Origin of the sequence: Epilithonimonas caeni DSM 17710 (assembly GCF_000426465.1) — a bacterium.
Lineage (GTDB): Bacteria > Bacteroidota > Bacteroidia > Flavobacteriales > Weeksellaceae > Epilithonimonas > Epilithonimonas caeni.
This window is the reverse complement of record NZ_AUFK01000001.1, coordinates 57,672-98,382: the sequence shown is the minus strand read 5'-3', so window position 1 is coordinate 98,382 and position 40,711 is coordinate 57,672. Positions and strand designations below refer to the sequence as shown.

The 40,711-nt window shown below is 36.3% G+C and carries 37 protein-coding genes; 15 read left to right on the top strand and 22 right to left on the bottom strand.

Translation table 11 applies throughout. The features are described 5' to 3' along the window. Window positions 1-134: 134 nt before the first annotated feature. Window positions 135-422 (bottom strand): rhodanese-like domain-containing protein, encoded by a 288-nt coding sequence (locus tag K319_RS0100430; protein WP_027381836.1) that lies wholly within the window; start codon window positions 420-422, stop codon window positions 135-137. A 205-nt stretch (window positions 423-627) separates the two neighbouring features. Between K319_RS0100430 and queG the strand changes: the two genes are divergently transcribed. The 3 genes from queG (at window position 628) to alaS (ending at window position 5,284) form a co-directional block, all read left to right on the top strand. Next, complete coding sequence (queG, locus tag K319_RS0100425) at window positions 628-1,551, top strand: tRNA epoxyqueuosine(34) reductase QueG (RefSeq protein WP_027381835.1); 924 nt, start codon at window positions 628-630, stop codon at window positions 1,549-1,551. Window positions 1,552-1,785: 234 nt separating this feature from the next. After that, window positions 1,786-2,463 carry a TIGR02117 family protein gene (locus tag K319_RS0100420; protein ID WP_027381834.1) on the top strand — a complete coding sequence of 226 codons (678 nt, stop codon included), beginning with the start codon at window positions 1,786-1,788 and terminating at the stop codon, window positions 2,461-2,463. Window positions 2,464-2,680: 217 nt separating this feature from the next. Next, window positions 2,681-5,284: an alanine--tRNA ligase gene (gene alaS, locus K319_RS0100415; RefSeq protein WP_027381833.1), complete on the top strand. Its 2,604-nt coding sequence runs from the start codon at window positions 2,681-2,683 to the stop codon at window positions 5,282-5,284. A gap of 56 nt (window positions 5,285-5,340) precedes the next feature. Here alaS and K319_RS0100410 read toward each other — a convergent pair whose 3' ends face one another. Further along, complete coding sequence (locus tag K319_RS0100410) at window positions 5,341-5,823, bottom strand: SixA phosphatase family protein (protein WP_027381832.1); 483 nt, start codon at window positions 5,821-5,823, stop codon at window positions 5,341-5,343. Window positions 5,824-5,928: 105 nt separating this feature from the next. Beyond that, window positions 5,929-6,801, bottom strand: a complete 873-nt coding sequence (locus K319_RS0100405) for an AraC family transcriptional regulator (protein ID WP_027381831.1) — start codon at window positions 6,799-6,801, stop codon at window positions 5,929-5,931. Between the two features lie 155 nt (window positions 6,802-6,956). Between K319_RS0100405 and K319_RS0100400 the strand changes: the two genes are divergently transcribed. Beyond that, window positions 6,957-7,547, top strand: coding sequence for a T9SS type A sorting domain-containing protein (locus K319_RS0100400; RefSeq protein WP_027381830.1), 591 nt, complete (start codon window positions 6,957-6,959; stop codon window positions 7,545-7,547). Window positions 7,548-7,656: 109 nt separating this feature from the next. Here the strand turns inward: K319_RS0100400 and K319_RS0100395 are convergent, their stop codons facing one another. The 3 genes from K319_RS0100395 to K319_RS0100380 form a co-directional block, all read right to left on the bottom strand. Then, a complete protein-coding gene (locus K319_RS0100395) occupies window positions 7,657-9,393 on the bottom strand; it encodes a thiamine pyrophosphate-dependent enzyme (RefSeq protein WP_027381829.1) in 1,737 nt (578 codons plus the stop codon). A gap of 84 nt (window positions 9,394-9,477) precedes the next feature. Beyond that, the gene (locus K319_RS0100390) at window positions 9,478-10,473 is read right to left on the bottom strand and encodes a glycosyltransferase (RefSeq protein WP_027381828.1); all 996 of its coding nucleotides are present in this window, start codon (window positions 10,471-10,473) and stop codon (window positions 9,478-9,480) included. A gap of 109 nt (window positions 10,474-10,582) precedes the next feature. After that, window positions 10,583-11,749, bottom strand: coding sequence for a THUMP domain-containing class I SAM-dependent RNA methyltransferase (locus K319_RS0100380; RefSeq protein ID WP_027381827.1), 1,167 nt, complete (start codon window positions 11,747-11,749; stop codon window positions 10,583-10,585). Between the two features lie 123 nt (window positions 11,750-11,872). Here K319_RS0100380 and K319_RS0100375 point away from each other — a divergent pair, with 123 nt between their 5' ends. From K319_RS0100375 to K319_RS0100350, 6 genes are all read left to right on the top strand, one after another. Continuing rightward, window positions 11,873-12,598: an SAM-dependent methyltransferase gene (locus K319_RS0100375; RefSeq protein ID WP_027381826.1), complete on the top strand. Its 726-nt coding sequence runs from the start codon at window positions 11,873-11,875 to the stop codon at window positions 12,596-12,598. Window positions 12,599-12,627: 29 nt separating this feature from the next. Then, a complete protein-coding gene (locus K319_RS0100370; RefSeq protein WP_027381825.1) occupies window positions 12,628-13,320 on the top strand; it encodes a ZIP family metal transporter in 693 nt (230 codons plus the stop codon). A gap of 186 nt (window positions 13,321-13,506) precedes the next feature. Further along, window positions 13,507-13,881 (top strand): bacillithiol system redox-active protein YtxJ, encoded by a 375-nt coding sequence (gene ytxJ, locus K319_RS0100365; RefSeq protein WP_027381824.1) that lies wholly within the window; start codon window positions 13,507-13,509, stop codon window positions 13,879-13,881. Between the two features lie 34 nt (window positions 13,882-13,915). Next, a complete protein-coding gene (locus tag K319_RS0100360; RefSeq protein ID WP_027381823.1) occupies window positions 13,916-14,509 on the top strand; it encodes a Crp/Fnr family transcriptional regulator in 594 nt (197 codons plus the stop codon). Window positions 14,510-14,513: 4 nt separating this feature from the next. Then, window positions 14,514-15,011, top strand: a complete 498-nt coding sequence (locus K319_RS0100355) for a thermonuclease family protein (protein WP_034671127.1) — start codon at window positions 14,514-14,516, stop codon at window positions 15,009-15,011. Next, window positions 15,008-15,454 (top strand): GNAT family N-acetyltransferase, encoded by a 447-nt coding sequence (locus K319_RS0100350; protein ID WP_027381821.1) that lies wholly within the window; start codon window positions 15,008-15,010, stop codon window positions 15,452-15,454. Before K319_RS0100355 ends, K319_RS0100350 begins: the two co-directional genes overlap by 4 nt. Before the next feature lie 90 nt (window positions 15,455-15,544). Here K319_RS0100350 and K319_RS0100345 read toward each other — a convergent pair whose 3' ends face one another. The 5 genes from K319_RS0100345 to K319_RS0100325 form a co-directional block, all read right to left on the bottom strand. Further along, on the bottom strand, window positions 15,545-16,552 hold the full coding sequence (locus tag K319_RS0100345) for an adenosine deaminase (protein WP_034671101.1): 1,008 nt from the start codon (window positions 16,550-16,552) through the stop codon (window positions 15,545-15,547). Window positions 16,553-16,634: 82 nt separating this feature from the next. Beyond that, window positions 16,635-16,883, bottom strand: a complete 249-nt coding sequence (locus K319_RS0100340; protein WP_027381819.1) for a DUF6952 family protein — start codon at window positions 16,881-16,883, stop codon at window positions 16,635-16,637. A 10-nt stretch (window positions 16,884-16,893) separates the two neighbouring features. Next, the gene (locus tag K319_RS0100335; protein ID WP_027381818.1) at window positions 16,894-17,202 is read right to left on the bottom strand and encodes a thioredoxin family protein; all 309 of its coding nucleotides are present in this window, start codon (window positions 17,200-17,202) and stop codon (window positions 16,894-16,896) included. Window positions 17,203-17,253: 51 nt separating this feature from the next. Continuing rightward, entirely contained in the window at window positions 17,254-17,886 is a 633-nt protein-coding gene (locus K319_RS0100330) for a peroxiredoxin (RefSeq protein WP_027381817.1), read from the bottom strand. 297 nt (window positions 17,887-18,183) lie between these two features. Next, window positions 18,184-19,374, bottom strand: coding sequence for a pyridoxal phosphate-dependent aminotransferase (locus K319_RS0100325; RefSeq protein ID WP_027381816.1), 1,191 nt, complete (start codon window positions 19,372-19,374; stop codon window positions 18,184-18,186). Between the two features lie 339 nt (window positions 19,375-19,713). On the opposite strand from K319_RS0100325, the gene K319_RS21725 reads away from it, so the two are divergent. The 5 genes from K319_RS21725 to K319_RS0100300 all read left to right on the top strand — a co-directional run bounded on the left by K319_RS21725 (window position 19,714) and on the right by K319_RS0100300 (window position 29,550). Continuing rightward, a complete protein-coding gene (locus K319_RS21725; RefSeq protein ID WP_027381815.1) occupies window positions 19,714-20,967 on the top strand; it encodes a LuxR C-terminal-related transcriptional regulator in 1,254 nt (417 codons plus the stop codon). Between the two features lie 334 nt (window positions 20,968-21,301). Next, a complete protein-coding gene (locus K319_RS0100315; protein WP_169712637.1) occupies window positions 21,302-25,411 on the top strand; it encodes an Ig-like domain-containing protein in 4,110 nt (1,369 codons plus the stop codon). A gap of 109 nt (window positions 25,412-25,520) precedes the next feature. After that, entirely contained in the window at window positions 25,521-26,156 is a 636-nt protein-coding gene (rsmG, locus tag K319_RS0100310; protein WP_027381813.1) for a 16S rRNA (guanine(527)-N(7))-methyltransferase RsmG, read from the top strand. 14 nt (window positions 26,157-26,170) lie between these two features. Then, a complete protein-coding gene (locus K319_RS0100305; protein ID WP_027381812.1) occupies window positions 26,171-26,590 on the top strand; it encodes a hypothetical protein in 420 nt (139 codons plus the stop codon). A 266-nt stretch (window positions 26,591-26,856) separates the two neighbouring features. After that, on the top strand, window positions 26,857-29,550 hold the full coding sequence (locus K319_RS0100300; protein ID WP_027381811.1) for a PD-(D/E)XK nuclease family protein: 2,694 nt from the start codon (window positions 26,857-26,859) through the stop codon (window positions 29,548-29,550). A gap of 94 nt (window positions 29,551-29,644) precedes the next feature. Here K319_RS0100300 and K319_RS0100295 read toward each other — a convergent pair whose 3' ends face one another. The 11 genes from K319_RS0100295 to K319_RS0100245 form a co-directional block, all read right to left on the bottom strand. Beyond that, entirely contained in the window at window positions 29,645-30,295 is a 651-nt protein-coding gene (locus tag K319_RS0100295; protein ID WP_034671100.1) for a peptidoglycan recognition protein family protein, read from the bottom strand. 49 nt (window positions 30,296-30,344) lie between these two features. Then, a complete protein-coding gene (locus K319_RS0100290) occupies window positions 30,345-30,899 on the bottom strand; it encodes a DUF1287 domain-containing protein (protein WP_034671125.1) in 555 nt (184 codons plus the stop codon). A 165-nt stretch (window positions 30,900-31,064) separates the two neighbouring features. Continuing rightward, window positions 31,065-32,246: an acyl-CoA dehydrogenase family protein gene (locus K319_RS0100285; protein ID WP_027381808.1), complete on the bottom strand. Its 1,182-nt coding sequence runs from the start codon at window positions 32,244-32,246 to the stop codon at window positions 31,065-31,067. Window positions 32,247-32,386: 140 nt separating this feature from the next. Continuing rightward, window positions 32,387-35,284 carry an AsmA-like C-terminal region-containing protein gene (locus tag K319_RS19490; RefSeq protein WP_051230317.1) on the bottom strand — a complete coding sequence of 966 codons (2,898 nt, stop codon included), beginning with the start codon at window positions 35,282-35,284 and terminating at the stop codon, window positions 32,387-32,389. Between the two features lie 257 nt (window positions 35,285-35,541). Beyond that, entirely contained in the window at window positions 35,542-36,159 is a 618-nt protein-coding gene (locus tag K319_RS0100275) for an SGNH/GDSL hydrolase family protein (RefSeq protein ID WP_027381807.1), read from the bottom strand. 33 nt (window positions 36,160-36,192) lie between these two features. Then, window positions 36,193-36,576 (bottom strand): ribonuclease inhibitor, encoded by a 384-nt coding sequence (locus tag K319_RS0100270; RefSeq protein WP_027381806.1) that lies wholly within the window; start codon window positions 36,574-36,576, stop codon window positions 36,193-36,195. Window positions 36,577-36,580: 4 nt separating this feature from the next. After that, on the bottom strand, window positions 36,581-37,297 hold the full coding sequence (locus K319_RS0100265; protein ID WP_027381805.1) for a hypothetical protein: 717 nt from the start codon (window positions 37,295-37,297) through the stop codon (window positions 36,581-36,583). Then, window positions 37,294-38,097, bottom strand: coding sequence for a DUF4097 family beta strand repeat-containing protein (locus K319_RS0100260; protein ID WP_156907013.1), 804 nt, complete (start codon window positions 38,095-38,097; stop codon window positions 37,294-37,296). Before K319_RS0100260 ends, K319_RS0100265 begins: the two co-directional genes overlap by 4 nt. Window positions 38,098-38,142: 45 nt before the next feature. After that, window positions 38,143-38,991, bottom strand: a complete 849-nt coding sequence (locus K319_RS0100255; protein WP_027381803.1) for a HEAT repeat domain-containing protein — start codon at window positions 38,989-38,991, stop codon at window positions 38,143-38,145. Window positions 38,992-39,056: 65 nt separating this feature from the next. Next, on the bottom strand, window positions 39,057-39,638 hold the full coding sequence (locus K319_RS19485) for an RNA polymerase sigma factor (RefSeq protein WP_051230311.1): 582 nt from the start codon (window positions 39,636-39,638) through the stop codon (window positions 39,057-39,059). 183 nt (window positions 39,639-39,821) lie between these two features. Further along, complete coding sequence (locus K319_RS0100245) at window positions 39,822-40,658, bottom strand: GLPGLI family protein (protein ID WP_027381802.1); 837 nt, start codon at window positions 40,656-40,658, stop codon at window positions 39,822-39,824. Between the last annotated feature and the right edge of the window lie 53 nt (window positions 40,659-40,711).

The window sequence follows — 40,711 nt, the reverse complement described above, 5'->3', positions numbered from 1 at the left end:
AACAAGTTAATTATTTGATTATCAGGTAATTGTAAAATTATTTTTTGCGCATATAAAAACAAAAAAGTCGGAAGAAAATCTTCCGACCATGACTAGAAATATTCCCGCTTTAATTTTTTTATGAAATTCTGATCTTAAAGATTTTCCAAAGTCTGGCTAAGGTCATTGTAGCCACCACCATTGTAAACGTTTTCAAATCCTTGGGATTTGTAAAAATCTGTTGCTTTTCCGGAACGGTTTCCAGATCTGCAGAAGAATATTACATTGCCATCCAAAGCTCTGATTTCATCGATGTGAGCTTCGATATCGCCTAAAGGAATATTGTTCGCTTCCGCGATGCTTCCATCAACTTCCAGTTCCAAAGGTTCACGAACATCGATCAGATGATAGTTTCCTGCTTTCAGTACATCTTCTATTGCCATAAATTTAAATTTTTACTGTTTTGATTATAACAAAACTACAATATAAATTTCAAAAAGAGAGCTTACTTTAAGATAAAAATTTTGGAAAAATCTTAATAGAAAAATCGAAGATTTAAAAACTTTGCGACTTCCCCTTTAGAATTATTATAGTAAATATTTTGCGTCTTTGCGATAAATTATAAAACATTAATTTCGCAGAATATTTATGAATCCCAAAGAAAGACACACACAGCTTATCAAAACCAAAGCTTCTGCATTTGGGTTTCAGTCATGTGGGATTTCAAAGGCAGATTTCTTGGAGGAGGAAGCTTCTCATCTGGAAAGTTGGTTGAAAAACAATCACCACGGCGAGATGAAATACATGGAAAACCATTTCGATAAACGTCTGGATCCGAGATTGCTGGTGGAAGGTTCTAAATCTGTTATTTCTTTGAGTTATAATTATTTTCCGGAAGAAAAACTTCAAAATGATAATTTCAAGTTGGCAAAATATGCTTATGGAGAAGATTATCATGATGTTATCAAAGAAAAACTGAGAACGCTGGTCACGGAACTTCAGGATGAGATAGGAGAGTTCTCTTTTCGTGTTTTTGTAGATTCGGCGCCGGTTTTGGAAAAGGCCTGGGCTCGGAAATCCGGAATTGGCTGGGTGGGGAAAAACTCTAACCTGATTACCAAAAAATACGGTTCTTTTTATTTTTTGGCGGAGATTATCTGCGATTTGGATTTGGTCGAAGATTCTCCTGTTACAGACCATTGTGGAAGCTGTACCAAATGTATCGATGCGTGTCCTACTCAAGCGATAATTTCTGATAAGATCATCGACGGAAGCAAGTGCATCTCTTATGCAACCATCGAACTGAAAGACCAGATTCCTGACTTTTTCAAAGCCAAAATGGACGATTGGATGTTCGGATGCGATATCTGCCAGGATGTTTGTCCCTGGAATCGTTTTTCGGCTCCTACTTTGGAAGAGAAATTTCAACCGAATTCTCAGCTCAAAAACTTTACAAAAAAAGAGTGGAAAGACATTACCCAAGAAATTTTTTCCTCGGTTTTCAGAAAGTCCGCAGTTAAACGGACAAAGTTTGCAGGTCTAAAACGGAATCTCGATTTCTTGTCAGAGTAAAATCCCGTTTATAGAGTTATTTTCTTTTTTGAACTCTTTTAGGTGCAACTTTTACTCTAATTTTTAATCTTTTGTTGGATTGGCGTTTTTTCGGCATATACTAATGATTTTTCGATATTAAATTTCAAAATAAATTTCCATAAATCCAAGAAAAATTAAAAAAAATTAACATATCTATTTTGCTTCGAAAATTTTATTATCTTTAATGTTCTCTACGATTCGTAAAACAACCGAATGAAAAAAATGCTGCTAATAATCATAAAAATAACCGGCTTCATTATTGGAGTCGTTTTTTTGTATATCATTTTGGGATTGCTGATTCCTTATATTCCTGTAAAAGCTGAGAAAACAGATGAGCCAAAAACCATAGAACTGTATATCCTTACCAATGGTGTCCATACCGATCTGGTGCTACCTGTCAGGACGAAATATATTGATTGGAGCGAGAAGTTGCCATTCGAGAATACAAAAGGAAAACAGACAGATTTCAATCATATCTCTTTCGGTTGGGGCGATAAGGGTTTTTATCTTGATACACCAACCTGGGCGGATCTCAAATTTTCAACAGCTTTCAAAGCGGCCTTTTGGTTAAGCGATTCGGCAATGCACTGCACTTATTACAAACAAATGAAAATAGGAGGCGATTGTAAAAAAATGATGCTGACAGAACAGCAATATCAGAATCTCGTCAAGTTCATCGATGATAGATTTGATAAAGATTCCCAAGGGAAATATATATTGATAAAAACCGATGCTGTTTATGGAAACGATGATGCTTTCTATGATGCCAAAGGCAGTTACAACTTCACTTATACTTGCAACACTTGGGCAAACAATGGACTGAAAGCAGCCGGCCAAAAAGCAGCACTTTGGACACCTTCGGATTTTGGGATCTTTCAGCATTATAAATAATACATTTTTGGGCGGACATCTTGGGCTATTCAGGGGTTTCGTCTTGTCAAAAATTAAAAATTTCCGACAAGACCGCTCGTTTCACTCGCGCCCTTACTATCCCGGCCGCAGATTTGTCATAAATTTCAATTTTAGACATAGAAAAACATTCTCAAAATCACATAATTTCATTAAATTTGCCAACCACAAAAAGCTTCAAAACAAGCAAAATTAAATTATGACTTCACAAGAGATAAGACAGCAATTTTTAGATTTCTTCAAAAGCAAAGAACATCTTATTGTTCCTTCCGCACCCATTGTTCTGAAAGATGACCCGACGCTGATGTTTTCCAACTCAGGAATGACACAGTTTAAAGATTATTTTTTAGGTTACAAAGAACCGAAAGCCTCAAGAATTGCCGATACTCAAAAATGTTTGAGAGTTTCTGGGAAGCATAATGATTTGGATGATGTTGGACGTGATACGTATCATCACACAATGTTTGAGATGTTGGGGAACTGGTCTTTTGGTGATTACTTTAAAAAAGAAGCGATTTCTTGGGCTTGGGAATTGTTGACAGAAGTTTACAAAATTCCAAAAGAAAATCTTTACGTAACCATTTTTGAGGGGGACGAAAAAGAAAACCTTGAAAGAGATAACGAAGCTTACAATTATTGGAAAGAATTGATTTCTGAAGACAGGATTATCAATGGAAACAAAAAAGATAATTTCTGGGAAATGGGAGCAAGCGGACCTTGCGGGCCTTGTTCTGAGATTCACGTTGACTTGAGGAGTGAAGAAGAAAAAGCGAAAATTTCAGGATTAGAATTAGTTAATAATGACCATCCTCAGGTTGTGGAAATCTGGAATCTCGTATTCATGCAGTTCAATAGAAAAGCAGATGGTACTCTGGAAAATCTTCCTGCAAAACACATCGATACAGGAATGGGATTTGAGCGTCTTTGTATGGCTTTGCAACAGAAAGAATCAAATTACGATACGGATGTTTTCACGCCTTTAATTGCTAAAGTTGAGGAACTTTCCGGTAAAAAATATACAGGAATTTTAACGGATGAGAAAGACATCGCTATCCGTGTAGTTGTTGACCACATCAGAGCGGTTTCCTTTGCGATCGCTGACGGCCAATTACCTTCCAACGGAGGAGCCGGTTATGTGATCAGAAGAATTTTGAGAAGAGGAATTTCTTACGCGTACAGATTCTTAGACAGAAAAGAACCTTTTCTTTATCAATTGGTTGCTGTTCTCCAGGAACAAATGGGTAAATTTTTCCCGGAGCTGGAAAAGCAGGGAACTTTGGTTACTGAAGTGATTAAAAGTGAAGAAGAATCTTTCTTAAGAACTATCGAAACAGGTTTAATCAGAGTTGATAAATTAATTCAGCAAACGATTTCTGAAGGTAAAAAAGTATTACCGACGGAAGAGGTTTTCGAATTGTACGATACTTATGGTTTCCCTGATGATTTAACAAGAATCATTGCGGAAGAAAAAGGCTTAACCATCGATGAAGCCGGATTTGAACAAGCTTTGAATGAACAAAAGCAACGTTCCAAAGCCGATTCTGCCCAGAAAGTTTACGATTGGGTTACGTTGGAGGAAAAACCTGAAAACTTTGTAGGTTACGACAAAATCGAATCCGAAACTTATATTACGAGATACAGAAAAGTAGAAAATAAAGACGGAGAATTTTATCAGGTGGTGTTGAGCGAATCGCCTTTCTATCCTGAAGGTGGTGGACAAATAGGGGATAAAGGAGTTCTTGAAAATGCTACCGAAAGTTTTGAAGTTTTAGAAACTAAAAAAGAAAACGGATTGATCATTTCTTTGATCAATGGACTTCCGAAAGATGCAGGCGCTGTTTTCTATGCTAAAGTCAATGTAGCCGACAGAAAAAACACACAAGCCAACCACTCTGTAACGCATTTGTTGCACGAGGCTTTGAGAAATGTTTTGGGAACTCATGTTGAGCAGAAAGGTTCATTCGTAGGTCCCGATTATCTTCGTTTCGATTTCTCTCATTTCAGTAAAATGACAGATGAAGAATTGAAGCTGGTTGAAGATAAAGTGAATGCCAAAATCAAGGAAAGTATTGCGTTGCAGGAATTCAGAAGTATTCCGATTCAGGAAGCTCTGGATAGAGGTGCAATGGCTTTGTTTGGTGAGAAATACGGCGACAATGTGAGAATGATCCAGTTCGGCACATCGATGGAACTTTGTGGTGGAACTCATGTGAAAAACACCAGCGAGATCGGTCATTTCAAGATCGTTTCCGAAAGTTCTGCTGCAGCAGGAATCAGAAGGATCGAAGCAATTTCCGGAGATAAATCCGCTGAATATTTCAAAAATTTAGAAAAGCAGATTAACGAACTTTCTCAATTGCTGAAATCTAAAGATATTGTAAAATCGATTGAAAAATTAATTGAAGAAAACACTTCTTTAAAATCAGAGGTTGAAGCCTTCAAAAAAGAAAAGGCAAAAGGAGAAATCGGAGACTGGAAAAATGCCTACGAACAAAAAGGAGACAAGCAGCTTTTGGTGAAGAAAACATCTCTTGATGCAGGTTCTGTAAAAGACATTGTATTCCAATTAAAAAGAGAAATTCCTACTTCTGTAACTATTATCCTTTCCGATGCAGACGGAAAACCAATGATCACCGTTGGTGTTTCTGATGATCTGGCTTCTAGTTATCAAGCAGGAGCTATCGTAAAAGATTTGGCAAAAGAAATCCAGGGCGGCGGCGGCGGAAATCCGGGCTTCGCAACTGCTGGAGGGAAAAATCTTGACGGTTTGGAGAATGCTTATCAAAAGGCTTTAGAATTATAAAAGTAATATTATAATAAAACAAAAACTCCCAGATCCGGGAGTTTTTTATTTATAAATTATTGATTGAAATTTTTCGGGGAATAGAAGAATAGGAAGCGTTTTTTTGCCATTTCAAAATCGCTCCAACTATCGCAGTCTATTTCGTAGCCTACCACTCCGGATGTTGGGAGATTCACAATCTCGTCTGTTAGGGAGTTTGCAAAATTTGAGATTCCGTTGTTATGTGAAAATAATGCAACGGAATTGATGGAATCATCTAAACCGTATATTAAATTTTCGAAATTAGCTTCCCTGGGGTTGTATAATGTTGCATCTGTTGAATAGGATTTTTGAAAAACTTTTGAAAATAATTCACAAGTATGGAGAGCACGCTTTGCAGGACTCGATATAAATGACTCGATATCTACTGATCTTTCTTTTAAATAATTGCCCATTTTTGTAGCATTTACTATACCCTGATCTGTCAAAGGACGGTCAAAGTCTTCGATATCTTCTGGCCAATCACTCTTGGAATGTCTTACGAGTAAAAGTGTTTTCATTCAGAAATAATTAATATTGAATTAAAATTAGAGAATATTTTTGATACTTTGACATGTTTTTTTTATAAAACTTTCAGGAATGATAAAAAACATATGTAATAGGTATCAGGTAATCACATTACTGAATTCCTTTCTATACTGGGAAGGGCTTTTTTTTGTGTATTCTTTAAAGGTCTTATTGAAGTAACTAAAATTATTAAATCCGCTGTCAAAACAGACTTCCGTAATACTCATCGGTTGTTCTGCCAAAAGTTTTAAGGAATGTGTGATTCTATATTCATTCACAAATTGAGTGAACGTTTTATTCGTGATTTTTTTGAAATATCGGCAAAAGGAAGGAACCGTCATATTGGATAATTCTGCAACCGTTTCCAAAGCGATCTGCTCCTTGAAGTTGTCTTTCACATAATTGAAGATCACGCTGATGCGGTCATTGTCTTCTTTTTGGGTCTGCAGATAATACTTTGAAGCATTCAGGATTTTGTAATCTTGGGTTTGGGAAAGTTCGTCCAGGATCTCGACCAGGATCATCAATTTGGTCAAGGATGAGGCTTCTGTCAAAGCATCTATTCTTGGTTTCAAAGCTTTTTTCACTTGTTCGCCATAGACAATTCCGCTTTTTGCTTTTTCCAATAATGAGGAAATTCGTATCATTTCCGGCGCTTTCCAAAACTGCGGACCCAGAAAGTCCATCGAAAACTGTATCACAACTTCATAATCGTTTTTGGTGTTTTCATTCGTCATCCCACAATGCGGCAGATTGCTTCCGATGAGGATTAGGTCGCCATCTGTGAAGTAAGAAATATTGCTCCCAATTTGTCTCTTGCCGGAACCTCCAAACACAAATATCAATTCGATCTCAGGGTGATAGTGCCAGAAGTTTGTCTTGATATTCCCATTTCTCGAATATTTCAAACAAGTAAAGCTGCTGCCGACATCCGGGCTTACAGATTCTAATACAGGATTGTAATGTTTCATAGTACAAATTTACTCAATGTGTTTTAAATTACCTTATTTTATTAATTAATATTTAGTTAATGTTAATATAGAACATACAAATGAAAATTGTATTGTATTATTTGAGATTTATCTGCAATACATTTGCATAGTAAAACAATTAAAAAGAAATTATTATGAAAGGTATATTAAAATTTGGTTTTCTTGTAGCAAGTATATTCATCTCTACAAGTATGATGGCTAAGGATAAAGATTTTTCTGTAGCTATTGGTGAAGTTAGCCAGAAGACTTTGCATTTCGAAGTTTCGAATGCAAAAAATGTTTCCCTATACGTTTATAATAGTGACAGAAACGAAATTTTTTCTGAAACACTTAAAAGTGAGAATGTTGAGAAATCTTACAACATGAGCGGGATGGCTTCCGGAACTTACTTCCTCGTTGCAGAATCTGATGCCAAGATTGAAAAATATAAGATCGTAGTGGACGGCGACAATGTTTCTTTAGAAAAAAAGCCGGTTTCTGCCATTTCAAAACCGGAGTACACTATTAATAAAAATATTGTAAAATTACAAATGTCAAATGTAATCGGAGATGTGAAAGTTTCTATTTTCGATACAGCAAACAACACTTACTACAGCAAAAACAACGTTGCAAAAGATGGATCTATCGATTTGACCTTCGATTTGAATCCTGCAAATCCTGAAACTTACATTATCAATGTTGAAAAAGATGGCGACAGTTTCAGCAGAATGATTTCTCTAAGATAGTTTTTTTAACTAAGGTTATATATATTATTTTCTTAAAAGCTTCATAATTTCTTATGAAGCTTTTTTTATTTAGATTAGAAAAGCCCAATCAAATTGGGCTTTCCGGTATTTATAGAACTTCTTTGATGTGTTTGTAATTGCTGGCAATTGTATCTGCCACTTCTTTGAAATTCCCATCCAGCATCATTCTCGTCATCGCAATGCCCATTCCTTTCATCTGTTCCCAACCAACTTTTGGCGGCATTGCCAACGCATTTGGATCTGTGAAAATATTCACGAGTACAGGTCCTTTTGTTGTAAAGGCATCAGAGATTGCTTCTTCGACTTTCGCAGGATCATTGACATTGATCCCTTTGATCCCAAAGGCTTGGGCAAGCAACCCGAAATCAGGATTCATCATATCTGTCTCATTATCAGGGATTCCGTTTACTTCCATTTCCAGTTTTACCATTCCCAAAGAACGGTTGTTGAAGACGATGATCTTTATAGGTAATTCATATTGTTTTATGGTGGCGATATCGCCCAATAACATAGAAAGCCCGCCATCGCCACAAAGCGCAACAACCTGCTTGTCCGGACGGGATAGTTGTGCTCCGATTGCCATTGGCATTGCATTCGCCATCGTCCCATGACTGAAGGAGCCCAGAAGTTTTCTTTCGCCGGTTGCTTCCAGATATCTTGCACCCCAAACACAGCACATTCCCGTATCCACAGTGAAAATTGTGTCTTTGTCAGCTTGTGAATTGATGGTTTCTGCTACAAATTCTGGCGAAATATAATTCTCTTTGCCTTTATCTTCAACATAAGATCGGAGGTTGCTTTTTACCTTTTGATAAAATTCTAATTGTTTATCAAGAAAATGTCTGTCATCATTGATTTTGATCAAAGGCAAAAGACTGGTCAATGAATCTTTTATTTTTCCGGCAAAACCTCTTGTCAATTGTGCTCTTCGTCCCAAGCGTTCCGGTTTGTCATCGATCTGAATGATCACTTTGTCCACAGGCATAAATTTCACATAAGGAAAGTCCGTTCCGAGTAATAAAATAATATCAGCCTCGTGCATCGCTTTGAAAGCAGAAGGTAAGCCTAGAAGTCCTGTCATCCCAACTTCGTAAGAATTGTTGTACTGGATTCCCATTTTTCCACGAAAAGAGTATCCGATTGGTGCTTTTAGCTTTTCTGCCAATGCAATAACTTCTGTATGTGCTTCTGAAGCTCCAATGCCGCAATAGATCGCCACTTTTTTCCCTGAATTAAGATGATTAGCTATCCAATTGATCTCTTCTTCTGCAGGAATAATTATTGGATTGGTTTTAAAAACAAGGTCAGAACTGATATTCTTTACAGATCTGGCCTCGAAAAGGTCGCCGGGCATTCCCAAAACAGAGACACCTTTTTGGGAGATCGCATGCTGAAGAGCAGCTTGCAACATTCTCGGTGCCTGTTCCGGCGTTGTAGCGATTTGGTTATAAACCGAACAGTCGTCAAATAATTTGATCGTGTTGGTTTCCTGAAAATAAGAAGTTCCAAACTCCGAACTTTCACAGGTTGAAGCAATTGCCAGAACCGGAACATTACCTCTGTTGGCTTCATAAAGTCCGTTGATGAGATGCACATGACCAGGTCCGGAACTTCCAGCGCAAACGGCGAGACCTTCCAGTTCAGCTTCGGCAGCAGCAGCGAATGCGCCAACTTCCTCGTGTCTGACGTGGATCCATCGGATGGAACCTTCACGTTTTATAGCATCATTTAAAAAATTAAGGCTGTCACCAGTGACAGCATATATGCGTTTTATTCCCGTTTTGACAAGGATTTCGACAAATTGGTCAGCAATATTTTTTGACATGGTTTTTATAAATTTAATGATACCAAAATTTACAAAAAATATTCCAAGGAATTGTTTACAATTAATAATTAAATGTTAATTAAATCAATGAAAATGATTTGGAAAAGCTTCTCTCGGCGTTTGTTTGAGAATATTGAGTTTGAACCAGGATTTCAAAAATCCATAGCCATAAGAGAACATTTGGATGTAAGTTGAAATCACGGCCATTGATGCAATACTCATATTCTTTGTTAAAATCAAGGCGTGGAAAAAAACAAGAAACGTGTAAAGTCCATACAAAGCGAGAATCAACCCATTCCCCCAAACAAAATAATGGATAATCCCGATCAGATATCCTAATAAAAATAAACTTGGGAACCAGAATGTCGGCTTTACATATTTCGGGTGTCTTTGATTAAGAATCGGTCTTGCACAACCGAATTGATAAACCTGTTTTGAGAATTTCCCAAAATCTGTTCTTCGTTTATGATAGACACCGATGTTGTCATAGAATTTGGTTGTGAGGTCATTTTCCCAAAGCGTCATCGACAAATCCGGATCTTCACCGATTCTCATTTCTGAGAAACCGCCGATTTTCAGGAAAATTTCCTTGTTGACGCCCATATTGAAACTCCTTGGCTGGAATTTCGTAACTGCGTTTTTATTTCCACGTATTCCACCGGTTGTGAAAACCGAAGTCATCGAGTAGGAGATTGCCTTCTGCATCAGGTTAAAACCTTTATGTGCTTTATCGGCCCCACCAAAAGCATCTGCCGGATTTTCAATCAGATTTTTCTTAATATTTTCGATGTAATCTGTTTCTACAATCACGTCAGAATCTACAAAAACAAGCCAGTCATTCTTCGCTCGTTTTGCGCCGTAATTTCGGCTCAGTCCCGGACCTGAATTATCCTTTCTGAAAAACTGAATGTCCAATTGATCCTCAAATAGCTCCACAGTCGGAAGAAGCTTAATAATGGAACCATCATCTACAATTATCACCTCGAAGTTTTTATCTGTCTGGTGGGAAAGAGAATTCAGAAGTTCGAATAATTCGTCCTTTCTGTTAAAGATTGCGATGATGATGGATATTGTTGTCATTTTAAACTCTTGAAATGCTTCCTAGCTTCTTTATCATTATTCTTTTTCCCAATTCCATCGGAAGAAAAGATACTTAAAAAATCAAAAAATAATTCGATCAAATCCCAGATCATTCTTCTTTATTTATATATTTCCCTTTCTTAGAACCATCATACATCTCATACTGCAAGAATCTTGTTTCCAATTTTCCGTTGAATAATTTGATTTTTCGGGAAGGTCTGAGTCCAATTTTCTTTGGTGCATCTAGGTCGGCAGAAATCAGCCAAGCCAAAGTATTGGGATAATGTTGTTTGAAAGTATCTCCGATTTTTTTGTAAAAATCATCATCATTAATACTGATTCTCTCGTCATAAGGCGGGTTGAAAACCATCAACAACGGAAACATATCTTTCTCAGAATCGAAGAAATTCTTATTTCTAAGTGTGATGATATCTTCCATTTCAGCAGATTCTACATTCGTTCCTGCAGCGTCCAAAGCAAAATGGTCGATATCGTAACCGACAATTTTTCCAGTGAATTCCTTCACGCGATTGAGGCGAACTTCTTTGATGGTTCTGAATAATTCTGCGTCATAATTTTTCCAGTTCTGGAACGCAAAATTTCTTCGGAAAGTCTGAGCCGGCAAATCCATTGCAATCATCGCCGCTTCGATCAATAATGTTCCGGAACCGCACATGGGGTCGAGGAAGTTTCCTTTTCCGTCCCAACCCGCAAGTTGCAACATTCCACTTGCAAGAACTTCGTTAATTGGTGCAACAGTCTGTTCCTTTCTGTAACCGCGTTTGAAAAGTGCATCACCAGAGCTGTCAAGAGAAATCGAAACCAATTCCCTGTCAATATGAAGGTGGAATTTGATATCAGGATTATCTTTATTAACGCTCGGTCTGATTTTATATTTATCCTGAAAATAATCAACGATTGCGTCTTTCATTTTCAAGGTCATAAACTGAGAATGATTGAACCTCTCGGAATTTACAGTGGCATCAATTGCAAAAGACTGATGTTTTTCCAAAAACTGGTCCCACTCAAATTTGAATAATTTATCATAGAATTTACTCTCATTAAAAGCTTTAAATTCCATTATCGGAACCAAAATTTTAAGAGCAGTTCTGCAAGAATAATTGAGTTTGTAAAGAAAACCAAGGTCGCCTTCGCAAGTTACCGCACGGTTTCTAGCTTCGACATTTTTACCTCCCAATTTCTTGACTTCCTCAGCCAAAACCTGTTCTAGTCCAAAGAAAGTTTTGATTTGTATTTGCAGATTATCTGTATTCATAGCGCAAAAATATGGATTTTAGTTATTGGTTGTTAGTTTATAGTTGATAGAAATTATCATAACTTATAAAAACCATCAACAAACTACTATCAACTGTCAACCAAAAATCCTTATTTTTGCAAGATGCAATGGTTCGAAGAATGGTTTGATACACCATATTATCATATTCTCTACAAAAATCACGATTACAAAGAAGCTGAGGATTTTCTGAATCTTTTGACTGATTTTCTGAAACTTGAAAAAAACTCCAAAATAATTGACCTGGCCTGCGGAAAAGGCAGACATTCGATTTATCTTAATAAGTTGGGTTACGATGTTCTTGGTCTGGATTTATCGGAACAAAGTATCAATTATGATAGACAATTCGAATCCGAATCATTGAAGTTCAGAGTTCACGATATGAGAAACAGGATTGATAATGAACCTGTGGATGCGGTTTTCAATCTCTTCACAAGCTTTGGATATTTTGAAACAGAAGAAGAAGACAAAAGCGTTTTCCGTTCTGTTTCCGAGGTTTTGAAAGATAACGGTTATTTTGTTCTCGACTTCCTGAATGCAGAATATGTAAGAAAAGTCATCACTCCACAAATGTTTATCGAAAGGGAAAATATTGTTTTCAATATCAAGAAACATATTGAAGGCGAATATATTATGAAAGAAATCGATTTCGAAGCGGATGATGAAAAACATCATTTTTTTGAACGTGTAAAACTTACTTCTCCGGAGAAAATTCTGAACTTTGCAGAAGAATTCGGATTCGAACTCATTAAACGTTGGGGCGATTATCAACTGAATGATTTTGATGAAAATAATTCCCAAAGATGTATTAATTTGTTTAGAAAGAAATAAGTCGAAAGTTAAAAGAACCAAGTTTTAAGATGATCATACTTCTACTGATATTAAGTGTTTTGATTGGTGTTTTTCTCGGAAAATATTTTGGGAGTAAACAGCAATTCGCAAAAAATCTTCTCATTCTAAGTGCGGGCTTCCTTATAACGATCTGCTTGAACGAGGTTTTTCCGGAAGTCTATCATTCAGAAGACCATAATATCGGGATTTTTGTAATTCTGGGCGTTTTGATCCAGATGTTGCTGGAGAGTCTTACAAAAGGTTTTGAACACGGGCATCTTCATCATCATTCCGACGAACATTCTATCATTCCTGTTGCCTTGATCATCGGGCTTTTTGTTCACGCTTTTATAGAAGGAATCCCTTTGTCACACGAGAAAGAGACCCTGTCGCCATATCTTTTGGGGATTTTGTTCCATAACATCCCTATTTCATTTGTTTTGGGAAGTTTTTTGGTTCACAGCAAAAATTTCTCTACCAAATTCTGGCTGATCGTTTTGGTTTTTGCCCTTGCCTCACCTTTGGGGATGTTGCTTGGAAAATATTTTGATGAGAATTTGAAAGTTTATTTTCTTGCTGTTGTTGGTGGGATCTTTCTTCATATTTCTTCGGTCATTATTTTCGAAAGTAATAAGAATCACAAGATGGACTGGACAAAGATCATCCTTGTTGTTTGTGGAATTGCGTTGGCTTTAGGCGGACATCTTTTTCATCATCATTAATAAATAAACCACAAAGGTCACAAAAGAAAATATTAATGAGATTTATTTTAATTTCTATCATCAACTAGATTTGTGAAATTAGTGCGAATTTAAAAAGAAACTTTTGTGACTTTTGTGGTGAATAAAAAAAATAATATTTGTTTTCTACTTCAATAGGAAAATCATAATTTTACTCAAATCGATTTTATGGGATTTTTAAATCATTTATTTGGTAAAAAAGAAGAGCAGGACCAGGCAAAAAGTCTTTGGGAAAAATTGGAATCAGAAAAGGATCTGGACTCTGCTGTTGAGAGGTCTTCACAGCAAAAAGTCTTGATTTTCAAACATTCTACACGTTGTTTCATCAGCAAAACCGTGCTGAAGAATTTTGAGAAACAAATGCAGAATTCTGATAAGGATTATGCTTATTATTTCTTAGATTTGTTAGCCAATCGGCCAATTTCCAATGAAATAGAGTCTCGGTTTGATGTGGTTCATCAAAGTCCGCAATTAATAGTTCTGGAAAAGGGGAAAGCTACTCACAATGCTTCTCATCAGAATATCGATTTGGAAACAGTGTAGTTTAATTTTATAAAGATTTTTCCGTTATTTTATCATGGTTTATCAAAATTTTAGTAATCACCTCTCGCAAATATTAGGCGTTCCTATTAATAGTCTTGAATTTTGTTCTTCTTTTTATGAAGTAAAGGAAGTCAAAAAAAACGAAATCATACTAAGAGAAGGAGAGGTTTCGGATTCAACTTTTTTTGTTGAAAAAGGATTATTGAGGATGTATTCTATCGATAAAGCCGGAAAAGAACACGTGATTCAGTTTGCGCCGGAAGGTTGGATCATTTCTGACACAACCAGCCAATTGCTGAACGAAAAATCCAGATTTTATATTGAAGCTATTGAAGAAAGCACAATTGTTATCACACGAGATGGTTTTTTTGAACACCTTACTAAAGAATATCCGGAAGTTGCCGAGAAAAATCAAAGATTGATGTTCAATCATATCAAGAATCTTCAGAACCGCGTAAATGCACTTATCAGTACAACAGCAGAAGAACGTTACCTTGAATTTCTGAAAAAATATCCTAATCTGATGCTGAGAGTGCCACAATGGATGGTCGCTTCGTATCTTGGGATCACGCCGGAAAGTTTGAGCAGAGTAAGGAAGGAATTGGCAAAGAAGAAATTTGAGATCTAGTATTTTGAATAGATTTTTAGTATTGATCCTCTTTTCGGTTTTAAGTTTCGGACAAGGTCAATTAAAAGAAAATCTCAGTCATAAAACATTTTCTGCTAGAGTCATCGGGATAATGGATGGCGATACTATGGAAATTCTATACAAGAAAAGGCCAATCAAAGTCCGTCTTGCTCATATCGATTCTCCGGAGAAAAGAGGAACCCAGCCTTTTGGTAATAATGCCAAACAGGCCTTATCTGATCTTTGTTTTGGTCAAATTGTTTCGATTCATGCAGAAAAATACGATAGATATAAAAGGCTGATTGCGGTTGTCACAAATGACAAAGGTCAAAATGTGAATCAACAAATGCTGAAACTAGGAATGGCTTGGCATTATAAAAAATACTCCAAAGATGCCGATTATGCAATGTTGGAAACCGAAGCCCGAAAAAACAGAGTAGGACTTTGGCAAGATAAGAACCCGATTGCACCTTGGCTTTGGCGAGAAAAGAAGAAAAAATGAATCATGAAATTTTAAAAGCAGATATCTCCGATATTCCAGATTTATCCCAAATGATGAAGGATTTCTATGCGATCGACCTTTATCCGTTTGATGAAAAAATCACAATTGATAATTTTGTAAAATTCATCAATAACGATGGTTATGGACAATGTTTCAAAATTATATTTGAAGGTCAAATTGCGGGTTATATCATCCTTACTAAATATTTCAGTTTTGAATTTGGTGGGGAGATTTTGTTTTTAGATGAATTGTTTATAAAACCAGAATTCCAGGGGAGATCTCTGGGCAAAAAGGCTCTGGAATTTGTAAAGGATTATTCGGTTGAAAATAATTTTAAAATTGTTCTTCTGGAAATAGAAAACCATAATGAAAAAGCTAAAAAACTCTATGAACATTATGGTTTCCAAAATCATAAAAGGAGTCTGATGATTCTTAAAAATTGATTTTCAAATTAAACTATAATTTTGTCATTCCGTAGGAATCTAAACAGCTATTTCAGATTAATATTGCGTTAGATGTTATCCTAAAAGTGATTAATTAAAATCAGCAATCACCTCATCTACTTTTTCAAGATAGTACCTCTTCTGCTCATCAGTTGCAAAAGAGTAGTTGAAAGAGTTTTTTACTAGTGTGACAATATCTTCTTTAGAAAGATCCAGAGCTTCCTGAACTGCTTCGAAATTGGCATTCATATAACCTCCAAAATAGGCTGGGTCATCAGAATTAACGGTTGCTTTTATTCCTTTATCCAAAAGTTTTTTCAAAGGATGATTGGTCATTACATCCGTATTTCTCAATTCAAGGTTGGAAAGTGGGCAAACTGTTAAAGCTAAATCTCTTTTTACAATTTCATTAACCAAATTTTCATCTTCAAGACATCTGTTTCCGTGGTCAATTCTTGCAACTTTAAGAATGTCAATGGCTTCCCAAATGTATTCAGCAGGACCTTCTTCGCCAGCGTGAGCAACAGGAATGTAACCTTCTTTTACAGAAGCTTCAAATACATTTTTAAATTTGGTTGGCGGATTTCCCATTTCAGATGAATCCAGACCGACAGAAGTTATCAAATCTTTATAAGGAAGTGATTGTTTCAAAGTTTCAAAAGCAGATTCTTCTGATAGATGGCGCAGATAGCTCATGATGAACAGAGAGTTGATTCCCCATTTTTCCTTCGCATCCAATCTTGCTTTTTGCAATCCGTTGATAACTGTTTCAAACGCAATTCCTCGTTCTGTATGGGTTTGCGGGTCGAACATTATCTCTGTATGGATTACATTATTCTCATAACATTTTTGATAATAAGCCATTGCCAAATCATAGAAATCCCTCTCGTGAATCAAAACGCCGGCTCCTGCATAATAGATATCCAGAAAATCCTGAAGACATGAGAACTGATAAGCTTTTTTAACCTCATCGATTGTTTTATATGGGATTTCGATTTGGTTTCTTTGAGCAATTTCGAACATCAGTTCTGGCTCGAAACTTCCTTCAATATGTAAATGTAATTCTGCTTTTGGAAGAGCAGCTATAAAATCCTTCATAGTTTTTTGATTTAATTCAAAAATAAATAAAAAAGGCTTTAGAAATCTCTTTCCAAAGCCTTTTTTACAAAAAATAAACTATTTATTTGTCTATTGAACCCATTACTTTCTGAGCAAAGGAATTCAAAGCATCTTTTTCGCTCATTCCGTTATTGACGTTTGCGTGAACTTCCAAAGCTCCACAAATGTTCGTGATCAATTCTCCCGTAACATTCAAATCTTCTTCAGAAACATTTCGGAATTCTGAAAAGCTTTCCAAAACTTCCAAAGTTGCTTCCAGATTTTCCGGCGTTTGATTTTGATAAAACTGTCTTATAATTGGTAATTTCATATCAATTCAATTATTTAATCTCGTTGAAAAGATTGTTAAGACTTTCTGCCTGATTGGTCTGAACCTGATTTTTCAAAGCTCCACCTTGAAATATTGCAAAGGTTGGCAAATTGTCAACAGTTGCTAGCTTTCTGCTTTCCGGTAATTTTTCTGCATCAACATAGTAGAAAGGAATTGCATCATTTTCAGAAGCCAATTTCTTGAATTTTGGCTTCATAATTCTGCAGTTTCCGCACCAGGTTGCGCCATATTGAACTACTACCTTGTCATTTTCACTTACGATCTGTTGTAAGTTATCTTCTGTTAGTTCTATGTACATTTTACAATTATTAATGATTAATTATAAATGATAATTGATTATGAAGATCAATTAGTTTTTGCTGAAGTATTCTGCAACGCCGGTTCTGTTAGCGTTCATTGCATCTTTTCCTTCTTCCCAGTTTGCAGGACAAACTTCTCCGTGCTTCTGAACGTGGGAATAAGCATCGATCAATCTAAGATATTCTTTCACGTTTCTTCCAAGCGGCATATCGTTTACAGACTCGTGGAAGATCTTTCCGGTTTCGTCAATCAGATAAGTTGCTCTGTAAGTTACGTTAGAACCTGTGAAAACTTCGTTTCCTTCGTCATCATAATCTAGGTCCTGATCTACGATTCCAAGGATATTTGCCAGTTGTCTGTGAGTATCGGCAAGGATCGGATAAGTTACACCTTCGATTCCTCCGTTGTCTTTTGGCGTGTTCAACCAAGCGAAATGAACCTCGTTTGTGTCGCAAGACGCACCAATTACGATCGTATTTCTTTTTTGGAATTCTGGTAAAGCTTCCTGGAAAGCATGTAATTCTGTAGGGCAAACAAAAGTGAAATCTTTTGGATACCAGAACAAAATAACTTTTTGCTGATTATTCACCGCTTCTTCAAACACATTGATCTTAAGATCGTCACCCATTTCGCTCATTGCATCGATCGCTACATTTGGGAATAATTTACCTACTAATGACATAATATTTAAGTTTTAAATTGTTTAAAATTAACAGAAGCGAAATTACAAAGGTTTTGTGAATTGAATATTAAAATTTGATTTATAAAATCTATCAAATCAAAAGATTCGAAACTAACAGTGTTATATCAGGGTTTTAAGCCTAAAATGATTATTTTATATCATATTTTATTAAAAACCTCTTCAAATTTCAAACAATTACTTAACAAATAAAATGAGCAAAGTCAGAAAATTTAAAATTTTTTAACAAAAAAACATCACTGAAAAAGTGATGCTTTGTTTTTATAAATAATAACAAGATTAAAATTGGTCTAAACAATCTTTGATTCTTCTCATTGCTTCCCTCAATTCTGCTTCCGAAGCAGCATAAGAGAAACGGATGCACTCCGGGCTTCCGAAGCTTACTCCACCAACACAACCGACGTGGGCATTTTCCAAAAGGAACATTGCAAAATCGTCTGCATCCTTGATCTCAGTTCCATTCAGATTTTTTCCTAAGTAATAAGAAATATCAGGGAAGAAGTAAAATGCACTTTTTGGAAGATTGCATTTGAAACCTTTGATGTCTTTCATCAATTCGAAAACCAGATCACGTCTTTTGTGGAATTCGGTGATCATATATTGCAATTCGGATGGATCCATTTGCAAAGCAGCGATAGAAGCTCTCTGGGCAACTGTGTTGGCGCCGCTGGTCATTTGTCCCTGAACTTTGTCACAAGCGCTTGCCAACCAAGCTGGACAGGCAGAATAACCTATTCTCCAGCCTGTCATTGCAAAAGCCTTGCTCATTCCATTGATAACCGCAGTTTGTTCATAAACTTGTGGAAAGCTTGCAATTGAAATATGCTTTCCTCCATAATTGATCAATTCATAGATCTCATCAGAGATGATCGTGATATCGGGATATTTTGCCATTACGTTTGCGATAGCTTCCAACTCTTCTTTTGTGTAATAACTTCCGGAAGGGTTGCATGGTGAGCTATAAAGCAAAGCTTTCGTTTTTGGTGTAATTGCCTTTTCCAGTTGTTCAGCAGTAATTTTGAATTCAGTTTCAATGGAAGTTTCAATAAAAACGGAAGTCCCGCCAACAACTTTTACCATCTCATCATAGCTTACCCAATAAGGAGCTGGAAGGATCACTTCGTCTCCATCATTGATGATCGCTAATAGAACATTGATTATTGATTGTTTTGCACCATTGGAAACACAGATCTGTGTAGGTTTATAGTCAAGGTCGTTATCTCTTTTCAGTTTTGCGGAAATAGCTTGTCTGAGTTCTAAAAATCCAGGGACAGGAGAATAGTGGCTGTAATTTTCATTAATAGCATCAAAAGCGGCCTGCTTTATCTTTTGTGGGACATCGAAATCCGGTTCCCCCAAGGTTAAACTTATTACATCTATTCCTGCCGCCTTCATATCGCGCGCTTTGTTGCTCATTACGAAAGTCTGAGAATAACTCAGTCTGTTCAGTCTGTCCGAAATTTTACTCATGAAACTTTATTATAAATTAGATTTGACGACAAATATAATTTTTTTAGCCAAAAAAAGCGATGATATATATTGAAAATCACTTGGAAAAAACAATAACAACGTAGTATTTGATCAAGAAACCCCTATTTCGTTTTATGCAAAAATCTATTTATAAAGAAGAAATTCAAACAAACATTTGTTAAATTAAGTTGTTTTTGATTAAGAATTACGTTAGAAATTATAAAAATATAATATGTGTAAGAATATTATACTAATAATTAGTTATTTTTGTGGATGAATTTTTAAAGGTTTTGCCTGTATTGAAAAATTCGGTTTAAATAAAAAACACGATTTACACAAATGAATTATAAATCTATCCGTTATTTTGTTGTAATATTCTTAACGTTCTTTTGTGGTTCCCTCGGTGCTGAGGGACTTGACCTGGAGCGAATCGAAGAGGAGGTGATCAGGTATAACAGGGAGGGTAATCATAAGTTGTCCCAGAAGAAGCTTGCAGATTATTTGCTTTCTGATAATCTGACAAAGGAAGAAGAAGCTAATATTCTTTTTTATATTGCCACAACCTATCGTAGTGTGAATGATCATATGATGTGTCTGGATTATCTCAATCGATCCGAAGCTATCGCAAAGACATTGCCGAATGATAATTTGTTGAGGATGAAGCTGGATTATGAATATGCTTTTGTTTATTTTGATTCCAACCAGTATGACAAATGTAAAAAAGCTATGGCCCATATTGCAGCCCAAAAATATATTAATGCACATCCGGAGGATGATGCATATATTCTTATGCAGGAAGGTTTCTTGTTTCTAAAGGATAATAAACTACAAGAGGCTGAGGCAAAGTATAATGAGGCTTTGAAAATAATGAAAGGGGTTAGTACCTGTAATACACCTGTGGTTTTTGGAAAAATGATTGAGTTATATGGTTTGAAGAAGGATGTAAGGAAAGCAGAGGATATCTATGAGGAAAGTATGAAAATGGCGGAAAGCTGTAATATACTGAAATATAAGATTTATTCTGCTTCTGAAATGGAGAAGGTTTATAAATTGAATGGACGTCTTGATGATGCTTATTCTATTGGGGCTTTGCTGGATACACTTAGAAAAATGGACGATCTGGAGACAAAAGTTGCTGAAATGCATATGATGGACAAGGCGTTCGTAGAAAAGGAGCAATTGAAGCATGAAGAGTCTGACCTTTTTGGGGTTATTGTTGTACTTGTTGTTGTGGTTCTGGTGGCAGGATTTGTAGTGTTTGCTTTTTACAGGAAAACTAAGAATCTGAAAAAAGATAAATTCAGGATCAAGAAAGAGCTGGAGTTGGTGAATCGGGAGCTAAATTATTATTCTCAGAATAATCCCGATTATAATGACGATTCTATAGATCAATATTTGTCTCCGAATGATGTAGAAAAGCTAACAGAGAGACAAAAAGATCTTTTAAAATTGATGATTGATGGATTGTCAAATAAAGAAATTGCAGAAAAACTTTTCATTACAGAGAGTACGGTAAAATATCATATCAAAAATATTTATAGCCTGTTAGAGCTGAAAGACAGGAAGGATCTTTTCAAGAAAATCAGAAGTTAGCATATAAATACTGAATGAGTACCGTATAAATACCTACAACATTACCCATACAAAGACTATCCCAAAGGATAGTTTTTTCTTTTTAAATCCAAACTAACTGATAGGATAGTTTCTTCTTGTGTTATTATTAATAATATTGCAAAATATTTGGAAAATAAATAATTGTAAAAAATATTATTTGAGACTATTTTGATGGTATTTGATTCGTGCTAACTGTTAGATTCATCGAATTAAAGTCAAGATAGTTTGAATCAAATTTCTTACCAAATGTTAATTGTATAACATAAAATAGAATTTTAATTTTGCATCCCGAAAATTTATTAATACTGAGATGATGAAAAAACACCTTTCTTTATTATTTATAATATCTTATTTTTTACTGAATGCGCAGACCGATCTTGTAAGATGGGCATTGACTTCTGACGGAAATGTAAGCTATTCTGCTGGTAAAGTAATTGCAACAGCTGTCGGCACAAGCCAAAATCCGGTTTCCTATAATTCTCAAGGAATGACCGTGACAGGATGGAATAATGGTGATATAGTACATTACCGTTATTTTGGATTTTCAGTAAGCTCTTCTAATGGGAGCCAAGTAAAAATTTCGAATCTGGCTTTTGAGCAGGAAAAGCTGAATCCCGGACCTACGCATTATACCATAAGATATTATGTTGCACCAAACAACAACAGTATCGATGATTATGCCTATATGTATAGTGTAGGTTCAACGATATTGGTGAATAATGAACCTATTGCTGCCAATCCAGTTAAAAACATTCCCTTAAATGTAACACTTACGGGTACCCAAACGCTTATTGTACGTTTCTATTCATCTGGAAATAACTGGAATGGAGGTTGGAGAATCAAGGCCAACACTTTGAAGTTGACCGAAGAACAGGCGACTGTGCCGGTTGCAAACAACGATTCTTATTCTGTGTATAAAAATACTAGTGCAAATCTGGATGTATTGTCCAATGATACTTCAGGTTCGGCCATCACAGGTATTACAATAACCCAACAACCTACACACGGAACTGTAACAGCAAACGGAATTACAAATATAACCTACGTACCATCAACAGGTTATGATGGTACAGATTCTTTCAAATACAAAGCGGTGAATGCCGCAGGCTCATCAAATGAGGCTACTGTAAGTATCAATGTAGTGACAGCTGTACCGGTTGCAAATAATGATTCCTTTACTGCTTACAAAAATAACGAATCGGATTTCAATATTTTAAGTAATGATACCTCGGTGTTGGCTATCGATGGAGTAACTGTTACCCAACAGCCTGCACACGGAACATTAACTGTAAATGGAACCACAAGTGTAACATATAAACCGGAGACAGGATATACCGGGTCCGATTCTTTTAAATACAGGGCAAGTAATTCTACTGGTTTGTCAAATGAGGCTGCTGTTAGCATCAGTGTTGTAGAAAATGTAAATACGCCTTTGACAAGATGGAATAATTCCAATTTTACAGCCAGTGTTTATAATACACATATTAACGTTGGGAATATAACATCTACAGTAAACCAGTCATACGTTTCAAATATCAGTATCAGTGGGTATAATGCGTTTCAGACTAGCGGTTGGCCAGATAAAAATGCTGTCACGGTAGATAAGTCAAAATATATCCAGTTCACGATCAGTCCGAAAAATGGTTATAAACTGAATTTATCTGAGTTCAACTTCCTATGTATGACACAAGGGGGAGATGCTAAGATCAAAATAGATTACTCTCTTAACAGTAATTTTACAACGTTTTTTAATGTTTTGCCGGAGACCACGGTTACAGGGACAGGTCCAAATACAATCTCTTTGACCAATTTCTCAAAACCGATTGCGACAGATGGACAGGTCGTATATCTGAGGGTCTATGTTTATGATACTTGGAATGCTTTCCAGATTCTTTTGAAAAATGGGGACAACGTAGGGCCTGCATTTATCGGAAATGTTGAGTTCAGTTCAACAGCACCTATAGCATATGATGATAATGTGGCAAATATTGTTAATAATGATATTGATATTAATGTACTTATCAATGATGATTACAGCAACAAGATCAATTCTTTGACATTTACTCAGCCATCTCACGGAAGCGCAACGCTTAATGCGGATAAAAGCATCAATTATGTGCCGGCAAAAGACTATATTGGTGCAGACGCTTTCACATATTACATTACAAACGAATATGGTGTTTCCAATTCGGCAACGGTAATTATCAATAACGGACCGAATGTTACTTCACCACTTATCAGATGGGATAATACTAATTTTACTGCAACTTCGTTTCAATCATTCATAAATTCTACAACAGTTACGGGAAATGGTGGTACAGGAATAACAGTAGGAGGAGAGACCAACCCTAAAGTTTTTTATGTGGAAACTCAGAGTGGTCAGGACAATACAAATTTTAATTCATCCAGATATATCCAGTTTGTATTAGAGAATAACAGCACAAATAAAACTATTGAGCCAAAAACATTTGATTATTATGCAAGCGGGACGAATAACTCGAAATATGAAATAAGATACTCCAAAACAGCAGATTTTTCAAGTGGTGTAGTGGTTATGGCCACAGGCACCGTTCCTACTGCTTACACTGCGCAGAACTTTTCATTCGATAATGGATTCAAATTAGCACCAGGTGAAAAAGTTTATATTAGACTATATCTTTACAATACCTACTATGTTCAATATAAAATGCAGTTTATCACTGGAGGATTAGGCCCTGAGATTGGAGGGATATACTATAATTTAATTAATACTTCAAATGATACAATATGGCTAAATCCAGCTGATCCACATTGGAGCAATGGAACGCCTAATGCTACTAAAAATGCAATCATTGATACAGATTATGACACAAACACTTATGGCAATTTTGTAAGTAGCAATCTTACCGTAAATACCGGAGGAACGCTTACTATCAATACCGGAGGATATGTCACTGTAAATGGACAAATTCTGAACAATGCTTCTGCTACGGGTTTTGTGATTGAAAACAATGCCAATTTATTACAAAATGGAACAGCGGCCAACACGGGAAACATCACTGTGAAAAAACAAGCGGTCATACCAAAAATGGGCTATAATTATTGGTCATCACCAGTTTCCGGACAGAATCTTTACCAGTTCTCAGATGGTTATAACCAGGCTAATGGAGGCACTGGAACAGGAACACCTTGGAATAGATTTTATATTTACAATGAAGCTACTGACTATTTTGTGACATCAATCACAGCAGAGAATATCGCACTAAACTCTTCATCCACTTTCTTGCCTGCAAGAGGATATGCGATACGCGGTAAAAATAGCTTCCCGGATAATGTTACTGTTACCACAACACCATCCCAATTCCAATTTGTAGGAACACCACAAAATGGAGATATCAATTCATATGACCTTAGATGGAGTGGTGCTACAAAAGGCTATAACATGGTAGGGAATCCATATCCATCCAACATTAGCTTTGATGATTTCTATGAGCACAACAAAACTAAGGTAAATGGGACAGCCTATTTCTGGACCAACAATGATGGGCAGATCACGTCTCAGCAAAGCACTAATTACAGTGGGAATAATTATGCGATCCTGAATTCTACAGGTGGTGCTTCGGCAACATATTTTGGATATAACAATAGAAAACCAAATGGGAACATTGCCGTAGGACAAGGTTTTATAATTCAGGCAAAAGAAGCCGGCAAAGGTCAGCCGCTTAACTTTACGAACTCAATGAGAACTCCTGATATTGCGAATTATTATAACAGGGGCGCCCAGAAAAATAGATTCTGGCTGGAGTTCAAATCACCGACAGATGTGAACAACGAAATTCTGATAGGATATATTAACAACGCAACGAATGCTTTTGATGTAGATTATGATGCAGACTTGTTGGCGATAGGAAGTGACTCTTTCTGGAGTATCTTGGACAGTCATAAACTGGCTATACAATCAAAAGATCCTACTTTCAACTTAGATGATATTACAAAGATCGGATTCAAAGCTGCAGTTTCAGGAAACTACACGATTTCTTTGACTGATAAAGACGGGATATTCAAAGATACTCAGTCAGTATATTTGAAGGACAAATATCTTAATAAAATTGTTAGCGTAACCGATGGGTCTTATATTTTCTACACCAATTCCGGACAGTATGAAGATAGATTCGAGATTGTCTACAGGTCGTCTGTAACACTTGGAACTAATGATGATATATTAAAAGGTATCATTGTTACAAAAGACAATCAGAACTTCGTTGTGAGGTCAGATGATAATATTGATGAAGTTGATCTTTATGACTTGGCCGGAAGGTTGTTGTTCAACACCCAAAATGCCAAGAAAGAAGTATTGATAAACAAAACAAACCTTGCAGAAGGGGTGTATGTCATCAAAGTAAAATCGGGTAACAAAGTGGTTACCAAAAAAGTCTTGAGATAACACAATTTACATATATAACTTTCAAATCACTGGGGTATGGTTCCGATCAACCTCGGTGATTTTTTATTTATATGAACAGAATATTCAAATCTTTTCATAATTTCGCCTTATGTCTTTAGATTTAATTTTAAAATATTTCCCCGATATTACCAGCGAGCAAAAAAATCAATTTGCAGGACTCGAAACTTTGTACAAAGATTGGAATGAGAAAATCAATGTGATTTCCAGAAAAGATACCGATAGTCTTTATGAAAAACACATTCTACATTCCTTGGGAATAGCAAAAGTGATGGAGTTTGCAGACGGGACCAAGGTTTTGGATATCGGAACAGGCGGAGGTTTTCCGGGGATTCCGTTGGCTATTTTATTCCCAAACGTCCGGTTCACCCTGGTAGATAGTATCGGAAAAAAAATAACAGTAGTGAAGGGGGTGGCCGAAAGCCTTGGCCTGAAAAATGTTACAGCTTATCATATGAGAGCAGAACAGTTGAAAGAAAAGTTCCATTTTGTCGTCAGCAGAGCTGTTACACAAATGCCGGTTTTTTTAACTTGGTTGAGAGGGAAATTTGAAAAAGAACAATTCAATCCGAAGCATAACGGCATTCTTTATCTCAAAGGTGGCGATTTGGCAGAGGAGCTTGCCGGATTGAGATGCGAGATCTTCAGTCTTAAAAATTATTTTGAAGGCGAATTTTTTGATACAAAAAAAGTGGTTTACCTATCAAAGGGTAATTTTAATAACTAAATAAAGAAACGATTATGAAGAATGTATTTATTTTATCAATGTTGACCTTGTTTTCAGCATTGGTTATGTCTTGTAATGACAACGACGATTACACAGAGATCACGAATGTTTATGCAACCAAGATTGACAGTGTCCAGATTCCGATGGATACAATGGCGCTTGGCGTTACGCAGGAGATGAAGCTGTATTCCACATTTACGAAAGCTTGCGAAGGAATTTACAGCTACGATTATCAATATACCAACGATTCTGTCAGAACGGTCGCTAATTTTGCCTTCAAAACGAATGATGTTTGCGGAGACGGAACTTATGTAGATGGTAGCAGAGTTAATTTTAAACCTACAAAGACAGGGACTTACACATTCAAATTTTGGACTGGAAAAGATACAGCAGGCTCCAACACTTTCTTGGAGAGAAAAGTGGTTGTTGAATAATTTTTTAGAAGCTTGATCCCGCTTTCCACTCATACTCCTCGCGCCCGGGCTTTTCCCAAAGCGTGCTGTGGGGTAACCGTTGCAATCGGGGCTATAAACTTTGTCTTCGAATCGAACGTCAGACAAAAAAACAAGATTTGTCATTCCATAAGGATCTTAACGTGAATCTGCAAAATCAAATTGATCAGCGAGAAAATAGACTGAAACATTAAGTAAATCCAATAAAAATAATTAAATTGAGCCTTTAAGTTTTTAAAGGCTTTTTTATGCAGTTTCTTCAGAAGATCATTTCAGAATTATTAGAAAACCAACAGGATATTTCCAATTTGGACATTGTCTTGCCCGGAAAAAGACCAATGGTTTTCATCAAGAGAATCCTGAAAGAAAAGCATTACGAAGGACTTTTGTCCAACTTCGTTACAATAGATGAACTCATAGCAGAATTATCAGAAAATATAGAAATCAAAGGAATCGCACTTTGGTTGTTTGCATTTCGTATTTATAATAGGATTGATGCTTCCGAAGATTTTTCTGGTTTTCTGAAATGGTTTCCGACTTTGCAGAAAGATTGGGATGATATGATGAAATTCTCAGACGATGATCAGAAAATTCTTTTGTGGATGCTGGACGAAGAACGGATCAAAAACTGGGGCGAAAATCTTGGAGATGGTGACAACCCAAGAAAACGGAACCTCAATTTCTGGCGAAAGATGAACGAGTTTCTTCCACTTCTGAAATCAGACCTTGAAAAGGAAAATCTCGCCACTTCCGGAATGCTTTATCAGGAAGCTTTTTCCAAGATTGAGAACTTTGCCAGACAAACCGATCGCCAATTTGTATTCTGTGGATTCAATGCACTATCAAGAGTGGAAGAGCAATTGGTAAGACAGCTTTTGCAATGGAACAAAGCGGAAACGTATTTCCAAGCCGACCAATATTATATTGATGACGAAAGACAGGAATCCGGAAAATTCCTGCGAGAAACGTTGAAGTGGAAAGAATTTAATGACAGTCGGGATTTTAAATGGATTGAAAATCAGTTCAGGCAACCAAAAAATATCAAAACCTACGAAGTTTCCGGAAACATTGTTCAAGCAAAATTCCTTCCCGAGATCTTGAAAAAAATCCCGAAAGAAGAATTGTCGGAAACTGCTTTGGTATTGCTCGATGAGAACCTTTTACCAGCCGTTTTAGATAGTCTGAGTGTTGTTGAAAGTGTGAACATCACCATGGGATTTCCATTGAAGAACTTATCGTTTAGTAATGCAATTAAAAAACTGTTCTATCTTCAGAAACAACAGGAAAAAAAATCATCTAGCTATTATTACGCCGATGTTTTACCGATCCTGGAAGAATTACCAAATGATGAAAAAGATTCTGAAGTGATCAGGAATTTTATCGCAGCGATAGAAGAAAGAAACATCGTTTATATTTCTAAAACTTTGCTACGGGAATTACTTGGAAACCTTAGTTATTTCCAGCTTTTGCAAAAACCGGAAAACTATCAGACATTTTTAGACTTATTGATTAAGTTCTGTTACGAGCTCAAATTCAAAGAACTGGATGATATTCAGTATGAGAATATTGCGTTGTTTGAAAACGTTTTCAAGATCATCAAAAATCAATTACTGCCTTATCAGATTGATGTCAAAATAGAGACTCTGGAGGTTCTGATCAATCAATTGGTTAATTCAGAAAGTATTGATTTTGTGGGAGAACCGTTGGCAGGATTCCAGATCATGGGGCTTTTGGAAACACGTCTTCTAAACTTCAAGAATATCATATTGTTATCTGTAAATGAAGGAAAATTACCGTTGGGAAATACTCAAAACACTTACATTCCGTTTGATGTCCGAAAGAATTTTGGACTGAATACTTTCCTGGAAAATGACAGTATTTATGCTTATCACTTTTACCGATTGATTCAGAATTCGGAAAATGTTTATTTGCTTTATAATGCTTTGAGTTCAGGCGTTAACACAGGCGAAAAAAGCCGTTTCATCACACAATTGGAAATGGAAAGTCCACACAAGATAGAACATATCATCATCGAGAATTCTTCAGAACCAATTGCTCAGGAATTGATGAAGATTGAAAAAAATGATGAGGTGATGCGGCTTCTGAACGAATGGAAAAACCGGGTTTCTGCTTCTCATCTCGTGAGTTATCTTTATAACCCGATTGATTTCTATCTGAATCAACTTCTTAAAACCAGGGAAACCACCGAAATAGAAGAAGAACTTTCGCAAAGAAACTATGGAAACCTGGTCCATTTTGCTTTGCAGTTTTTACACGAACCGGTAAAAGGTAGAATATTGTCGGTTTACGATCTGGAAAATTTGCTTCAACAAGCAGATTCAGCAATAGATTTTGCAATTGAAAAGCTAAAGCACCAGCCCGAATTCTACGACCGCGGAATGAATTATATCCACAAAGAAATTGCCAAAAGGGTAGTGCGCAATATTGTAGAGTATGATTTGGAACTGGTGAAAAATGGTTCTGCTTTGGAAATCCTGGATTTGGAAAAAGAAATCAACTGTGATTTTTTCCTGGATGAAAATCAAAACGATAAAATCAGTTTTTATGGTTTCATTGATAGAATCGACAGGCTGGACGGAATCACCAGGGTCATTGATTATAAAACAGCAAAACCAAAAAATTTAACGATCAACTTAGGAAAAAACAAACAGGAAAAACTCCCGGAATTATTCTTTCGAGACGATTACAAACAGGCTTTACAACTTTCAATTTACAAATACTGCATCACCAATTCTCTTGATATAAAACCGGAAAATGTAGAAACTGCGATTTGGTCTTTTGCAGAAGTCAATGATGGTCCACAAAACCTCAATTTCATTGATATCGAAGATAACGAAGTGGAGGATTCTATCAGAAACCTAATTTTTGAGATTCTGAATCCTGAGATTCCGTTCGAAGAAAAGCAAAAAGTGATTTGGTAATCTCAGCACATAGACATGATCTTTGTCATTCCGTAGGAATCTAAACTTAGCTGTTGAGATTCATTCTTACGGAATGACAATAAAGATGTTGTAATTACGGTTGACTTTTTAACTTCAAATCCCTCAATTTTTCTCTAACTTTCTTCATGAAATCAGAACCTGGGTCTTCTTTGCCTGTGAAGTATTTTGGGTCGGTTTCTTTCCAGAGTTCAGAATTCCTGAAAACTCCATATTCCGAATGTCCGATAAGGTATTCAACCGGATATTTTTTCACAAGATATTTGACTAATTCTGCGTTGGCTTCAACTTGTTTGTCGGTCAAAGGCTGAGATTTGCTCCCGATATTTTCTACGCCGATAGCACAATGATTAAGACCGATTGTATGCCTTGCGAATAGTTCCGGGTCAACCAGCTGATAAACGGTTCCGTCCCTATCCACCAGAAAATGTGCAGAAACATTCAGTGAGCTTTGCTTTTTGAGCGTTGCTCGTTGATTTTCTAAATATAAATTATTAAAATATCTGAAATTTGATTCGATCGTTCCGCCGGCGGTGTAATGTAGGACAATGATCTTCGGCGTGATGTTTGGGGTTTTCTGAATCAGATTGTGATGCTCTTTCATATAATCCAGACTCAGCTTCATTCTTTCCTTGGAATAACCAATCGGTTTTTGAATGATTTTAAGGTTTTGAGCCTGCAAAAGAAAGCAAAAGCTGAAAAATAATATTTGAAAAAATCTGGTCATAACTATTTTTAAACCACAAAAGTCACAAAAGTTTTTCATTTATCAATCATCATTGATAAACATAATGTCCCGTGATTGTCCAACTGAAAAGACAATCTTCCAAAACTTGTCCCGCGCCGATATTATGCGAGATCAAATACCGTTTACCATCTGCTGATTTTTTATTCACAACAATGCCGATATGCGTCAGATTTTTAGGTAGATCCCAAGTGACGATATCGCCAGGAACGTAATCTTTAGCATCATTAGTGATCGGTTTCACCTTCCCGAATCTCGAAAAGAAAACCATCAGGTTGGGAACCCGTCTGTGGTCGATATTGGTATCAGTTTTCTTTAATCCCCATTTCTTTGGATATTTGGAGAAATTCTTCGCCATATCTTCATGAACTTCTTTCTGCAAATCGATTCCTAACGCTCTGTAAGCTCTTATGACAACATCCGTACAAACACCTTTTCCAGCAGGAATATCGCCATTCGGATATTTCAAAACGAAATAGGTTGGGTCATAAACCACTTTATCTTTTGTCAGCTCAATAGCAGCATTGGAAAGTTTTGTCTGAAAGTTTTGTCTGAAAGTTTTGTCCAAAAATGGTGATAGAAACAAAGAAAAGAATTGCAAAGTATTTTTTCATATTAAGTTTTTTGAAACCACAAAATTCACAAAAGATTTATTCTTTGTTTTTGTGACTTTTGTGGTTTATATCTGAACGAAAAAACCTGCGAAAATATTCCGCAGGTTTTGTTAAAAATATATAAGATCGATTTGGTCTTATCCAAAGGCATTGATTCCGGTAATGTCCATCCCGGTGATCAGCAGATGGATGTCATGTGTTCCTTCGTAGGTGATCACAGACTCCAGGTTGGCAGCGTGGCGCATCATCGGGAATTCGCCCATGATGCCCATTCCGCCAAGCATCTGACGGGATTCTCTGGCAATATCGATGGCCATTTTCACATTGTTTCTTTTTGCCATAGAGATTTGTGCAGGCGAAGCTTTATGCGCATTTTTAAGATTCCCTAATTGCAGGCAAAGTAATTGCGCCTTGGTGATCTCTGTCAAAAATTCGGCTAATTTCTTTTGCTGAAGCTGGAAAGAAGCAATCGGTTTCCCGAATTGTTTTCTCTCCTTAGTGTATTGAACCGCTGTACAATAACAATCCATTGCAGCACCAATTACACCCCACGAAATCCCATATCTTGCTGAATTAAGACAAGACAAAGGTCCTTTCAAACCTTCAACATTTGGTAGAAGGTTTTCTTTCGGAACTTTCACATTGTTGAAAACCAATTCTCCTGTTTTGGACGCTCTCAGGCTCCATTTGTTATGAGTAGTAGGTGTCGTAAAACCTTCCATTCCACGCTCCAGGATCATCCCTCGTACTTTTCCGTCTTCGCCTTTTGCCCAGACTACGGCAATATCTGCAACAGGGGAGTTGGTGATCCACATTTTTGCACCGTTCAAAAGATAATGGTCGCCCTGGTCTGTGAATTTGGATTCCATTGATGATGGGTCGGAACCATGGTTAGGCTCTGTCAAACCAAAACATCCAATTATATCACCGGAAGCCAGTTTGGGAAGGTATTTTCTTTTTTGTTCCTCAGAACCGTACTCGAAAATCGGGAACATCACCAAAGAAGACTGCACAGAAGCCGCAGAACGCACTGCCGAATCGCCTCTTTCCAATTCCTGCATGATGAGTCCATAAGAAATCTGGTCTAATCCCGGACCGCCATATTCCTCAGGAATGTATGGGCCAAGCGCACCGATATTTCCCAATTCTTTCATCAATCCCGGGATATCGGTATGATTTTGCGCTGCTTCATCGATCTTGGGCATCACAAAACTCTCCACCCAGCTTCTTACAGAATCGCGGATAAGCTTGTGTTCTTCGGTCAAAAGAGCGTCTATGGAATAGTAATCTGGTATGCTTGTTAACGGGTAATATGACATTATTTTTGTTTTGCCTAAAAATAAAGCTTTTCCTGAATTACCAAAATAGATTGTTAACAAATAATTCATTTTCTGAAAAACGTCATAATTGTGTCATTCTATCCTAATAATAAACTTCCAAACAAATTGGAGTTTTCCTTTTATTTCTTATTCAAATCTTTATCAATCTGCTTTTCTGCATTTTCGGCTTTCTTTTCCTGAGCGCGTTTTTCTTTTCGCTGTTGTGCTCTGGATTTTTTCTCAGCTCGTTTTTCTTCACGGATAACTTTATTGGATTTTTGGTTATATAAAGCTTCCAAAATGCCTTGTCCGGTTTTGCTGAAGATCTTGATCTTCGGTTTCTCGTGCGTTCCTGTCACAACAATCGGGAACCCGATCCATCCTGCGGGGGGTAAACCAACTCTCACACGGAAATCCAGCAGGCCGTTGAAACTCGTGGTTCCGCTAATTGTAGGTCGCAGAATAGAAACTTTGAAGGTAAAAGGCTCTACATGGATCAGATTATTGTTGATGCTTGTTTTGATATCAACGCCTTTCATATCCGGATTGTCAAATGCATTCGCACCAATATTATCGCCAATGGTCGAAAGCATTTTCAGGTTTTTGACTTCCACATCTCTCAGGTTTACGTTTCCGCCACCTTCCAATGACGGATAGATAGGTTTCATATTACTGTCAAAATCACCTTTCAGTTTGTAATCCAAAGAGACGATACCTTTTACATTTTTCGCGGCGGTTGCCATCTCACGTACCATGTCGATCTCTTTGTAAGCCCTCTGAACATCGAAGTTGTCGACTTTTAGAGCTACATCGTAGTTGGCGGTGATGGGGGATTCGTTCTGATATCTTGCATCGATTCCCATTCGACTTCCGATGATATCGAATGTGGTGTTTTTTAAATAAATTTCACCTTTGCTCACAGAAGCCAAACCAACCAGATTATTCAGCCCAAGTCCTTTGAATTCTACTTTTTTAGCACTGGCTTCCAAAGAAACATCAAGATTGTTTGGGACGATCACAACGCCACTGCTTTTCGGATGTTCTTCTTTGGCATATTCCACGTCCATTGATTTGTCTTTATTATCGCCTTCTTTCAATGCCATAAACTCATCCACCAAAATATAATTGGATTTCAGATGAAATCTACCGTGCAACGTCCCTTTTCTTTCAATGAAATAATTGATGGTGTTCAGCAGGTAACCGTTGAGTGAATAATCGGATTTTCCGTAATTGCCATAGAATCGCCTGAACCACATTTTCTCATTTTCAAATTCGAAATTCCCTTCTTTGATATAGAATGATTTCGGAAGATATTCGGTTGTGGCTTTGATGTTTTTCAAGATGAGATTTCCGCGGTTATCAAGCTTCGCATATTGTCCGGATGTCGCATAACTCTGGCGGCCGTTCAGCGATAGGTTCGCCATGATCAGGCCGCTGACGTCCAAGCCTTCTTTCTTGAAAACCTTATAGATTCTGCCTACATTCAAAGTTCCCTTTGCTCGGACTTTGTATAACAGATCCTCAAAATCCTGCAGATCTGCATTCACGAAAACCGGATTACCTTCAAAATCAAATTTGAAAGGGTCGAGTTTCACGCCCAGACTTTTGAAAGTCCCATCCTTATTATGAATGTTTGCTAAAATATTGATATTCTGAATCGGGTTTGGATAATAGTTGGTCTTAAGCCAACCATTTTTCAGATTGAAATAGCCTTTCGTTCTCGGGAATAGTTTTTTATCCAGATTAAAGATTCCATTCGATTGAATATCCGTATTCATCAGACCTTTCAATTCAATATCTTTTAAACCCAATGCGGCGTCCAAAGTTGCCAGGTCAACCGCACCTTTTATATTGGCATTCACTTTCATCTCGTTCAATCCCTGTGTTTTTACAACTGCACGAAAGCTGTTATTCTTGCCCAGATCAAAACTCAAAGTTCTCAGGTCGAGTAGGAGTTTCTCGGTATCCAGCGAAGGTAAATCTATATTCAGGTCCATATTAAGATTGTTCATCGGAACTGGTGCGTTGCTGTTGGAAACCGAACCTTTGTCTACTTTCAGACTTGCTTTCAAATCAGGTTTCAGATTTTTTGGTTCACTGAAACGTCCTTTCAGGCTGAAAAACAAATCACTTTTTCCCTCGATTTTTGTGTCCTTTACCCAACCCAGATATTGTGGAGGCAAAACCGACAACATGTCTTTGATCGTCGTTTTCTCGGAAGCTGCATTGATATTTAGATTATAGCCATCTTTCAAAATGCTCACAAAACCAGTGAATTTCAAGGGAAGCTCATTGATTCTCAATTCGTTTTTTCTTAGGACAAATGTCAATGCATTCGTATTGATTCTTGTGATCAGATCAGCGTGTAAAGTTTTCTGCTGTGCGTACCAGATCCGATTCAGCGCAAAATCAACTTTATCAATATCCAGATCTGTTTCCAAATCGAAGATATCTTCACTTAATCCTCCTTTTCCCGTATAATTCAAGCCTTTTGTCTTGAGCAGAACATTTGCAGCGTGGTCATTATACTTGATATTCCAGTTTTTCAATTTGATCAAATCCAATTTGATAGATGCGCCAGCTTCGGTGGTATCTTTTGGTTTTTCTGACGGTTTTGAAACGTAAACGTTGTAATTGGCCTGACCTTTAGAATTAACAAAAACATTGGCTATGGCATCATTCACATAAATTTCATCAATCTTGATTTCACCATCGAAAATCAGGTTTTTCAAGTTGATTCCGGCTGCAACTTCTTTTGCTGCAAGCAAAGTATCCTGTTCAAAAGGCTTGGAGCCTTTCAGTATGAAATCGTCCACGGAAACTGTTAGAGAAGGGAAGTGACGGAAAAAAGTAAGATGTGTCTTCTTGTAATCCAATTCTCCGGCAAGATGTTTATTGGCAAAGATCTTAACCTGCTGAGAAATGGTTCCCGGAAATAAAATCGGGATAATGAACATTAAAAATAAGATAGAAGCGATGGTAATTCCCAGCCATTTTAATATTTTCAGCAATATCGTTTTTACATTAACCGCACTCATAAACTTGAATTTTTCGGAATAATTCAAAGATTGTGCTAAAACATATTTCAAAGAAAATCCTTCCTGAAAATTTTAAGAAGGATTATACGTTATGTAATAGTTTTTTATCGCAAAGGCACAAAAATTAATTTTACTTTATTTATGTCAAGTCGCAAAGAAAATCATGGATTTTTAATTTTTAATGAAGTTAAAAACTTGTGCCTTGAGTATAATTGATTTTAATAAATGATTTGTGTCTTTGTGTTATAAAATAATATTTAAAGATATTTTTCAATAATTGGAATTGCAATTTCGGCCATTATTCCGTAGCCTTTTTCGTTTGGATGAACACCATCCTGGGAAAGCAAAATCTCTTTGTCCTGCAAAAAAGCTGAATGAAAATCAATATAACTTAATGAGCTTTCATTAGCAATGTCTTTAAGGATTTGATTATAAATCAAAACATCTTCATTGGTTCTCACTTTTCCGGTTGGAGAAACTTTGGAATCGATGCTTTCTGAAACAGGAAGAATACTTACCAAATAAATGTCGCTGGAATATTGCTTAGCATTTTGAATTGCATTTTCGATATTAATTCTGAATTTTTCAGGACTTACCAATTGGATTCCATCTTTTGAAGCCAAATCATTGGCGCCGTAACCTATGAAAATGATGTTTCCATCAGTAGAATTTCTTGCTTTCATTTCGTGAGGCATTCTTGCAACCAAACCTTCCGTTGTCTCGCCACCGATTCCCAGATTGAAAAGAATCAATTCGTTGCTGCCCTCATTATATTTCTGCAAAGCATATCGTTTCAGAATATCGACCCAGCCTCCAAAAACGCCATCGTATTCTCCGTATGTGATGCTGTCTCCGAAGAATAATCCGTACCTCATTTTTTTCATCTTATCTAAATTTCAAATATTGATCTAATCCAAAATTAGTCTAATATTTTTGTGCGATTCTATGATTTCAATTAAAATTTCGAATAAAGTTTGCCCGCTTCCATCAATCAAATCATCCAGTTTTTGTTGAATCAATTTGACATTGAAAGGTTTGCCTCGTCTGATTTTATTTTCATAAAATTCCTTGGTCAAATCAAAACCTAAATCCTCTTTTGATTTCTGAGAATCTTTCCAAGTAATATCAGAATCAACACTATAAAGAATATCATCAAAACCATCCAAAGTCCCCACTTTCCAATCTTCATCCTTCATGAAAAGTCGAGAAACTTCTTTATAAAAACCTTCCAAATCTGAAAAATGACCGCCATGTATGACAGTCATTTTTTTATTATTGATTTCGTTCTTCATTTAATTATTTCCTTAGATAGATATTTCCATATTTGGATTCAAGACTATACTGCGGTCCGTTTCCTAATGTTGTAGTCACTAAGGTATGAAAATCATCCGAATCTTTTCCGGCAAATTTGGTTTCCAAATTTGAATAGATTTGTCCATAATAGGTTTCAGCAGAGAGTTTTCCTATGTTTTTGATTGTAGCATCGATTCCTCCATAAGTTGCATTAACATTGATCTCTCCACCGAAATTTTTGACTTCTACCAATCCATATTTGGCTTCAATTTGAGTTTTAAGAGATTTTGGAACTTTGATCTCCAATTCAATATCAATGTCGACACCATTGGACATCGTGTTGAAAGTGACACCGTTGGTTTTACAGTATTGCTGATAATCTTCTTTGGTTTTAAATGTCAGTTTCTCATTTCCCTTATGAACCGTAATTCTACGTGGAATGTTGTCTATTCCGGAAACGCTGCCTTCGATGATAAGAGAATTTCCTTCCTTCGATTCTTTGACTTGAAAAGCATCATTATTTTCATTGTCATTGATGTTTACAGTTCCCGAAATCTGAACTTCATCTTTGTCCCAGGTGCTTATTTTAATCAATTGAGGATAATCGAATTTCAAAGAGATGTTCTGATATTTAGTTGCAGGAAAGCTTTTGTTGATCTGTGTTTGTGCTGTAATCAATCCGAAAACGAGAGTCATTACAAAAATTACCAGCCTTTTCATTTTGCTCTCAAATAAATTTTACTGTAATCTGAACGAACTTCTACATCCGTTCCACCGCCATTCACTTTTCCGACAAGGTCATTACCAAAACGGATTAAATCATCGTCTGTTTTCTTCTCTTGCTCAATTTTAAAATCCGGAGAAATATAGATTTCACCATACGAAGTTGTCGCTTTAAGGTTGGCTTTTACCGATTTTGGGAGGCTGACATCTGTATGTCCATAAACCGAAATAATGGATAAAGGACCTTTCACATTTTGGCTGAAAACTGCTTCTATATTTCCATAGATAGATTTCACCGTTGCGGGTCCGGTAATATTTTCTAACTGAACATTGTTGTAAGTGGAGGCGATCTCAATCTCATTTTGCATATTTCTGAAAACAACATTTCCTCCATATTGGGACTGATGCTTGAAGGAAACAATCACATTCTCCGGAACTAATATTTTTATGGATGGAGACGAGATTTTTTTCAATGGATTAACTTCCAAAATGCCGTCTTTTTCAGAAACATTGATTCCGAGTCCGGTGTTGTCTATAAGTCCTAAAGCATTGACTGCCTGCAGTCCTTCTGCGCGTTTGTCTTCCGCAGGCGTTTTACCTTCCAAGGAGAAAATGATCTCATTTCCTTTGTAACCTTCAACCGTTACTTTTCCAAGATTGATTAATAATTTTCCTTTGTTTTTATTGACTTTGTATGTCTTTGGGTTTTCTTTTGTTGTAGTTGCTTGAGTTGGGTTTTCCTGCGCCTGGAAGGAAACTGTCATCAAAGCAAACATGATCAAATATATCTTTTTCATTGTATTTAATTTGTTAATAATTAATAAGTTATTTATATAAAAGCTTTAATATTTCATTAGAACAGCATAGGCTTCGTCTTTCACAAAATCTACTGTTGTAGGGTCTTGAGCGAGTATCAAAAGTCTTGTGTTAACTTCTGGGCTCAACTCCGATGATTGCTTTTCTGCCAAAAAGGTAATCAATTCTTTCTGTACCATCGGGTCATTTTGTTGAATAAAAATTTGTTGAATCCTATCTATTACAACCGGATTCCGTCTTTGTATTTCCAAAGCTGAGACAGCGGCCAATCTTACATTGGTATTTTCATCTGAGATAGCTTTCTCAGAAAGTAGATCAATTATTTTTGAATCATAATTGGATAAATTCCTGACCAAAGTAATCCCTTGTAATCTGGAACTTGCGGAAAATTCATTATTCATCAATTCTATGGCGTTGGCTTTGTCAGAATGATTTTCATCTTCAGTATTGTAATTCTCCTCAGCAAAAGTTTGATTGTCTATTGATTGTTTTGGATAATCAGAACTGTTATGTGCAAGGATTTTTTTATCGTTTTGTTTTATTTCAGGCTGTTTTTTTATTGTTTCTAATCCATTTTTAGGAATTGAAGTATCAGTTAGAATTTCATCTTCTTTTTTCGGAATTTGCTTTGTTGCTAAAACTGTATTATCGATTTCTTTTTCTTGCCATAAATTAAAGATACCTAAGCTTAAAATAACTACAACAGAAGCAGCGATTGCCCAATTTTTCAATGAAAATATCGAACGTGTTTTCCCAATAGATGGAGTAGAGCTATCCAGCTTGGACATTATTTTGTCAAACATTTCGTCAGGAACTTCGAGATTGTCAAATTCATCTCGATGGTCGTTGATATATTTTTTAAGCGAATCTTTCATATGCAGATACTTATTGTTTTTTAAAGGTCATATGTTATCGCCCTATCTTATAGGTTTTTGTGTAATCATTTTTGGTTAATGGCGATTTCATTGTGTTGTTTTGGGTTTAATTTGTCAAAAATTTTCTTTTTAGCACGGTGATAATAACTTCTTACGGTTCCGTGCGGTATATTTAAAATCCTTGCTATTTCTTCCTGCGGCATTTCCTCGAATAAATAAAGATTGACGATCGTTCTGGTCTGCAAAGGAAATTCAGCGATAATATTCTGAAGCTCTTTTACACGAGATTCCATAGCCAATTTTGCTTCCAACTCGTCATCTTCTATGTCCAATATTTTATCATCTTCAATTTCTGTAAAATAGATTTTATTCTTTCGAAGATAATTTAGCGATTGATTGATGGCGATTCGCTTGATCCAACCTCCGAAACTATCTACATTTTTCAGGGATTTGATCTCAGAAAACGCTTTCAAAAAAACTTCCTGAAGAATATCCTCCGCATCTTCTCTGTCATTTACAATACGATAGATGGAATTGAAAACAGCTTTAGAATAACGATGATAGAGTAGAGAATACCCCGAATTGTCCCCGGAACTGCACCGTTCCAACAATTCTTTGTCACTGATATTTTCTGTTCTTGTCTTCAAAAAGTTATTCGTTTTTTTCCGGTTCTATATAATAGACGCAAACCAATTACAAATGTTGCAGTTTTTCTATTTTTTCTCTGATTATTTTTTTTAATTAAGTAATGTAAAATAATTAAAGATGTATTTTGTGGATATTAACGACTGATCGTAAGTCTTTATCTTTGCTCTATTTTCTTTCATCTATTATTTTTCACAAGATTTGGTTTCAATAGGGATTTTAAAAATATCGATTTTTTCTTTTTCGGTCTTGTTGTACATCTCTTTGGCTTCTTTGCTGTCTACATTGATGCCGTGATAGACGTAAGTAAAAGTATTATTAGGAGAATTGAGATTAGCAAAAATCATCGATGGGTCTTTTTGGTATTTGCTCCAAAATGCTTCCCATTTTTTAGGTGTAAGGTTTACTTTGGTGTCGTAAGCATTACGTCCTTCAATATTATATTGTTCTTTTGTAAGCCCTTTGATTTCGAAAATAAAATTCTCTTCAGAATCAGATATTTTAAGAATAAGTCCGGGCAATCCAAAAAATTTGTAAGGTCCATCGCTAATTGGAATTTCATTGGTGAACCATGCGATCCATTTTCTGCCTCCAAAATACGTTTCAGCTTTCTGAATATTATAATTGAATAGTTTGCCTTTTTCCTGCTGGATTTTCCAAATTGGTTTACAGGTGTAAGTTGTCAAATATACTTTGTCGAAAAAGTTTTCTTCGGTAATTGTAGTCTGAGATCTCAAATCCTTAAAAATCAAAGGTTGTAATTTCCATTGTACCTTCGGGCTTGGAAAACTTCTGCTTCCTTCATCTACAAGCTTGGTTTTTATGGAGTCATACTTAAATTTCGCTAAAGCTTCGAAGTAAGAGTTCTCGTCATTTTTTAAAAGAACAGTTAATTCCGAATTATAATCTTTTGATTGTTCTTCTGTTTTCCATTTAAAATCGTAGATGATTTTATACGATTGTGAAAATATTGCAATGGAACTGATAAATGCAGATAAGCTTAATAATTGTTTAAGTTTCATATAATAGTTTTTGATGGGCTTGCTATTATTAAGATTCAGGAATTGAAAAAATG

Excerpts from the sequence above, each read along its gene's own strand:
- K319_RS0100430 (WP_027381836.1), bottom strand. The coding sequence starts at position 422 with ATGGCAATAGAAGATGTACTGAAAGCAGGAAACTATCATCTGATCGAT.
- queG (WP_027381835.1), top strand. The coding sequence starts at position 628 with ATGAATCCCAAAGAAAGACACACACAGCTTATCAAAACCAAAGCTTCT.
- K319_RS0100420 (WP_027381834.1), top strand. The coding sequence starts at position 1,786 with ATGAAAAAAATGCTGCTAATAATCATAAAAATAACCGGCTTCATTATT.
- alaS (WP_027381833.1), top strand. The coding sequence starts at position 2,681 with ATGACTTCACAAGAGATAAGACAGCAATTTTTAGATTTCTTCAAAAGC.
- K319_RS0100410 (WP_027381832.1), bottom strand. The coding sequence starts at position 5,823 with ATGAAAACACTTTTACTCGTAAGACATTCCAAGAGTGATTGGCCAGAA.
- K319_RS0100405 (WP_027381831.1), bottom strand. The coding sequence starts at position 6,801 with ATGAAACATTACAATCCTGTATTAGAATCTGTAAGCCCGGATGTCGGC.
- K319_RS0100400 (WP_027381830.1), top strand. The coding sequence starts at position 6,957 with ATGAAAGGTATATTAAAATTTGGTTTTCTTGTAGCAAGTATATTCATC.
- K319_RS0100395 (WP_027381829.1), bottom strand. The coding sequence starts at position 9,393 with ATGTCAAAAAATATTGCTGACCAATTTGTCGAAATCCTTGTCAAAACG.
- K319_RS0100390 (WP_027381828.1), bottom strand. The coding sequence starts at position 10,473 with ATGACAACAATATCCATCATCATCGCAATCTTTAACAGAAAGGACGAA.
- K319_RS0100380 (WP_027381827.1), bottom strand. The coding sequence starts at position 11,749 with ATGAATACAGATAATCTGCAAATACAAATCAAAACTTTCTTTGGACTA.
- K319_RS0100375 (WP_027381826.1), top strand. The coding sequence starts at position 11,873 with ATGCAATGGTTCGAAGAATGGTTTGATACACCATATTATCATATTCTC.
- K319_RS0100370 (WP_027381825.1), top strand. The coding sequence starts at position 12,628 with ATGATCATACTTCTACTGATATTAAGTGTTTTGATTGGTGTTTTTCTC.
- ytxJ (WP_027381824.1), top strand. The coding sequence starts at position 13,507 with ATGGGATTTTTAAATCATTTATTTGGTAAAAAAGAAGAGCAGGACCAG.
- K319_RS0100360 (WP_027381823.1), top strand. The coding sequence starts at position 13,916 with ATGGTTTATCAAAATTTTAGTAATCACCTCTCGCAAATATTAGGCGTT.
- K319_RS0100350 (WP_027381821.1), top strand. The coding sequence starts at position 15,008 with ATGAATCATGAAATTTTAAAAGCAGATATCTCCGATATTCCAGATTTA.
- K319_RS0100345 (WP_034671101.1), bottom strand. The coding sequence starts at position 16,552 with ATGAAGGATTTTATAGCTGCTCTTCCAAAAGCAGAATTACATTTACAT.
- K319_RS0100340 (WP_027381819.1), bottom strand. The coding sequence starts at position 16,883 with ATGAAATTACCAATTATAAGACAGTTTTATCAAAATCAAACGCCGGAA.
- K319_RS0100335 (WP_027381818.1), bottom strand. The coding sequence starts at position 17,202 with ATGTACATAGAACTAACAGAAGATAACTTACAACAGATCGTAAGTGAA.
- K319_RS0100330 (WP_027381817.1), bottom strand. The coding sequence starts at position 17,886 with ATGTCATTAGTAGGTAAATTATTCCCAAATGTAGCGATCGATGCAATG.
- K319_RS0100325 (WP_027381816.1), bottom strand. The coding sequence starts at position 19,374 with ATGAGTAAAATTTCGGACAGACTGAACAGACTGAGTTATTCTCAGACT.
- K319_RS21725 (WP_027381815.1), top strand. The coding sequence starts at position 19,714 with ATGAATTATAAATCTATCCGTTATTTTGTTGTAATATTCTTAACGTTC.
- K319_RS0100315 (WP_169712637.1), top strand. The coding sequence starts at position 21,302 with ATGAAAAAACACCTTTCTTTATTATTTATAATATCTTATTTTTTACTG.
- rsmG (WP_027381813.1), top strand. The coding sequence starts at position 25,521 with ATGTCTTTAGATTTAATTTTAAAATATTTCCCCGATATTACCAGCGAG.
- K319_RS0100305 (WP_027381812.1), top strand. The coding sequence starts at position 26,171 with ATGAAGAATGTATTTATTTTATCAATGTTGACCTTGTTTTCAGCATTG.
- K319_RS0100300 (WP_027381811.1), top strand. The coding sequence starts at position 26,857 with ATGCAGTTTCTTCAGAAGATCATTTCAGAATTATTAGAAAACCAACAG.
- K319_RS0100295 (WP_034671100.1), bottom strand. The coding sequence starts at position 30,295 with ATGACCAGATTTTTTCAAATATTATTTTTCAGCTTTTGCTTTCTTTTG.
- K319_RS0100285 (WP_027381808.1), bottom strand. The coding sequence starts at position 32,246 with ATGTCATATTACCCGTTAACAAGCATACCAGATTACTATTCCATAGAC.
- K319_RS19490 (WP_051230317.1), bottom strand. The coding sequence starts at position 35,284 with ATGAGTGCGGTTAATGTAAAAACGATATTGCTGAAAATATTAAAATGG.
- K319_RS0100275 (WP_027381807.1), bottom strand. The coding sequence starts at position 36,159 with ATGAGGTACGGATTATTCTTCGGAGACAGCATCACATACGGAGAATAC.
- K319_RS0100270 (WP_027381806.1), bottom strand. The coding sequence starts at position 36,576 with ATGAAGAACGAAATCAATAATAAAAAAATGACTGTCATACATGGCGGT.
- K319_RS0100265 (WP_027381805.1), bottom strand. The coding sequence starts at position 37,297 with ATGAAAAGGCTGGTAATTTTTGTAATGACTCTCGTTTTCGGATTGATT.
- K319_RS0100260 (WP_156907013.1), bottom strand. The coding sequence starts at position 38,097 with ATGAAAAAGATATATTTGATCATGTTTGCTTTGATGACAGTTTCCTTC.
- K319_RS0100255 (WP_027381803.1), bottom strand. The coding sequence starts at position 38,991 with ATGAAAGATTCGCTTAAAAAATATATCAACGACCATCGAGATGAATTT.
- K319_RS0100245 (WP_027381802.1), bottom strand. The coding sequence starts at position 40,658 with ATGAAACTTAAACAATTATTAAGCTTATCTGCATTTATCAGTTCCATT.